The organism is Hymenobacter psoromatis, from assembly GCA_001596155.1.
GTDB lineage: Bacteria > Bacteroidota > Bacteroidia > Cytophagales > Hymenobacteraceae > Hymenobacter.
Window position 1 is genome coordinate 2,825,901 of record CP014771.1, and the last position, 57,671, is coordinate 2,883,571.

At 60.4% G+C, this 57,671-nt stretch carries 47 protein-coding genes, 1 tRNA gene and 1 pseudogene (1 of these 49 only partly in view); 16 read left to right on the forward strand and 33 right to left on the reverse strand.

The genetic code is table 11. From position 1 onward, the window contains the following. Positions 1–28: 28 nt before the first annotated feature. The 14 genes and pseudogenes from A0257_11935 to A0257_12000 form a co-directional block, all read right to left on the reverse strand. Positions 29–661, reverse strand: coding sequence for a hypothetical protein (locus A0257_11935; protein AMR27735.1), 633 nt, complete (start codon positions 659–661; stop codon positions 29–31). Positions 662–745: 84 nt separating this feature from the next. After that, positions 746–2,713, reverse strand: coding sequence for a hypothetical protein (locus tag A0257_11940; GenBank protein AMR27736.1), 1,968 nt, complete (start codon positions 2,711–2,713; stop codon positions 746–748). A gap of 144 nt (positions 2,714–2,857) precedes the next feature. After that, entirely contained in the window at positions 2,858–3,760 is a 903-nt protein-coding gene (locus A0257_11945) for a F0F1 ATP synthase subunit gamma (protein AMR27737.1), read from the reverse strand. Positions 3,761–3,875: 115 nt separating this feature from the next. Then, positions 3,876–5,459, reverse strand: coding sequence for a F0F1 ATP synthase subunit alpha (locus A0257_11950; protein AMR27738.1), 1,584 nt, complete (start codon positions 5,457–5,459; stop codon positions 3,876–3,878). A gap of 8 nt (positions 5,460–5,467) precedes the next feature. Continuing rightward, on the reverse strand, positions 5,468–6,031 hold the full coding sequence (locus A0257_11955) for a F0F1 ATP synthase subunit delta (protein AMR27739.1): 564 nt from the start codon (positions 6,029–6,031) through the stop codon (positions 5,468–5,470). A 102-nt stretch (positions 6,032–6,133) separates the two neighbouring features. Then, on the reverse strand, positions 6,134–6,628 hold the full coding sequence (locus tag A0257_11960; protein ID AMR29734.1) for a F0F1 ATP synthase subunit B: 495 nt from the start codon (positions 6,626–6,628) through the stop codon (positions 6,134–6,136). A 203-nt stretch (positions 6,629–6,831) separates the two neighbouring features. After that, positions 6,832–7,092, reverse strand: a complete 261-nt coding sequence (locus A0257_11965) for a F0F1 ATP synthase subunit C (protein ID AMR27740.1) — start codon at positions 7,090–7,092, stop codon at positions 6,832–6,834. 193 nt (positions 7,093–7,285) lie between these two features. Then, a pseudogene (locus A0257_11970) lies at positions 7,286–8,275 on the reverse strand (F0F1 ATP synthase subunit A). 33 nt (positions 8,276–8,308) lie between these two features. Next, positions 8,309–8,722 carry a hypothetical protein gene (locus tag A0257_11975; protein ID AMR27741.1) on the reverse strand — a complete coding sequence of 138 codons (414 nt, stop codon included), beginning with the start codon at positions 8,720–8,722 and terminating at the stop codon, positions 8,309–8,311. A gap of 118 nt (positions 8,723–8,840) precedes the next feature. Beyond that, the gene (locus A0257_11980; protein ID AMR27742.1) at positions 8,841–10,088 is read right to left on the reverse strand and encodes a hypothetical protein; all 1,248 of its coding nucleotides are present in this window, start codon (positions 10,086–10,088) and stop codon (positions 8,841–8,843) included. Between the two features lie 27 nt (positions 10,089–10,115). Continuing rightward, positions 10,116–11,681: a hypothetical protein gene (locus tag A0257_11985; protein ID AMR27743.1), complete on the reverse strand. Its 1,566-nt coding sequence runs from the start codon at positions 11,679–11,681 to the stop codon at positions 10,116–10,118. A gap of 175 nt (positions 11,682–11,856) precedes the next feature. Beyond that, on the reverse strand, positions 11,857–15,033 hold the full coding sequence (locus A0257_11990) for a SusC/RagA family TonB-linked outer membrane protein (protein AMR27744.1): 3,177 nt from the start codon (positions 15,031–15,033) through the stop codon (positions 11,857–11,859). Between the two features lie 438 nt (positions 15,034–15,471). Continuing rightward, positions 15,472–17,250: a hypothetical protein gene (locus tag A0257_11995; GenBank protein AMR27745.1), complete on the reverse strand. Its 1,779-nt coding sequence runs from the start codon at positions 17,248–17,250 to the stop codon at positions 15,472–15,474. A gap of 216 nt (positions 17,251–17,466) precedes the next feature. Then, positions 17,467–17,703, reverse strand: coding sequence for a hypothetical protein (locus A0257_12000; protein ID AMR27746.1), 237 nt, complete (start codon positions 17,701–17,703; stop codon positions 17,467–17,469). A gap of 183 nt (positions 17,704–17,886) precedes the next feature. On the opposite strand from A0257_12000, the gene A0257_12005 reads away from it, so the two are divergent. The 3 genes from A0257_12005 (at position 17,887) to A0257_12015 (ending at position 25,912) form a co-directional block, all read left to right on the forward strand. After that, positions 17,887–20,976, forward strand: coding sequence for a hypothetical protein (locus A0257_12005; GenBank protein ID AMR27747.1), 3,090 nt, complete (start codon positions 17,887–17,889; stop codon positions 20,974–20,976). Between the two features lie 290 nt (positions 20,977–21,266). Then, a complete protein-coding gene (locus tag A0257_12010) occupies positions 21,267–23,516 on the forward strand; it encodes a transglycosylase (GenBank protein AMR29735.1) in 2,250 nt (749 codons plus the stop codon). Positions 23,517–24,097: 581 nt separating this feature from the next. After that, on the forward strand, positions 24,098–25,912 hold the full coding sequence (locus A0257_12015) for an excinuclease ABC subunit C (protein ID AMR27748.1): 1,815 nt from the start codon (positions 24,098–24,100) through the stop codon (positions 25,910–25,912). 107 nt (positions 25,913–26,019) lie between these two features. Here the strand turns inward: A0257_12015 and A0257_12020 are convergent, their stop codons facing one another. The 10 genes from A0257_12020 to A0257_12065 all read right to left on the reverse strand — a co-directional run bounded on the left by A0257_12020 (position 26,020) and on the right by A0257_12065 (position 36,403). Next, positions 26,020–27,018 (reverse strand): gliding motility protein GldN, encoded by a 999-nt coding sequence (locus tag A0257_12020; protein AMR27749.1) that lies wholly within the window; start codon positions 27,016–27,018, stop codon positions 26,020–26,022. 35 nt (positions 27,019–27,053) lie between these two features. Continuing rightward, complete coding sequence (locus A0257_12025; protein ID AMR27750.1) at positions 27,054–28,637, reverse strand: gliding motility protein GldM; 1,584 nt, start codon at positions 28,635–28,637, stop codon at positions 27,054–27,056. 52 nt (positions 28,638–28,689) lie between these two features. Continuing rightward, entirely contained in the window at positions 28,690–29,502 is an 813-nt protein-coding gene (locus tag A0257_12030; GenBank protein AMR27751.1) for a gliding motility protein GldL, read from the reverse strand. 77 nt (positions 29,503–29,579) lie between these two features. Next, the gene (locus A0257_12035; protein ID AMR27752.1) at positions 29,580–30,596 is read right to left on the reverse strand and encodes a gliding motility lipoprotein GldK; all 1,017 of its coding nucleotides are present in this window, start codon (positions 30,594–30,596) and stop codon (positions 29,580–29,582) included. 241 nt (positions 30,597–30,837) lie between these two features. Beyond that, entirely contained in the window at positions 30,838–31,836 is a 999-nt protein-coding gene (locus A0257_12040) for a hypothetical protein (GenBank protein AMR27753.1), read from the reverse strand. 205 nt (positions 31,837–32,041) lie between these two features. After that, entirely contained in the window at positions 32,042–32,827 is a 786-nt protein-coding gene (locus tag A0257_12045; protein ID AMR27754.1) for a uroporphyrinogen-III synthase, read from the reverse strand. A 70-nt stretch (positions 32,828–32,897) separates the two neighbouring features. Beyond that, entirely contained in the window at positions 32,898–34,049 is a 1,152-nt protein-coding gene (locus tag A0257_12050) for a hypothetical protein (protein AMR27755.1), read from the reverse strand. A 77-nt stretch (positions 34,050–34,126) separates the two neighbouring features. Further along, the gene (locus tag A0257_12055; GenBank protein ID AMR29736.1) at positions 34,127–35,143 is read right to left on the reverse strand and encodes an undecaprenyl-phosphate alpha-N-acetylglucosaminyl 1-phosphate transferase; all 1,017 of its coding nucleotides are present in this window, start codon (positions 35,141–35,143) and stop codon (positions 34,127–34,129) included. A gap of 110 nt (positions 35,144–35,253) precedes the next feature. Then, positions 35,254–35,676: a hypothetical protein gene (locus tag A0257_12060; protein ID AMR27756.1), complete on the reverse strand. Its 423-nt coding sequence runs from the start codon at positions 35,674–35,676 to the stop codon at positions 35,254–35,256. 37 nt (positions 35,677–35,713) lie between these two features. After that, on the reverse strand, positions 35,714–36,403 hold the full coding sequence (locus tag A0257_12065) for a lipoyl(octanoyl) transferase (GenBank protein ID AMR29737.1): 690 nt from the start codon (positions 36,401–36,403) through the stop codon (positions 35,714–35,716). Positions 36,404–36,648: 245 nt separating this feature from the next. Between A0257_12065 and A0257_12070 the strand changes: the two genes are divergently transcribed. Beyond that, on the forward strand, positions 36,649–37,008 hold the full coding sequence (locus tag A0257_12070; GenBank protein ID AMR29738.1) for a hypothetical protein: 360 nt from the start codon (positions 36,649–36,651) through the stop codon (positions 37,006–37,008). On the opposite strand, the gene A0257_12075 is transcribed toward A0257_12070, so the two are convergent. Both A0257_12075 and A0257_12080 read right to left on the reverse strand, forming a co-directional pair. After that, positions 37,002–38,090, reverse strand: coding sequence for a hypothetical protein (locus A0257_12075; GenBank protein AMR27757.1), 1,089 nt, complete (start codon positions 38,088–38,090; stop codon positions 37,002–37,004). The genes A0257_12070 and A0257_12075 overlap by 7 nt on opposite strands. A 175-nt stretch (positions 38,091–38,265) precedes the next feature. Further along, entirely contained in the window at positions 38,266–39,084 is an 819-nt protein-coding gene (locus A0257_12080; protein ID AMR27758.1) for a hypothetical protein, read from the reverse strand. Between the two features lie 160 nt (positions 39,085–39,244). On the opposite strand from A0257_12080, the gene A0257_12085 reads away from it, so the two are divergent. The 5 genes from A0257_12085 (at position 39,245) to A0257_12105 (ending at position 43,963) form a co-directional block, all read left to right on the forward strand. After that, positions 39,245–40,627, forward strand: a complete 1,383-nt coding sequence (locus A0257_12085) for a magnesium transporter (GenBank protein ID AMR27759.1) — start codon at positions 39,245–39,247, stop codon at positions 40,625–40,627. Positions 40,628–40,920: 293 nt separating this feature from the next. Further along, the gene (locus tag A0257_12090; GenBank protein AMR27760.1) at positions 40,921–41,748 is read left to right on the forward strand and encodes a hypothetical protein; all 828 of its coding nucleotides are present in this window, start codon (positions 40,921–40,923) and stop codon (positions 41,746–41,748) included. A 161-nt stretch (positions 41,749–41,909) separates the two neighbouring features. After that, on the forward strand, positions 41,910–42,470 hold the full coding sequence (locus tag A0257_12095) for a hypothetical protein (GenBank protein ID AMR27761.1): 561 nt from the start codon (positions 41,910–41,912) through the stop codon (positions 42,468–42,470). Continuing rightward, complete coding sequence (locus tag A0257_12100) at positions 42,449–43,261, forward strand: hypothetical protein (GenBank protein AMR27762.1); 813 nt, start codon at positions 42,449–42,451, stop codon at positions 43,259–43,261. Before A0257_12095 ends, A0257_12100 begins: the two co-directional genes overlap by 22 nt. An 18-nt stretch (positions 43,262–43,279) precedes the next feature. Continuing rightward, positions 43,280–43,963: a hypothetical protein gene (locus A0257_12105; protein ID AMR27763.1), complete on the forward strand. Its 684-nt coding sequence runs from the start codon at positions 43,280–43,282 to the stop codon at positions 43,961–43,963. Positions 43,964–44,238: 275 nt separating this feature from the next. On the opposite strand, the gene A0257_12110 is transcribed toward A0257_12105, so the two are convergent. Then, on the reverse strand, positions 44,239–44,643 hold the full coding sequence (locus A0257_12110) for a peptide chain release factor 1 (GenBank protein AMR27764.1): 405 nt from the start codon (positions 44,641–44,643) through the stop codon (positions 44,239–44,241). Between the two features lie 92 nt (positions 44,644–44,735). Next, entirely contained in the window at positions 44,736–45,689 is a 954-nt protein-coding gene (locus tag A0257_12115; GenBank protein ID AMR27765.1) for a 3-oxoacyl-ACP synthase, read from the reverse strand. 236 nt (positions 45,690–45,925) lie between these two features. Here A0257_12115 and A0257_12120 point away from each other — a divergent pair, with 236 nt between their 5' ends. Next, the gene (locus tag A0257_12120) at positions 45,926–46,375 is read left to right on the forward strand and encodes a hypothetical protein (protein AMR27766.1); all 450 of its coding nucleotides are present in this window, start codon (positions 45,926–45,928) and stop codon (positions 46,373–46,375) included. 97 nt (positions 46,376–46,472) lie between these two features. Then, entirely contained in the window at positions 46,473–47,168 is a 696-nt protein-coding gene (locus tag A0257_12125; protein AMR27767.1) for a hypothetical protein, read from the forward strand. Here the strand turns inward: A0257_12125 and A0257_12130 are convergent. From A0257_12130 to A0257_12145, 4 genes are all read right to left on the reverse strand, one after another. Beyond that, positions 47,162–48,076, reverse strand: a complete 915-nt coding sequence (locus tag A0257_12130; protein AMR27768.1) for an AraC family transcriptional regulator — start codon at positions 48,074–48,076, stop codon at positions 47,162–47,164. The two genes, A0257_12125 and A0257_12130, sit on opposite strands and share 7 nt — an antisense overlap. A 157-nt stretch (positions 48,077–48,233) precedes the next feature. Then, positions 48,234–49,229 (reverse strand): aldo/keto reductase, encoded by a 996-nt coding sequence (locus tag A0257_12135; protein AMR27769.1) that lies wholly within the window; start codon positions 49,227–49,229, stop codon positions 48,234–48,236. 124 nt (positions 49,230–49,353) lie between these two features. Further along, positions 49,354–50,403 (reverse strand): aldo/keto reductase, encoded by a 1,050-nt coding sequence (locus A0257_12140; protein ID AMR27770.1) that lies wholly within the window; start codon positions 50,401–50,403, stop codon positions 49,354–49,356. A 221-nt stretch (positions 50,404–50,624) separates the two neighbouring features. Next, a tRNA-Phe gene (locus tag A0257_12145) sits at positions 50,625–50,697 on the reverse strand. 175 nt (positions 50,698–50,872) lie between these two features. Here A0257_12145 and A0257_12150 point away from each other — a divergent pair. The 5 genes from A0257_12150 (at position 50,873) to A0257_12170 (ending at position 57,149) form a co-directional block, all read left to right on the forward strand. Beyond that, positions 50,873–52,252: a Fe-S oxidoreductase gene (locus A0257_12150; protein ID AMR27771.1), complete on the forward strand. Its 1,380-nt coding sequence runs from the start codon at positions 50,873–50,875 to the stop codon at positions 52,250–52,252. A 40-nt stretch (positions 52,253–52,292) separates the two neighbouring features. Then, a complete protein-coding gene (locus tag A0257_12155; protein ID AMR27772.1) occupies positions 52,293–53,198 on the forward strand; it encodes a CoB--CoM heterodisulfide reductase in 906 nt (301 codons plus the stop codon). Between the two features lie 228 nt (positions 53,199–53,426). Further along, positions 53,427–53,921, forward strand: coding sequence for a hypothetical protein (locus A0257_12160; GenBank protein ID AMR27773.1), 495 nt, complete (start codon positions 53,427–53,429; stop codon positions 53,919–53,921). Between the two features lie 77 nt (positions 53,922–53,998). After that, positions 53,999–55,945, forward strand: coding sequence for a hypothetical protein (locus tag A0257_12165; protein AMR27774.1), 1,947 nt, complete (start codon positions 53,999–54,001; stop codon positions 55,943–55,945). A 130-nt stretch (positions 55,946–56,075) separates the two neighbouring features. Continuing rightward, positions 56,076–57,149, forward strand: coding sequence for a hypothetical protein (locus A0257_12170; GenBank protein AMR27775.1), 1,074 nt, complete (start codon positions 56,076–56,078; stop codon positions 57,147–57,149). A gap of 228 nt (positions 57,150–57,377) precedes the next feature. Here A0257_12170 and A0257_12175 read toward each other — a convergent pair whose 3' ends face one another. Then, positions 57,378–57,671, reverse strand: partial view of a hypothetical protein gene (locus A0257_12175; protein ID AMR27776.1) — the 3' portion only. The gene runs 135 nt beyond the window's last position; the window shows 294 of its 429 coding nt (coding positions 136–429); the start codon falls outside the window, past its right edge; its stop codon occupies positions 57,378–57,380.

Genomic DNA, 57,671 nt, shown 5'->3' on the forward strand with positions numbered 1-57,671 from the left:
ACAACGGGCAAGGGCAGCGAACGGCGGGCTACCAGGACAAGAGCGGGCGCTGCCGCCGGGCCATTATTTCGGCTTTGGAATTGACTTGCAGCTTGCGGTACACTTGCCGAATGTGGCTGCGCACCGTGTCGAGACTAACGTGGAGGCGGTCGGCAATCAGCTTGTAGCTCAGGCCGTCTTCGATGCCGCGCACGATGTCCTGCTCGCGGGGCGTGAGGCCCTCCGCGGGAGATGGCAGCGGCCGAAAATACCGGGTAACGTGCCGGGCCACGCTGGGGCTCATGGGCGAGCCGCCGGCCGCTACTTGCAGCAGGTGCTCTTTAAGCAGGGGTAGGGGCGTCGTCTTTTCGAGGTAGCCCACGGCACCCTGCCGCAACGCTTCGAACACGCGCTCGGCATCGGTATAAACGCTGAGCATCAGCACCTCAACCGTTGGCAAGGCCTGCCGCAGGATGGCTAGCCCTTCGATGCCCGAGCGCCCCGGCAGGCCAATATCTGACAAAACCAATGTCGGTGGCTCGACCAAATCGGGCAGTCGCGTCATAAACTCCTCGTGCGAAGCGGTACTTAGCACACACGCAAACTCGGGCTGCGCGGCGAGGTACTCGCTGAGCGCCTCCCGAATGGCAGTCTGGTCTTCGATGATGCCGAGGATAATCACGGGTACAAAGGTCGGCGGCCCCGCCTTTCAGCGCTATAGCATGAAGATGTGAATTTTAGGAGAAGCCGTTCGCCCCCTACCCCCCTAGCGGAGCGGCAAGCGCACCAGCAGCCTGGTGCCCGGCCCCGTGGTGTCAAACGTGATGGTCCCGCCCACCGCTGCCGTGCGCATGCGCATGTTGGGGAGGCCCTGGCCACCGGGCCGGCCGGCGCTGGGCAGGCCCCGGCCGTCGTCCCGCACTTCCAGCTCCAGCTGGCGGCCCCGCAGCCGCAGGCGCACCCACACTTGCTGGGCCTGCGCGTGCTTCACGATGTTGTGCAGCGCTTCTTTGTAGATGTAGTACAGGGCCTGGCGCGTCGCCAGCGGCACGGTAGCCGTCGCCAGGGCAGTATCGGCCCGGAAGTCCAGCTCCAGGCCCGCGGGGGGTAGCACTTCGTGGGCATGGTCGCGCAGGCGGTCGAGCAGGCTGGCCGCTGAGTCGTAGCGCGCATCGATGCTCCAGACCGCATCGCTCATCTGGCGGGCGGCCCGGCGGCTGGCCTCCGACATCTGCTCCAGATACGCCTGCTGCTGCGCGGGGGCATAGTGGCCCTCGCGCAGCAGCGTGCTCTGCATGGAAATCTGGGTGAGCATGCTGCCCACTTCATCGTGCAGGTCGGCCGCGATGCGCGTGCGCAGGGCTTCCTGGCGGCGGCGCTCGCGGCGGCGGTAGCGCCATAGTATTCCTCCGCTCATGGCCAGCAGCAGCGCGCCCAGGCCCGCCAGCGCCGTTAGCTGCTGGCGATAGCGCAGGCGCGTCAACTCCTGCTGCTGCGCTTGCAAATCGGCGCGCTGCTGCAGCAGCTGTAGTCGAATTTGCTGGCGTTTTTGAGCTTCCTCGCCCTGCAAGCCCGCTATGCGGCGGCGGGTAGCTTCCCCGGTTAAGGTATCAGCCAGCGCGGTGGTTATGAGTTGATAGTGATAGGCCGCGCCCCAGCTTTTCAGTTTGGCATTGGCCTGGGCCAGTAGCTGAGCGGCTTCGTGCCCTTCCGGGCGCAGGCCATCGTGCTGGGTTTTCACAAAGCACGAGGCCCCGTAAAAACGAGCGCTGTCTGGCTGGTCAGTGGCCAAAAACGTGCGCGCCAGCAACAGTTGCGTCCGCGCTATTTCTCCGTCAATACGCAGGGCGGTAGCTCGCCGAAACAGCTTTCTTGCCAGTGCCAGCGCTGTCTGGTGGTCGCCTTGGCGGTCAATCATTTCCGCGATGTTGACCTCATTATCAAGCAAACCATCTGCCCCATATACGTGGCGATAACTGGCGGCCGCTTTGGTATAATAGTAACCGGCCAGGCTCCAGCGGGCTTGCTGGCGATTGAGGTCACCGAGGCCGCCGTAGGCCTGCGCCTGGCTAACATAGTCTCTATTGCCTTGCGCGAGCGCCGATGCCTGGTCAAAATACTTGCGCGCTTGCTCGTAATTACCTAATTCAGTCTCTATTAAACCAAACTGAATAGTATGCAATACCTTAAATCGTTTCTCATTTAAAATCCCTGCCAGCTCCAGGCCTTTGGCATTCGCGGCATAAGCCTGGCTGTAATCACCCTTGTAAATATAAATTCTTACTATATTATACAATATTCTGAGCATATTCTGCTTGTTTTGCAGCTTATCTGCCAGGTCTATTGCTTGCTTGGCACAATAAAGCGCCGAATCATATTGATTCCTACCCCGGTAAGAATAACTTAAGTCAATATACGAGCTAAGCTTACCCTGCTCATAGTGCAGGTGCTGCGCCAGCCGCAAGGCCTGCACGGAGAGCTGCCATGTTTTGACCGGACTCTCGATGCGTAAGGCTAAAGCCAGCTTATTGAGGTGGTTTACCCGAGCCGAATCCTGTTTCGTATCCGCTGCCAGCAGCTGCTGCATTTCATCCCGCAACGCGGTCAGCTCCTTGGATGGGGGTAGGGCCTGGCCAGCAGCTTGCCGCCAGATAATCAGCCAACTGAGACTTACCAGCCAACTAATTCGGCGCAACACGCCAAGACTGGCAGCCCCCAAGGGCAAATAGTTCATACCACCAACCCGAATGAGCCAAACAAATCAAATGAACGCTTATTTGCTAGTATATACGCAAAACCCTGCAATAGTAAGGCAAAAAAAAGAAACCCGGCAACTGTTAGTTGCCGGGCTTATCTAAATTCTAAGCGAAATTGCTTGTTACCGGGTTGCCGCCAGGGCTTCGGCACCACCCACGATTTCAAGAATCTCCGTCGTGATAGCGGCCTGACGCGTCCGGTTATACGTTAGCTTGAGCGCTTTCAGGAGCTCGCCGGCGTTGTCGGTCGCTTTGTCCATTGCCGTCATGCGGGCACCGTGCTCCGAAGCATTGCTTTCCAACACGGCTTTGTAAAGCTGAATTTTCAGGCTCTGCGGGATGAGCGTCTGAATAATCTCCTCCTTGCTGGGCTCGAAAATGTAGTCGATGCTAGCGTCCGGGGCGGTGGCGCTGGGCGTGCCGGCCGGCACCTCCGTGGGCACCAGCGGCAGCAGCTGCTCCACCTGAATAACCTGGGTGGCCACGTTCTTAAACTCGTTGTACACTATCACCACCTGGTCGTAGCTGCCTTCCACAAAGCCACGCATGGCTTCCTCAGCCGCTACGCGCACCGTATCGAACGACAGCTTCGCGAAGACGTGCGTGTAGTCGCCCACTTGCTTGGTGCCGCGCCGGGCGTAGTAGTCGTGCGCCTTTTTGCCAATGGCCAACATCGTGATATTCTCCTTCGGCAGATTGGCGTAGCGCTCAGCAATCGCCGCATTCACGCCCTTAAACACGTTGGCATTGAAGGCCCCGGCCAGGCCGCGGTCTGAGGTGATGGCAACGATGAGCACCCGGCGCACCTCCCGCACCTGACCATACTCGCTCACTACCTCGTCGGTGGTAGTGCGGGTCAGGTTGGCCAAAATGCTGGTCAGTCGCTGGGCATAGGGGCGCATCCGAATAATGTTATCCTGGGCCCGGCGCAGCTTGGCCGCCGCCACCATTTTCATGGCTTTGGTAATCTGCTGCGTGCTCGAAACCGATTGGATGCGCGAGCGAACTTCTTTAAGAGAGGCCATTTAAGTGAGTTAAGAGTTAAAAATTAAGAGTTAAGAGTTAGGAAATAAGGAGTAGGGAGGGGCTTACTGCCGGAACCTAACTCTTACTTCTCAACTTTTAACTCTTAACTTTTCGTTACTTAGCCGCGTAGCCGGCGGCCACGTCCTTGGCCGTTTGGCGAATAGCCCCCGTCACCGAGTCATCCAGCTTGCCGGCTTTCAGCGCTTTGAGCACCTCGGGGTTGCGGGCGTTCATTACCTGGCGAAACTCCGTTTCGAACTCCCGCACCCGGTTCACGGGCACGGTGTCGAGCAGGCCGTTGGTAGAGGCGTAGATAATGGCTACCTGGTCTTCCACCTTCACGGGCGAAAACTGGGGCTGCTTCAGAATCTCGAGGTTGCGGCGGCCGCGCTCAATGGTGAGCTTGGTCGAAGCATCGAGGTCCGAGCCGAACTTGGCAAAAGCTTCCAGCTCGCGGAACTGCGCCTGGTCGAGCTTCAGCGTGCCCGCGACCTTCTTCATCGACTTAATCTGGGCATTGCCACCCACCCGGCTTACCGAGATACCCACGTTGATAGCGGGGCGCACGCCGGAGTTGAAGAGGTTGGTTTCGAGGAAAATCTGCCCGTCCGTAATCGAGATGACGTTGGTCGGAATATAGGCCGATACGTCGCCCGCCTGCGTCTCGATGATGGGGAGGGCCGTGAGCGAGCCACCGCCTTTCACCAGTGGCTTCAGGCTATCGGGCAGGTCATTCATGTTGCGCGCAATCTCATCCGAAGCGTTGATTTTAGCGGCGCGCTCCAACAGGCGGCTGTGCAGGTAAAACACGTCGCCGGGGTAGGCTTCGCGTCCCGGAGGACGACGCAGCAGCAACGAAACCTCGCGGTAGGCCACGGCCTGCTTCGACAAGTCGTCATATACTACCAGCGCCGGGCGGCCCGTGTCGCGGAAGTACTCACCGATGGCGGCTCCCGTGAAAGGCGCGTAGAACTGCATCGGCGCGGGGTCAGAGGCCGAAGCCGACACGACCACCGTGTAGTCCATCGCCCCACCTTTAGTCAAAGACTGCACCACCTGGGCTACCGTCGAAGCCTTCTGGCCAATGGCTACGTAGATGCAGAAAACCGGCTCGCCGCGGTCATAAAACTCGCGCTGGTTCAGGATAGCGTCGAGCGCTACCGTCGATTTGCCGGTCTGGCGGTCGCCAATAATCAGCTCGCGCTGGCCGCGGCCAATCGGAATCATGGCGTCGATAGCCTTAATACCCGTTTGCAGCGGCTCGGTTACGGGCTGACGGAAGATTACGCCGGGCGCTTTGCGCTCCAGAGGCATCTCGTAGGTCTGGCCCTGGATGGGACCACGGCCGTCGATGGGCTGGCCCAGCGTGTTTACCACGCGGCCCACAATGCCCTCGCCCACCTGGATGGAGGCAATCTTCTTGGTCCGGCGCACGGTAGCGCCTTCTTTAATATCGCCGTATTCGCCGAGCATTACGGCACCTACGTTATCTTCTTCCAAGTTCAGCACCAGCGCTTGCAGGCCGTTTTCGAACTCAATCAGCTCGCCCGACTGCGCGTGCGACAAGCCGTAGATGCGGGCCACGCCGTCGCCGACCTGGAGCACCGTGCCGACCTCTTCGAGCTCGGCGGCCGATTTGAAATTGGACAGCTGCTGCCGCAGGATGGCGGATACTTCGTCCGGGCGTACTTCTGCCATAATAAGGATTAGTTTAAGCTAGGTTGGTAAGTATTGTCGGCCAGGGCCGTGCGCAGGCGGCGCAGGTTGCCTTTAACCGAGTCGTCAATCTGCTGGTCGCCCACGCGCAGCACGAAGCCGCCAATCAGCGAGGCATCCACTTCTTCGATGAGCGAAACGTCTTTCAGACCCGTTTGCTGCTTCACCATCTTCTCGATTTCGGCCCGAGTGGCGGGGGTGAGGGGGGTAGCTGAAGTTACCTCCGCCACCTGCACGCCCATTAGAGAATTATACTGAATCAGGAATTCGCTGCCGATGAATTCCAGCGCATCCTCGCGGTTTTTGCTGGTCAGAATCTGAAAAAAGCGCATCAGTGTCTCCGACACTTTGCCTTGGAAAATGGCGGTCAGGATGCTAAGCTTTTTGTCGTGCTTCACAATCGGGTTGCGCAACAACAAACGCAGGTCGCGGCTGCCGGCCATCGTAGCGGCCAGCAGGTCCATATCCTGCTTGATTATTGGCAAGGTGCCCATTTCCTGCGCCAAGTCCAACAAGGACTTAGCATAGCGGGCGGCTACTCGTTGGTCGGCCATTTTAGGTTCGTTTTTCGTTTTTCGTCGTTTGTTTTTCGTCGTTTACCACCACCTTACTTAGAGGCACAAATAGCGAAAAGCAACCAATGAAAAACGAAAAGGCTAATTGAGTTTAACATCTTTCAGATAGTCGTCCACCAGTTTTTGCTGGGCAGCTGGCTCGGCCAGCTCGCGGCGGAGCACGCGCTCGGCAATGTCCACGCTGAGCTGGGCGGCAGTATTTTTCACCTCGGCCAGGGCCTGGTTTTTTTCCTGCTGAATGGCTTCGCGGGCTTGCTGGGCGATGCGGTTTGCTTCTTCTACGGCGGTAGTTTTGGCCTGCTCAATGAGTTGGTTGGCGATAGTCTGGCCTTCCTTCAGCATTTGGTCGCGCTCATGGCGAGCGTCAGCCAGCAGCTTCTCATTGCCGGCCTTCAGGCTTTGCATCTCCAGCTTGGCGTTTTGGGCCATTTTCAGGGCCTCGTCGATGCTGTCCTCGCGCTCCTTGAGCGAGCTCAGGATAGGCTTCCAGGCAAACCTGGCCAGCAGCAGCAGCAGGATAAGGAAAATAAGGGTTTGCCAAAAGAGCAAACCGAATTCGGGAGTGATAAGCGACATAAGCGTGGCAATTATCGGGGTGATGATGCCACCGCAAAGCGGCACCAATAAACATCCGGCGGCAGGTAAGTTGCCAAAGTAATTAGTCGGTTTCTACTTCATAGAATCAACCAAAACTTTAGCCGAACGAAAACCCGGCGCGGCTGACCTCTTCTCGTTTAATTACGAAGAAGGAGCCAGCCGGCCGGGTTATACCGACGCGACTACTTCAGATTCAGCGCGATGAGCAGGCAGACTACAACTGCGAACAAGGCTGCTCCTTCAATCAGAGCGGCCACGATGAGCATGGCAGTCTGAATTTTGCCCGAAGCTTCTGGCTGACGGCCGATGGCTTCCATAGCGCTACCGCCGATGCGGCCAATACCCAGGCCGGCACCTATGATAGCCAGACCGGCCCCAATGCCGGCACCCATTACAGCCAGACCAACCGAATTAACAACTTGCAGCAACAACGAAAGAAGCATGGTAAAAAAGAAAATGTGTGTAGGGAAAAATTTGAGGGGAGATATAACCTGGCTATCCTACCAGCGAGTGGGCAGCCGGGCTAGGTTAGTGAGCCGCGATGTCGGGCTTGGTGAGGTTAGCGAAGTTGGAGCCGCCCTGCCGCTCTTCGGCAAAGCCGTAGTCGTCGTGCTCATGGCCGGGGCCGTGCGCTTCGTCGTGGTGCTCTTCGAGGGCGCCGCCAATATACATGGCAGTCAGCAGCGTAAAGATGTAAGCCTGCAAAATAGCTACCAACAGCTCCAATACACTGATAAACAAGCCGAACGGCACAGAAAACAAACCCGTAACTGCCGAGCGGAAGATGAATATGAGGCTGATAAAGCTCAGGATAATGATGTGGCCGGCCGTGATGTTAGCAAACAGCCGGACGGCCAGCGAGAAAGGCTTCACAATTACGCCAACCAACTCGACCGGAATCATGATGATTCTTAGGGGTAGGGGCACGCCGGGCGTCCAAAAAATGTGCGTCCAGTAGTTTTTGTTGCTACTAAAAAGTGTCACAATCAGCGTCAAAACCGCCAGCATGGCCGTTACCGCTACGTTGCCGGTGAGGTTGGCCGCGCCGGGTGTGAGGCCCAGCAGATTATTAAACCAGATAAAGAAGAAAACAGTGAGTAAATACGGCATGTAGCGCTCGTACTTGGGGCCGATGCTCTTCTTGGCTATTTCGTCGCGGATAAAAATGACGAAGGGCTCCAGAAAGCCTTGCAGGCCGGAAGGGGCCTGGCCAACGCGGTGCTTATATGTCCGGGCAACCGAGACAAATACAATAAGCAGCATGAGGCTGCTCATGGCCAGGGCGGCGACGTTTTTGGTAATGGAGAAGTCGTAAACCTTGCTGCCGTCGAGGCTAACCAGCTTCTCGTCTTCGAGCTTGAAGTTGCCGTTAGTTTTGCCTTCGGCTACTTTTTCAGAGGAGAAAACCGAGAGACCTTTACTAGGCTGGTATGCTATTATAGGAAAATAGCTAACAAAGTTACCGTTGTCGGTGCTGAACCAGTGCCACTCGTGCGAGTCGGCCACGTGATGCAAAATAACTTCGCTGGGATTGAAAGCTGCCTCCTTTTTGCCCGTTTCACCCGGTTCGGCCGCAAAACCGCCGAACGTACACAAGCAGAGAAAGAGAGTAAGTAACCGCTTCATTAATATGGAGTAAAATCCAAGCTCGACCATAAATTATTCACTTTCCGGGAGGGACTTGGCTGAAAACGGGCGCAAGTTACTAAAAATAGCCCATATTTCAAACCCAGCACACAGAAAATAGGCTAGGAAGAATGCACCAAGGAAGGTGAGTAAGTCGTGATTTCCGGTCAAGCCGCTCCGAAAAAAATAAAGTAATACCATCCCAACACCCACCGCCAGCCGCAGCCCTACCCCCCCAAAATAGGCCGCCAGGAAGTTATCGGGCGAGCGCCGGGTGTACCACGCCGTGAACCAATAAGCGAGTAGGGTGAGCCCCAGCAGTACGCCTAAGATGGCCGGGGCCAGCGGGTTTATTACTACCCTGCCAAAGCCCGCCCGCAGTCCAAACAGCACCGCGAAACAAGCCAGTGCGAAGGCTAGAAAATGGGTTAAAAAACGACTGTTCATACGCGGAAAATCTCGGGCCGAAAGACAAAGGTCGGCACGAATCGGTGCCCCGCCACGCAAAAGCCCCGCCAGCCAACGCCAGCGGGGCCACATGAAGCCTGGATGAAGAATCACAAAGCTACAACGAGCGGTACTCGAACCGGACGCGTCCTACCCCCCCGGTGGTGCTCGGCTTGAGGGCCAGAATGCGCAGGAGCATGACCTCCGGGGTGCCGCGCAGGCGCACGGCATACACGTCGCCCACGGCGGGCGTGCCCAGGTCGGCGCTGGCCGTGTTTTGGTAAAGCAGCGTGCCGATGGCGTTGGCGCTGGCCGTGGCGTAGGGGGTAGCGGCCAGCTGGGCGGTGGTGAGCTTATAGTAGCGGGTCGGGTTGGACGTGTTGAGCGTGAGGGTGCCGGTGCTCGACAGGCCATTCACCTGCAAGTCTTTGGCCGTCACGGCATTGGCAGCGGGCTCGTTGAGACTGGTTACCAAGTTGAAAGCCAATGAATCGGTCGATAGGCCGCCGCCAAAGCTCACCCGGCCCTGGCGGGTGGTTTTGAGGGGGGTAGGCGCGCCCACGGACAGCGGGGGGGTCGTGAGCGTGGTAGAAGTGCTCTGGGCAAACGCCATGAATATGAACGTGGCCCCGCCGCCCGCCGCGCCGGGGGGCACGCGCAGGTCGATGGTACGCTTGTTTTCGACGCCGGCGGTGGGCGTTTTGATAACGCCCTGCCGCAGCAGCGGTCCGGCAGTGCCCACGCGGGCGTAGTACACGAGGCTGTCCACGTTCTTGAACAGATTAGGAGCCAGCCCGGTAGCGGTCGAGACGCCGCCCGCGTTCAGGGTCACGGCGTAGCCAATGAGGTCGCCTTCGCTCTGCGCGGTGGCACTGAGGCCGTTGCGGTAGGTGGCGGCGGGGCTGCCGAAAATCAGCGTGGGCGGGTTGGCCACCTGGTAGGTGAAGCGCCGCAACCGCGTGCCGCCGGCGAAGGTGAGCGTGACATCGACGCGCACCATCGTGCCGATGGGGTAGGCGGCGGGCACCACGTAGGGCACGGTTTGGGCCGTCGATTGCAGCGTCGGGTTGAAGGTGCCGCCGGCCGGGTAGCTGCCCGCCTGCGCCGAGTCGGTTTTGGTGGCCTGGAAAACCGTGATGGTCGTCAGGTTGTCGGGCGCGTTGAAGAGGGCCGTTACCGGGATGGTTTCGCCGGGCGCGTACTTGGCGTTAAACGTTGGGTTGAGGGTAGCAGGCCCCAGAATACCCAGGTTGAAAAAGCCCGGCGCGGCCACGGGCTGGTAAAAGGTCGGGATATCTTTTTTACAGCCCGCCAGCAAGGCCAGGCCCGCCAGCAAAGGCAGTAGATTTTTATTTAAAATTTTCATAGACAAGCAAATGCAAGGGGTGAAAACCTACGGCATGTCAAACCACAGGGGCTTGGTCACGTAGTCGTCGTTGGTAGTAGCGCCGGCGTCGCTGAAGAGCTTGGCCACGGCGTTGGGGTTGTAGAGCAACTCGGTGGCACCCGGCAGCAGGCGGCGGGGGTAGCGCAGCTTGGGGTCGGTCTGGCCCGCCACCACGGGGTTCACGGTGCGGGTCGGGTACACGAAATTGACGTAGATGGCGGGGTCAAAATCGAGCCGGCGCAGGTCCGACCACGAGTCGGGATTCAGAAACATGGCAATGTATTTCTGCTCCATGATGGGGCGCAGCGTGGTGAGGTCGGCCTCCGTCTGGGGCACGGCGGCGGAGGCGAGGTAGGCGCTGATTTGGGTGGCGGAAATGACCGGGAACGTCACGGCCGGCACGGCGTTGCTACCCCCCTGCCCCACCTTGGCCATGTGCGCCCGAATGCCTTCTTTGAGCGAAGCCAGCGCCAGCGTCTTGTTGCCCGCCCGAAAGGCGGCCTCGGCCTGAATGAACTTCAGCTCGTGGTAGGTGATGGCCTCAAAATAGCCCAGGTCGCGGGCGTACCAGCTGCCATAAAAGTCGGTGTAGGTGGAGCCGGGCGTGATGTTGGTGCCGGCGGCCGTGCCCGCGCCGGGGTCCACGCCGGTGCTGGTGGTGGGCACCAGAATGCCGAAGCGCGGGTCGGTGACGCCCGGAAATGTGGTGCCGTTCAGGTATTTCACCACGTTGCTAGAGAACACGGCGGTGCCGAAGTTCGAGCGCGTGGTGCCAAAGATGTTGGTTGTGTTCACGAGCGGGGCCACGGCCACCTGAAAGTTGATTTGCGCGTCGTCGGCAGTCGAGGTAAAGCCTTTGTCGCAGAGGGCGAGCACGGCGGCGGGGCTGTAGCTGGCCTTTTTGGTGAGGTGCTGAGCCTGGCGCGCCTTGAGGGAGTAGGCCAGGCGCACCCATTTGGCAGGGTCGCCCTTGTAGAGAATGTCGCCGCTCTCGCTGGGCGAGGTGGCGTAGAAGGCGCGGAAATTGGCGCTCGCGGGCTTCGATAATTCTACTACCCCCTCGTCGCAGAGCTGGTTGATGACATCGTAGATGGACTGCTGCGAATCGTATTTGGGCGTGTAGTTGGCACCGCCCTGGTAGGCCTCGGTGTAGGGCACGTCGCCGAGCATATCGGTGACGTGCGCCAGGATGAGCGCCTGCATAATCTTGCCCGCGCCCACGTAGTACACCGACCCCTCAGCCTGGGCCACCTGAATCATTTGCGGAATGTTGCCGCCCGAGTAGAAATACGAGTAGTTGAACGTGTTGGTGCTCTGCGCATTGGTGAAGTAATACTGGTCGTTGCCGCCGCTGTTGGCGGTGCGGCTCACCACATACTGCGTGATGTAGGGCGTGCGCAGGGCCGTGAACATCTGCGTTTGAATGCCATTGGAGATGACGTTGGGCAGCAGGAAGTTAGGCGTTGACACGACCGGATTGTTCGGGTTGCTGTTCACGTCAAGGTACTTCTCGCACGAGGTCAGCGCCGCCGAGGCCCCGAGCAGGCTTAGGAACAGGAGATATTTTTTCATCGGGTAGGATACTTTTGGAAGGAAGAGCCGGCCACCTGGCGTTGCTGGAAAATAGGCTGTCATTGCGAGCCTGCGAAGCAATCGCCCCAGAACGATTCCAGAACGAGCCGTTCTGGGGCGATTGCTTCGCAGGCTCGCAATGACAGACGGCCGGTTCTGCCCTGACTTTTACAAGTTAAAAATTGACCCGCAGGCCCATGTCCACGCCGCGGGTGGCGGGGATGTTGCCGTAGTCGATGCCGCCCGAGCCGCCGCCGCGCACGCCCGCGCCGGCGGTGGCCGTTTCGGGGTCGGCCCCGCTGTACTTGGTCAGCAGCCAGAGATTGCGGCCGGTCACGTTCAGCTCAATGCCTTTGAGGAAGGAGCTGGCGCCGCCGAGCCAGCGCTGGGGCAGGGCGTAGCTCAGGGCCACGTAGCGCAGGCGCACCCACGAGCCATCCTCAATAAAGGCCTTGCCCACGTTGCTCAGAATGTTGGTATAATACGTCTGGTTCAGCTCGGCGGGGCGGGCGTTGGGCACGTAGGTGGTGTTGCCGCTGGCGTCTTTCTGGGCCACTACCCCGTCAAAAACCACCGTTTTGTAGCGGTCGAGGGTGCGCGGGGAGGTGCCCACGCCGGTTTCGTACCAGTCGTTGCCGTTCACCACTACGCCGCCGACCCGGAAATCGAGCAGCGAAGTCAGCGACAAGCCTTTGTAGGTGAACGTGTTGGTGAACTGCGTGGTGAAGCGCGGCGCGCGGTTGCCCGCGTACACGAACGTGGCGCTGGTGGTGGGGTAGCCGGTGGTGGCGTTCACGATAGCCTGCCCGTAGTAGGGCGAACTGGGGTCCGTGACGCGGGCAAAATCGGTGGCCGCGATGCCCGAAATGGGGTGGCCGGGGAAGGCCCCGCCCTCTTGCACGTTGGTAATAAAGGTGTCGGACTGGTACACCACCGTCAGCGGCGAGGGTAGGCTCTCCACGTTGTTGGTGTTGTGGTAAAAATTAGCCCCGATGTCCCAGGTGAAGCCGGCGGCGGTGCGCACGAGCGTGCCGTTGAGGCTGATTTCCTGGCCCTCATTCGTTACTACCCCCCCATTAATATACTGGAAGGTGAAGCCCGTGGCCTGGCTCACGCGCGGGGCAATGAGCTGGTCGCGGGTGCGCGAGCGGTAGTAATTGAAGTCGAAGCTGAGGCGGTTTTTGAAGAATTGCAGATTGATGCCGGCCTCGTAGGTGCGGGTGCGCTCGGGCTTGAGGTTGGGGTTCGAGCCAAAGAAGTCGTTGCGAAAGCCGCCGCCGATGTAGGTGTTGGTGGTGAGCGGCGCGAGCACCCGGTAGGGGCCGGTATCCTTGCCCACTTCGGCCACCGAGGCGCGTATCTTGCCGTAGTTCAGCACCGGGTTCTGGTCCAGGCCCAGAATTTTAGTGAACTCGTAGCCCGCCGCGGCCGAGCCGTAGAGGAAGCCCTTGCCGAATATCTTGTCTTGGTCGGGGCGGGGTAGGGTCGAAGACTGGTCGTAGCGCGCTTGCAATTCCACAATCAGCTGGTCGAAAATGGTGGTCGAGAGCCGGGCGAAGTTGCCGATGAGATGGCGCGTCTGGTCGCGCTCCAGGGCATTGCGGTTCACCGTGTTATTGAGGCCGATGAAATCGGGATTCTGGAAAATCAGGCCTATGTAGTCCACCGCCTCGTCCTTGTTTTCCTCAATCGTGTTGCCCAGCAAAAAGGAGCCGCGCAGCTTTTCGTTGAAGAAGCTGTGGTTGAACGTGGCCAGCGTCGTGGCCGTGAGCAGGCGCGCCTGGTCCACGGTTTGGGCCAGGCCGCCAAACTGATTGCCGACCTGCGAGGTGCCCACGGCCCGCACCGACTGGCTGCGGGTGGTGGACAAGTCGGTGCCGATGTTGTGGCTCAGCGTCAGCCACTTCACGGGTGAAAACGACACCTGCACGTTGCCCACGAAGCGGTTGGTGCGGTCGCTCTGCGGGTTTTTGTTCACCGTCCAGTACGGGTTGTCGGCGTCGGAGTCGGTGCCCGCGCCCAGGGGTAGGAGGCGGCGGCGCGAGCCATCGGGGTTGAGGTAGTTGCGGGCGTCGTCGTTGCGCGGCCAGTTGAGCAGGCTCAGCAAAAAGCCGCCCGAGCTGCCGTACAGGCCCGGCCCCTGCAAGGGCCGCACTGCGCCCGAAGTCAGGTACTGCGCCGAGCCGGTGACGCTGAGCTTGGGCGAAATCTGAGCCGAGCCCGAGAGGCGCACCGTCGTCTTGTCGTACTTGCTTTCGGGCGTCACGCCGGTCTGCTGCAAGTTGGAGGCCGAAGCGAAAAAGCTCGCTTTGTCCGAACCGCCCGACATGTTGACGAAGTTCTGGTACATCTGGCCTTTCTGGAAGAAATTGCCCAGGTTATCGTACACCGGCTGGCCGGGCTGGAAGCGCGCCCCGAACGACGAGCGCGTGCTAGGGTCAAACACGCCGCCCGAGCCCTGGCCGTACTGGTCCTGCACCTGGGGCAGGCGGTTCACCTGGTCCACCGAGTATTGCGTGCGGAAGTTGAGCTGGGTGCGGCCGGCCCCGCCTTTTTTGGTGGTGATGACCACCGCGCCGTTGGCGGCGCGCAGGCCGTAGAGGGCGGCGGCGGCCGGGCCTTTTAGCACCGTCATGGAGGCAATGTCCTCGGGATTGAGGTCGCCGGCGCGGTTGGCGGCCCCCACCGAGCGGCCCAGCAGGCCGTTGAAAGCCGAGCCGCCGCCCGGCGCGGTGCTTTCCTGAAACGACGAGTTGTCCATTATCATCCCGTCGATGACAAATAGCGGCTGGTTGTCGCCGTCGAGCGAGGTGCCGCCCCGAATCACGATGCTGGCCCCCTCACCCGCCCCGCCACCCGACGACGTGATGTTAACGCCCGCCACCTTGCCCTGCAAGGCGTTCACGATGTTGGTCTGGCGCGAGTCGATAATATCTTTACTGCTAACCTCTTGCACCGACGTCACGATGTCGCGCCGGTCCTGCTTGATGCCGTAGGCCAGCACTACCACCTCGTCGAGGTCGCGTTTGCTGGCCGTCAGCGTCACGGTCAGGTTGCTGCCATCGGCGCGGCGCTCCATCGGCTCGTAGCCCACGAAGCTGAACACGAGCGTGGCCCCGGCCGGCACGCCGCTGAGGGTGAAGCGGCCGTCGGCGTTGGTGGCGGTGCCGTTGCTGGTGCCCTTCACGATGACGTTCACGCCGGGCAGGGCGGTGTTGTCGGCGGCCTGATGCACCACGCCACTGACAGTACCGGTGGCGGCCGCCGTGGCCGGGGTCGTTTGGGCGTGGCCGGGCGGCGCGAGCAGCACGCCGGGCAGCAGCGCAAAAGGCAGAAAGTAGCGTTTTTTCATAGGTAATACTAAAATGGAAAAGACAAAGGCGGTTGCAGCAAGCACCTAAGCCACCCGTAACTATTCTTTTATTCCGACCTTCTTTATTGGGTCAACCAACAGCTCGTTAGCAAAAGCTCTAAAATCAACGCGCGATTTGAAAGCGCCAAAGGTGCAAAAAATTCAGCAAATACTCACTGTCTTGCCCCGCTTAATTTTTAAGTGCTACCCTACACTCAGAGTTGGTGCGTTCTAGCAGGTCGCCCTCCGCGATTAACCTCACCCCCTAGCCCCCTCTCCTGCGGAGAGGGGGAACTAGTTTTTAGTTTTAGCTCTAATCAACTCGCCTTTATATTATATTAGATTAGAGCTAGTTCCCCCTCTCCGCAGGAGAGGGGGCTAGGGGGTGAGGTTGCCGCGGAGGGCGACCCGCCAGCACGTATCATCCCTACCCCCTCTTTAAGGCTGAGCGCTTTCGATGGCCAGCTGCAGCAGCGCCGAGCGCACGCCCAGCTCGCCGAGCCGGTTGTTGTGGCGCGTGGGGTTCACGCGGTTGGTGAGCAGAATGACGAACAAATCGAGGTCGGGCTCGACCCAGAAATAGGTGCCCGTGAAGCCCGTGTGGCCGTAGCTGCGCGGGCTGGCGCCGCGCGCCGCGTTCAGGGCGGGGTTTTTAGGGTTGGGCTTGTCGAAGCCCAGCGCCCGGCGGTTGGCGGGGCAAAACTGGCAGCGCGTGTACTCATCCATCGTCGCGGCCTTGATGAGCTGCTGACCGCCGTAGCGGCCCTGCCACAGATACAGTTGGACGAGCTTGGCCAGGTCATTGGCCGAGCCGAAGAGGCCGGCGTGGCCGCTCACGCCGCCCAGCAGCGCGGCGCTCTCATCATGCACGGTGCCGCGCACCAGCTGGTGCCGAAATACCGAGTCGTACTCGGTGGGCGCGATGCGCCGGCCGGGGAAGCGGTGCTCGGGGTTGAAGCCCAGCGTAGTAGCACCCAGCGGCTGGTAAATCTCCTCGGTAATAAACTGGTCAAAGGGCCTACCCGTCGCTTTTCGCACGTAGGACGGATAGAGCATAAACGACAGGTCGGAGTACACGTAGCCGGGCTTGGCATTGAGCGGCGAGGCGGCAATGCCCTGGTAGAGCAGCGCCGGCATGTCGCGCCGCGCCCACAGGCCCGCCGCCACCGGCAGCGGAAACGCGGCCGACGAGTCGGGCCGCAAAAACCGCGGGTTCGGGCGGCCATCGGCGTTCACGTACTGCTGCCAGAAGGGAATGAACGCCCGCAGCCGCGCCTGGTGCGTGAGCACGTCGCGCAGGCGCAGGTCCTGCTTGTTGCTGCCTTTCAGGAAATCGAACAGCGCGCCCAGCGTGTAGTCGGGGCCAAACAGGCCGCGGTCTTGCAGCAGCATGAGGGCCGGCAGGGCGGCCGTGACTTTGGTGAGCGAGGCAAAGTCGTAGAGCGTCGTAGTGAGCACCGGGGCCGCCGGGTCGGCGGCCTGGAGCACGCCGTAGCTGCGGCGCAGCGCCACCACCCCGTGCCGCACCACGATTACTTCGCCTCCCGGAAAGGCCTTGCCAGCCAAGGCTTTGCGCATGAGCGAATCGACCAAAAAAGGCAGGGTAGGCCGCAGGCCCGCCGCAGCGGGCGTGCCATAGGCCAGGCGCAGGCCGCCGCGCGTAGGCAAGCCCGCCGTCAAGCCGACTGGAACCGGCAGGGCCAGTCGTCCCGCCGCCCCTACCCCTCCAAAAATGACCTGAATGGCCTGACCGCACACCTGGGCAGTGCGTTGCCGGGCCAGCACCACGGCCGTGGCCTGCGGCAGCTCGGGCAGCCGGGCCAGCGCCGTGCTGTCGAATAAAAGCACCACCAGCTTTTTGCGCAGTTTCAGGGCCTGTTGCAGCGCCAGGCGGTCCTGGGAGCCAGCAGCGGGCAGCACGAGCAGCAGCAGGTTGCGGGAGCGCAGCCGGGCGGCGGGCGGCGCGGGCAGCCCGTTCACAAAATCAGCCGCCGCGTAATCGGCCACGGCCTGCTGGAGGTGCGCGCTGAAATCGATGACCTCGCGGCCCGTGGCCGGCGGCATTTTTATGGTGGCCAGCCGCAGCGTGTCGAGCCGTTGCAGGGGTAGCAAGTCGCCTTCGTTGCGCAGCAACACCACGTTGGCCGTGGTGAGAGGGGGTAGGGACGGGGTTTGCCGTGGCTGGCCCTGACTTGCCAACGGGTTCAGCCAGCCCAACGCACCCCACCAAACGCACAAAACCACGACGGGCCGAAGGAACAGATACCGGAGCATTTTTCCTGCTGGCTACTTGCTCGTGACGCTGCGAATAACCTGGTACAGCGCCCCAAAAATGCCGCTTGCCAACGGGTTCAGCCAGCCCAACGCACCCCACCAAACGCACAAAACCACGACGGGCCGAAGGAACAGATACCGGAGCATTTTTCCTGCTGGCTACTTGCTCGTGACGCTGCGAATAACCTGGTACAGCGCCCCAAAAATGCCGAACAGCGTGAGGCTGATGGTGTACCAGGGGGTAGTGGTGTGGAAGTGGCCATCGAGCCACACGCCGGCCCAGGTGCTAAAGCCGATGATGGCAAACATCTGGGCGGCGATGCCGGAATACCGGGCCAGCGCCGAGTTGTTACGGGCTTCGTCGTCGGCTTCGGGCGGGAGCGGGGGGGTAGGCATGGGCGGGCGAAAAAGGGAAGAGCGGTAAAGCTAAACGGCGGATGAAGGTTTCGGGCGGGCGCGGCGTAATTTTACGGGTTGCGGGCGCGTTGTGCGCGTAGGGTAAGCTTCCGCTTGCCGTTTTTATCCTTGTGAGCTACTTACGGCAAGCTAAAGCTTGCCCTACACTCTTTGCTTTCTGCCTTGAAAATCGCTTTTCTCCTGCGTAATCTTCGGTTTTGGCTGCTGGCCGGGCTGGGGCTGGGCGTGGTTGCCTGCGCCTCGGACAAGTCGCTGGTGAGCCATGCTATCAACAACGTGGCGGCCCGCGACAACGGCTTTTTTCTGGCCCGCGAAAAGCTGCGGGCCACCGAGGCTACCCTCTACAAAGGCCGCAACGACGACTACAACCGCGTGCTGCCCCTCTACCCGGTGCTCGATAGCGGCACCGTGCGCGCCACCCGCGCCGACCTCAACGATATTATCAAGAAGGCTTCGCTGCCCATTCAGCACCGCGCGGGCTCCGACTGGACCGACGACGCCTACCTGCTGGTGGGCTGGTCGCGGTTCTACAAGATGGAGTTTGACGACGCCATTCTCACGTTTAAGTACGTGAACAGCACCAGCCGCGACCCGTTTGCCAAGCAGGAGGCCCTGATTGGGCTGATGCGCACTTTCCTGATAACCAAGCAGCTCGACAACGCCAAAGCGGTGTCGGACCTGCTCGACAAGGAAGTGGGGCTGCCCAAGGATGCGCGCGAGCTGTTCATGGCCCGCACCGACTATTATCTCCAGACCGAGGAGCCGGTGAAGGCTATTGAGCAGTTGGAAAAAGCCGTGCCCCTGACGCCGGTGAAGAACGAGCGCTCGCGCTCGCGCTTTATCTTGGCGCAGCTTTATCAGCAGCAGGGCCAGAACAAGGAAGCTACCGCGCAGCTCAACGCTATTCTCAAGCACAACCCGCCCTATGAGCTTGATTTTCAGACCAAGCTGCTGCTGGGGCAGGTAACGGACCTCGACCAGCAGAGCAAGGAGCGGCTCGATAAGTACTTCGCGGCGCTGTTGAAAGACCCGAAAAACAAGGAATACCGCGACAAAATCTACTACGAAATGGCGCGCGTGGCCTACCGCCAGCAGAAGTACGCCGACGCGCTGGGCCTGCTGCGCACGGCTGCTAAAGTGCCCACGGTCAGCAAGTCGCAGAAGGGTTACACCTATCTGCTGGCCGGCCGCATCTATTACGAAAACCTGCACAAATACCAGCTGGCTGCGGCTTATTACGACAGCACCACGCAGGCCATGCCCAAGGAAAACCCGCTGTATGCGGCCACGCTGGAGCGGGCGGGTATTCTCAAAGAATTTGCCAAGCAATATACCATTATCGAAACGCAGGACAGCCTGCAAACGCTGGCCCGGCTGCCCGCCGCTGAGCTAGATAAGCGCCTGAGCACCTACGCCGCCGCCGAGCTGGAGGCCAAGCGCCTGGCCGCCGCCAAGGCCGCCGCTGCCCAGCAGGCCCTGGCCCGCAAGCAGCAGTCCGACGCCAGCCGCATTTCGTCGTCGCCGAGCGCGCTCGGCGTCAACCAGCGCGACATCAGCAACCCGAATGCCTTTGACGCGACGACGGCGGTGGCCTCGGGCGCGCAGTGGTATTTTGATAATCCGGCCTCGCTGAGCACGGCGCGGACCGAGTTTATTCGGGTGTGGGGCGACCGCAAGCTGCAAGACAACTGGCGCACGACCCTTACCCCCAGCAGTTCGCCCAACGCCCCGCAAAACGGCGGCGCGCCGGTGAGCGTGACGGGCAACGACCAGACGCAGGTGAACGGCGGGGCTGGCGGGGCCCGGCCCGTGGCCCCGCCTGTGGCCGCCGACCCCCTGGCTGAGCAAAACGCGCTGGCCGCCAAGTATCGGCGGGACATCCCGGACTCGCCCCCCAAGCTGCAAGCCTCTAACCAGCAGATAGAAGCGGCGATGTATGAGCTGGGCGGCATCTATAAAGAGCAACTCAAGGAAAAGCTGCGCGGCTACGAAACCTACGCCGGCGAGGTGGCGCGCTACCCCCGCGGCGAGCACGCGCCCGACGCCGACTACCTGCTCTACCTCTACTACAAGGACCTGCCCGACCCGGCCAAGGCCGCGCAGTATGCCGCCGCGTTGCAGCGCGAGTTTCCGACCTCGACCTACGCCAAGCTCATCGCCGACCCGCTGTATCGCGAGCACGAGCGGGCGCTGCACAACGCCGTGGCCGCGCGCCTCGACTCGGCCTTTGTACTCTATAAGGACCAGTATTTTACGAAGGCCAAAGCGGCCGTGGCGCGCATTGAGCAGGCCTATCCGAAGAGCGACCTCACTGACCGGGTGGCGTACTTGAAGCTGCTGCTGGCCATTCGGACGCAGCCGCCGGGGGCGGTGCGGGCCTCGGTGACGCAGTTTGTTAAAGACTACCCCGATAGCCCGCTGGTGCCGCAGGCGCAGGGATTGGCCGGCGCGCTGCAAAAGGCCGAAGCCGGGCAGCTCGCCGGGGCGCTGGCCTCGACCGACAAGCCGGTGATTTCGCAGTTCCGGCCGGGGGAGATTGATAACCGGCTGCGCATTCTCTACGAAGACAACGCGCCGCCCCCGCCGACGCCTGCCCCTACCCCCCCCGCCGCCGCGCAACCCGCGCCAGCGGCCGCCCCCACGCTGAAGGCCGCTCCTAAAGCGGCACGCACGCGAAAAAATGCCCCGGCTAAAGCATTGGATTTAGCCGTACCAGCTGCCGCTACCCCGGTGCCCACGGGCACTGCCTCAGCCGCCGCTGGAACTACGCCAGCCGGCACAGCCCCTACTACCACGCCACCAGCTACCACGCCGGGCCAGCCGGCGGCGGCTTTGCCCGCGCCAGCGGAGCCTGCTACCCCGCCGGCCGCGCCGGCTGTGGCCTACGCTACCCAGCTCAGCGCGGCTCACGCCGTGGTGTTGGTGTATCCGAAGGGCACGGCTCCCACGGCCGACCTCGCCGCGCAGCTGACTACGTATAATGGCAAGTTTTTTCGGGCGAATAACCTGACCGTGCAGCCGGCCCAGGCGCTGGGCACCGACCAGGAAGTGGTGGTGGTGCGGGCGCTGCAAGGCGCGAAAGTGGCCCAGAGCTACGCCACCAAGCTGCGCGGGCCGCAGTCGCCGCTGGCGCGGCTGCGCGGCCAGGGCTACCAAACGCTCATCATTAGCCTGGCCAACCTGGCGCTGCTGCAAGCGACGGGCGGCGACCTGGCCGGCTACCAACAATTTTACCAGAAGGTTTACCCGTAGGGTGCGGGGCTTGCCCCCGCCCGTCGTTGCCCGAAGCCACCCGAAGCGTCCAGCACCAGCATTCCGCCCGAGAAATCAGCCTGATAATCCAACCGCGAATTGTTCAACGACGGGCGAGGACAAGCCCCGCACCCTACCCCATTCTTCAACCTGTTCAACGACGGGCGGGGACAAGCCCCGCACCCTACCCAAATGCCTAAGTCCGCTTCTTCCCCGCCCCGCCCTACCCCCCCGTGCGCCGTGGGCCGCCGCCGGTGCGCCGGGGGCGCTTCCGGGCGTTCACGCGCACGATGTGGGTGCTGTTTGGGGGCGGGCTGGTGGTGGCGCTGCTCTATTTGGGGGCGGTAAGCGTCAACTTTATGAATCTGTTTGGGCGAATGCCGAACCTGCACGCGCTGGAAAACCCCAAGAGCGAGTTGGCCTCCGAAATTTACTCGGCCGATGGCGTGCTGCTGGGCAAGTACTTCCGCGAAAACCGGACGCCGGTGGAGTATAAAGACCTGCCGCAGAACGTGATTGACGCGCTTATCGCCACCGAGGACGTGCGCTTTGAGGAGCACTCGGGCATTGACTTCAAGAGCATTATGCGCGTGGTGGGCAGCCTGGGCCGCGCCGGCGGCGGCTCCACGCTCACGCAGCAGGTGGCCAAGGTGCTGTTTAAGACCCGCGCCGACGGCCTCAACAACGGCACGCTCAACGGCACTGGCAAGCTGGGCCTGCTTATCACCAAAACCAAGGAGTGGCTGCTAGCTATCAAGCTGGAACGCAACTATACGAAGCGCGAAATCCTGCGCATGTACCTGAATACCGTCGATTACGGCTCCAATGCCTTCGGCATTAACACGGCGGCGAAGACGTTTTTCAACAAGAGCCCCAAGCAGCTTACTACCCCCGAGGCGGCGACGCTGGTGGGCATCGTGAACGCGCCGTCGCGGTTTAGCCCGGCCATGCACCCGGCGCGCTCGAAGCGCCGCCGCAACTGGGTGTTGCAGCAGATGGTGCGGGCCAATTACCTGCCGGCCGACGAGATGCGCCGCGACACGGCCAAGGCCATCGTGCTGCACTATAGCGTCGAAAGCTCCGTGCAGGGCCTGGCGCCGTACTTCCGCACCGAGGTGGCCAAATACCTGCAAACCTGGGCGCGCGACACGGACCACGACCTGTATGCCGACGGCCTGAAAATCTACACGACCCTCGATTCGCGGATGCAGGCCTACGCCGAGAAGGCCGTGGCCGAGCACCTGACCTTGCAGCAAAAGTGGTTTTCGGCGCAGTGGAAGGGGCAGCTGCCCTGGCGCGACGAGAACGGCCGGGTCATTCCCGGCTTTCTGGAGGCGTCGATGCGCCGCACCCAGCGCTACAAGTCGCTGGTTGAGCGCTTCGAGGGCAACAAGGATTCGGTGCGCTACTACCTCAACCACAAGTACCCGATGACGGTGTTTTCGTGGCAGGGCGAGCAGCAGGTGATGATGTCGCCGATGGATTCGCTGGCCTATTACAAGCGCTATTTGCGGGCCGGCTTCCTGGCCGTGAACCCGCTCAATGGCTACGTGAAGGCCTGGGTGGGGGGGCCGAACTACAAGTTTTTCAAATTTGACCACGTGCGGCAAGGCAAGCGCCAGCCGGGCTCCACGTTCAAGCCCATCGTCTATACGGCGGCCATTGACCAGGGCTACTCACCGTGCTTTCCGCGGCCCGACGTGGCCACGACCTTCCCCGGCGTGGCCGGCCGGCCGCCCTACACGCCCCACAATTTCGAGGGTGCTTTTTCGGGGCGCACCTTCACGCTGCGGCAGGCGCTGGCGCGCTCCATGAATTCTATCACGGCGTGGCTGGTGTTCAAGCTGGGGCCGGAAACGGTGGTGGCCTACGCCAAGCGCCTGGGCATCACGTCGCCCATCGATGCGGTGCCGGCAGTGGGCTTCGGCGCTTCCGATTGCAGCATCTACGAGCTGTGCGGGGCTTATGGCACTTTTGTAAATAAAGGCGTGTGGACCAGCCCGATTATGGTGACGCGCATTGAGGACAAGAATGGCAACGAGCTGCGCCGCTTCGTGGCCCAGACCAGGGAGGCCCTCAGCGAGGAAACGGCCTACGTGATGACCAATATGCTGCAAGCCAGCACCACCGAGCCAGGCGGCACCAGCACCATTCTGCACACGGGCTTCAAGTTCAACACCACTATCGGGGCCAAAACCGGCACCACCTCCAACTACTCCGACGCCTGGTTTATGGGCATCACGCCCAACCTGGTGTGCGGCATGTGGGTGGGCGGTGAGGACCGTAGCATTCACTTCCGCACCGGGGCCTACGGGCAGGGCGCGCGCTTGGCCCTACCCCTCTACGGCATCTTCATGAAGAAAGTGTACGCCGATAAGTCGCTCGACGTGGACACCGGGCCTTTCCCCCTGCCCGCCGCGCCGCTCACCATCGAGCTGGATTGCTCGAAATACTACGGCGCGGGCCAGCAGGATACCATCCCCAACAACCAGAAAATGGTGCAGCCCAAGCTGGATGAGCTGGATGACAAGGATATTTAGTAATCGCGGATTTAGCAGATGGCGCAGATTTCGCGGATTCGGACGCCGCGGAGGGGGTAGGGCTGGTTGGCCTTTGGGGGTAGTTAGTTTGGGTCAGTCAAAAGTAATAGGGTAAAAAGAACGTTATTCCGAGCTTGCCGAGGAATCTCGCTCGCCTCATTCGGGCCTCGTTCAACGACGCGAGCGAGATTCCTCAGCAAGCTCGGAATGACGTTCTGTTGCTACCTGTTTACTTCTGCACGAGTACTCAGTTTGGGTCAGACCCGAACTGACTGACCTTTTTTGGTAACTGGTTTAGCTCGGAGGCGAACTGACTACTCTTTTTGGGCACTCAGTTTGGGTCTGACCCAAACTGAGTGCCCTTTTTCAGCAACTAATTGCCTAAAAAGAGTAGTCAGCTGCCCTTTTTGGGCAACTGGTTTAGGTCAGACCCGAACTGAGTGCCCAAAAAGGGCAACTGGTTGCTCTTTTTGCTAAACTGACTGTCACCGAACAAATACCACTCCTTCGCGCGTTTAACGCAACCGACCCTACCCCACCCGCGCCGGTCGAATCCGCGCAATCTGCTCAATCTGCGATTTATGGCTGCCAGTGCTCTTCTTCAGGAACAAATCAACCACCTGCCCCACCGCCCCGGCGTGTATAAGTACTATGACGACGAGGGCATTATCTACGTAGGCAAGGCCGTGGACCTGCGCAAGCGCGTGAGCAGCTACTTCACCAAGCAGGACCACAACAAGAAGACCCAGCAGCTGGTCAAGAACATCAAGCGCATCGAATTCACCATTGTGGATTCGGAGTCGGATGCGTTTCTGCTCGAAAATAACCTTATAAAGCAGCACCAGCCCAAGTACAATATTCTGCTCAAGGATGGCAAAACTTACCCCTACCTGCTGCTGACCAAGGAGCGGTTTCCGCGCCTCATCCCGACCCGCAACAAGCAGCCCGGCGACGGCCAGTACTTTGGCCCCTACGCCAACCAGGGCGGCCTCAACGTGCTGCTGGAGCTGATTCGGGCCTTGTATCCGCTGCGCACCTGCACCTATAATCTGAGCCCCGAAAACGTGGCGGCCGGCAAGTTTAAGGTGTGCCTGGAATACCACATCGGCAACTGCAAAGGCCCGTGCGTGGGCCACGAGGACGAGGCTGTTTACGGCCAGTACATTCAGCAGATTCGGCAGATTCTGAACGGCGACCTGCGCTTGCCCAAGCAGTATTTCCGGGACAAGATGACGGCCGCCGCCCAGGAAATGCAGTACGAGCTGGCCCACCAGTTCAAGCAAAAGCTGGACAAGCTGGACGACTTCCAGGCCAAGAGCACCATCGTGAGCGCCACGCTCACCAACATCGACGTGTTCAGCATCGCTTCCAACGAAAAGGCGGCGTTCGTTAACTACCTCAAGGTGATGAACGGCAGCATCATTCTGACGCAAAATCTGGAGCTGACCAAGAAGCTGGATGAGTCGGATGGCGAAGTGCTGGCGCCCCTCATCATGCAGCTGCGCCAGGAATACGCGAGCGAGGCCAGGGAAATTCTTACCAACGTGCCCATCGAGCCCCTACCCCTCCCCGGCGTGGCGGTGGCCCAGCCCCAGATTGGCGACAAGCGCAAGCTGCTGGAACTGAGCATCAAAAACGTGCTCTATGCCCGCAAGGAGAAGGAAAGCATGAACGAAAAGAGTAAGGACGTGAACGAGGTGCGCATCATGGAGCAAATCAAAAAGGACCTGCGCCTGACCGAGCTACCCAAGCACATCGAATGCTTCGACAACTCTAACTTTCAGGGCGACAATCCGGTGGCGGCAATGGTGTGCTTCCGCAACGCCCGCCCGAGCAAGAAGGACTATCGGCATTACCACATCAAAACGGTCATCGGCCCCAACGACTTCGACAGCATGTACGAGGTGGTGCATCGCCGCTACCGCCGCCTCACCGACGAGGGCGCGAGCCTCCCCCAGCTCATCATCGTGGACGGCGGCAAGGGCCAGCTGAGCATGGCCGTGAAGGCGATTAAGGACCTGAATCTCTGGGGCCAGCTAGCCGTTATCGGCATCGCCAAGCGCCTCGAAGAAATCTACGTGCCCAACGACCCCCTACCCCTCTACATCGACAAGAAGAGCGAAAGCCTGCGCCTCTTCCAACGAATGCGCGATGAGGTGCACCGTTTCGGCATCACCTTCCACCGCTCGCTCCGCGACGCGGGCACCCTCAAAACCGAGCTGACCGACGTCAAAGGCCTCGGCCCCGTCACCGCCGATAAGCTCCTGAGCAAGTTCAAGTCCGTCAAAAAAATCAAAGAGCTAACCGAAGCGGAGCTAGTTGCCGAAGTCGGCAAAGCCAAAGCCAAAATTCTGCTCACCTACTTCACCCAACAAGAAATCACTACCCCCCACTAAATAAGTGAAGCCAAAAGAAAAAGGGGTCCCGCGCTAACCAGCACGGGACCCCTTTTTAATCGACTACAAAATCCGTGAAATTCGCTAAAATTCGCGTAATCCGTGATTTAGAAAGACCACAGGCTGTACTCGTACTCAACCAAGTCAGCGGCCGTTTGCTGAGCAGCCAGCAGGCCCTCACGCTCACTGCCGTACTGCGTAGCCAGGTCGTCGCCCGAAGGATTTGACACTTTTACGATGTACGAGTTGAACAGCCACAGTTCAAACGCGTCAGCCAGATTCTTGTGCTGGGCATCGTTCTGCGCGTTAAACCAGATGGCTTGCTGCGGATTGTTGCGGAACACTTTTACCAGGTCCGAATATTTGAACGTGGCAATGTTCTTCTCCAGGCCCGAAGTATTCGTACCCAACGTAGAAGGCAGCTTCAGCGAGATGGTTTTAATCTGGTGATACATCCGCGAACGTTTCTTATCAAATATCATCTCTTCGGTCAACTCCATCTGGTAGATGTCCTTGGGGCGATATTCGGCCGAAGTAGCGGGCGGCGGGGGCGGCGGGGCGGCGGCTACCGTGCTCACCGTGGTATAAATGGTTTTACCCCGGCGGTCTTTCATAATGCGGCCGCTAGCATCCTTCTTAGCTACGCGCTTGGTTGCCGATGGTGTTGACGCGACGGGGGCACCCCAGCCGTCATTGGCCGGAGCTGCTTTCTTGGTGCCCTTGGGAGCCGGGGTGCTGCCCCAGTCGCCACCGTCGGCATCGGGGCTAACGGGCGCTTCTACCGCGTACGACATGTTCGACGACATTTCTTTAGGCGAGAACGTCGAAGTAAGCGAGTCGTTTTTGTAAGGCTGTAACTCGCCGCGCCTTACGGCATCAATAATAACCCGGCTGATTTCGTGACCGTCCGAAAACATCGGGCGGTTTTGCTTTTCACGCAGGTCAATGGCCCGCCAAATAGTTTTGCGGAACATTTGGTCGGAAACCGGAATCTGCCGGATGGCCCCCGTCGAAGCGGTCGAGGTAGCCTGCTCCTGCGCCCGGCCCGCCAACGCGGCCAGCAGGGCCACGGCGGTAATAGGCAGTGCTTTGAAATAGCGGGTCATAATAGATTTTTAAAGCTAACGAATTACTAATTACCTTATTGCAGCGGGATATTGAACGCGCGGGTCATATTCACATCCTTTACTTGGTTTTGGAAGTTCATGCGCTGAACGCTCTGTACTTCGATATACAAGCGGTCACCTTCTTTATAAGCGTTCACCATGTCACTGAAATCACCCTGCGGACCGTTGACAGTCTTAGGGCCGATTACCGGGCGCTTACCACGGGCCAGCACCGCCTGGAAGCGCGAAACGCGATAACGCGCATCTTCCGGCAGGAACGTGAAAAAGCCAGGGTCTGGAATAGCTTTCAATGTCACTGTACGAATGGAAGTACCAGGGGTACCCTGCTTCTCATTTGCTTCGCTACCCCCAACATAGCACTTAATAGTCGGGTTCGGAATTGGGCGTACTTTAAAGACCTGTGACCCAATTGCATTGCCACCGCTGCTCACGTTTAGTGTTACTTCACGAGCGTTAGGCACGAGCGTCACATCACCTTTTTGACCGGTGATAACCTGAGCACCCGAGGCTGAGAAACTAGGCTGATACTGAGCACCAAGAGCAGGTACTTGCACGCTCAGTTTATTGCCACACTCAAAATACAGCGCCTGCACCGAAGCCGACTGAATCTGCATGACGGGCTTGGTTATAGTATAGGGAACCAGCACTTTGAACGTAGTATCGCGGCCGGCCTGGTTGAGACGGATAGTGCCCGTCCACGAGGACTTGGCATTACCAGCTTGGTCGAAGTTGCCGGGACGAGCCGTGAATTCAACTTTACCGTGGCCGTCGGGGCCAACTGCCAGCGACGAGCCGTTGTAAGTCATGCTCGGCTTCAGGTTGGAAGCGCTGGCCGTCAGGAACAGGTCAGCCTTGTACTTGGTGCCGGCGGCTACCGTGTTTGATTCGGCAGAGGCGAAAGCACCCAGCTTATCGAATACGATGGTCTTAGCACCGACCTTTTCAGCCTGCTTTTGCAGAGCGTCGGCTTGGTATTTCAGTACCTCCGTCTCTTTCTGACTCAGTACAGCCAGCGCGGCTACCACGGGGGTATTCTCAAAATTTAGCTCCGCGAAGTTTTTGTGCTTCTGCTCCGAGTTGGGCGCGATACGCGTATCATCCTTTGCATCGAGAGCCAATGGCCGCGCATCAGGCACAAACTGCTTGATGTAGTCCGAGTAGCCGTTCAACTGCTTTTGCAGGGGGTAGGCCAAGCCGTTCTGCTTGCCGCCGAGCATGGTGATAGCCACCTTGTCCTCGGCACTCATATTCTTATAATCGTTGCCACCCTTGGTGTTTTCGGTAGCCTTATAGAGGTTATCACGCACCCCGTTGAGGTAGTCAATAACTTTCTTGGTCTCATCCCGAATTTCCTGGCTCTTTTTGAGCACGGCCACGTCACTAGCTTGATTGCGATTCTTGGCCACGGCTGCTTCAATACCTTTTACCGTATTATCAGCCGCCGTTTCGGTTTTGCCATTGACATCCGTTAGGCTATCGTCAATAAACTTAAATTTCAGCAAGATAGCTGAGTTAACTTGGAGCGCGAGCAGAGCGGTCAGCACGAGATACATCATGCCAATCATCTTCTGCCGCGGGGTTTCATTAGCTGCTGCCATCGATAATTATCCTAATTAGCTACGAGGAATAGAGAGAATAGTCTAGTAGGGACTAGCTGGCAGCACCGGCCCGCATGGCGTTCAGCATGTTGCCGTACACCCGATTGAGCGAAGTGAGGTTGCCGGTGAGGTCGGATACCTGGCCTTGCAGGCTTTCGGTGTCTTTGCCGGTCTGCACCATATTCTCCATCGCCTTGGCCATCATGCCCGAAAACTGGTTCATGGACTTGAGGTGGGTATTGGCGTCTTGCAGCTCCATCTCGTACACCGCGTTCAGCGCGCCCAGGTTCTTGGTCACGGTCTGCACCTGCATGTGGTATTCCTTGGCATCGTTGGTAGCCCCCGAGAGCGACGTAACCGCCTCTACCGTGTTAGAGTAAGCCTTGTTGATGCCGTCAAGTGAGTTGGCGGCCGTGCGCACTTTCTGCGTGTATTCGTCCGTGGCGTTGGTAGCATCGCCAAGCTGACCGAGCTGCGCGGTGGTGGCACTGAGGCGGTTCAGGCCCTGGCCCAGGTTGGTGAGGGCTTCGGGGGTAACGTTAGCGTTTTTCAGCATGTCGTCCAGCTTGCCGGTCAGGCCATTGGGCTGGGGAGCGCTGTCGCGGAAGCGATTGTCGTTGGTTGAAGGGTCGTAGCCCTCGCTCAACTCCGGGTAAACCAGTGCCCAGTCGTGGTCGGACTGGTGAGGCTGGAAAGCACTGAGGAAGAAGATAACGGCCTCGGTTCCGAGACCTACCATTAGCATAGTATCAGCACCTTTCCAGTGCAGGATTTTGAATAGAGCACCGATAATAACAACTGCTGCGCCAATGCCATATACTTTCGGCATTACGTCGTCATAGAGGAAATTTTTCTTGCGAGCCATATTGAATTAAGCTAACTAGCTATGTTAAAAAAGTTAAGAAAGAGAAAAAGGATGAATTGGAAGACTATGATGGATTGTTAGTTCAGGCGACGGTTGGTACCCATGCCGATTTGAATCATGGAGCAGCGGAAGCCAATATAAGAGCGGGCCGAATCCTGGTATTCGAAGTTGCGCGTGCCGGTTTCCAGGTAATACTGAATATCCTTCCATGAACCGCCGCGCACTACTTTGCGAGGTTCGTTATCATCCGAGTTAGTGGGGTTCAGGTCCCACACTATCGGCACGGAAGCTTCCATGTAGGCATCATCGCACCACTCGCTTACGTTGCCGGCCATGTCGTAGAGCCCAAAGTCATTGGGGAAATAAGAGCCCACTTCGGAAGTATAAGCATAGCCGTCGGAAGCGTAGTCGCCCCGGCCCGGCTTAAAGTTGGCCAGCATGCAGCCTCTCGTATTGCGAACATAAGGACCGCCCCAAGGGAAGGTAGCGCCTTCGCGACCACCGCGAGCGGCGTATTCCCACTCGGCTTCCGATGGCAGGCGGAAGTTGGGGTAGGGAGCTTCGCCCAGCTCTTCGTTGGTGTTGTTCTTGAGCTTCGTGCGCCACGTGCAGAAGTAGCGGGCAGCGAACCAGTCCACCCCTACTACCGGATAGTCGTCGAAAGCCGGGTGTGAGTAATAGTACTCCAGCAACGGGTCACCCATGTGGTAGGTGAAGTCGCGCACCCACACCGTCGTGTCCGGGTAGAGCTCCGTTTTAATGTAGTCTTCGCCCAAAGCCTCTACCGAGTCCTGCATGATTGCGTTGACAAACTGCCGGTACTCGTTATTGGTAATCTCGGTTTCGTCCATATAAAAGCCGGCAATAGTTACCTGCTTATTCATGTTCACCATCGAGGCCGCGATGTCCTGGTCGGTCTGGCCCATGTGGAACGTTCCACCGGGGCAGGGCACCATTCCGAAGGGTACTTCCTGCGGATTGAATATGGGCCGGTCGTCGGTCCCTACTAGGTCGCCTTGGAAGTTTTTAGTAAAACAGCCACCCAGAAGTACCCCCGATAAGGCTAATAGAGGTAATACCAGAAATTTTTTCATAATAAAGAGAAAGAACTAATTTATAATCAGGCAGCGATTGAGGTAAATTGTGTAAGTATTGGCAAATCTACGTTGCACCAAATGGCTGCGCAACACGCTTCTGACATACACACACGCTTATTGGTTCAACCGGGCAAAAAACCTGCTGGACAACCCTAAAAATCCATTCAAAGTCCTATTTAACCACAACTTATCTGCGTAATTAATTTTGTCGTAACAGCAAACGCTGCTTTAAAACCGACTAGAAGCTATAGCGTGGTGTACGAATAGCCGGGCGGGTAAGCAGCACTGCTTTAGGAAGTCGGAGAGAGAAAAGAATTTCGTGGGAGCTGAAGGCACGTGCGGCTTGGTTGAAGGCAATGAAGTCGAAGGCGTAGCCAATGCGGTAGCGGTTATCGGCCCCGAAGGCATAGCCGAGCAGGCCAGATACTGATTCGTCGTAGCGGTAGTTGAGGCCAGCCGAAAATTGGTCATTGTAAGTGGCCCGCGCACCAACTTCGAAGGAGTAGTTGTGCTGATTGTCGTATTTGCTCTTCGTATCGTAGTTGCCTGGTAATACAGCCTTTACCAATAGCATCGGCGTGACCGTAACGCTGGATGAGGCCTCGATATTGTAGCCCGTTGTCAGGTAGGCGTGGTTTTCGCCCAAATACTGGCTGCCTACCCCGGCCGTACCATTGCTTTTGAAGGTATACTCGGAACGCAGCAGGTTATTAAGGCTTAGCCCAGCGTAAAATTTGGGTGCCTCGTACCAGATTCCCGCACCCGCGTCAAACTTATGGTCGGAAGAGTTGGCCGGGATATTAATGTCGTTGGGGTCGATGGCGCGATACGTGCCTTTACCGATGTAGGTGTAAATGCCCTGGATGCCTATGCCCAGCTTACCACTACCCAGCTTGATGTGCTGCGAGTAAGAAAGCGCTGCGTTGGTCATCTTCGTCACGCCCGCCTGGTCGTAGTACACCGCCAGCCCTACCCCCCCGCTAAGGGGTAAGATGGGGATGGAAGCCGATACCATCCCCGTGCGGGGCGAGCCATTATCGTCGCCGAGTGAGTTGCCCAAATTCAGGTATTGATAACGACCAATAACGTTAACCTCCGTTTGCCCCGTAATCCCGGCGTAAGCTGGGTTGAGGTACATGCTGTTGAGGCCATAATGCGTGAACTGCGGCTGTTGCTGCGCCAGGGCAGGCGCGGCGGCGACTGACAGTAGCAGCGCGGCGAGTACTATTCCTTTCATAAGGGCGGCGAAGAAAGGGGGCGAATAAAATGACGGAAAACAGTAGCTGATATCAACAACCTACGTTCAAATGTAACTACTAATTAACCGTCCGAAAGCGCTAGTCGTTCGGGAGAAACGACGGGCGCGCCGATTTAATCGCCCGGCACAAACCTGACGTTCCGTGTTTACCAGCCAGCCTGCTCATCATAGCCACGCGTTGCTGCTAAGCGGCATGCTGCCTAATGTAGGCCTCAATGGCGCCCGTCATGGACGGGGCGTTGGGCATAGGAGCTTCAATATCAAGGATAAGGTTGGCATCACGAACGGCCTTGGCGGTGGTAGGGCCAAAGGCGGCGATGCGGGTTCCATCCTGCAGGAAGTCGGGAAAATTGACGAATAGCGAGCTGATGCCGGAGGGGCTGAAAAAAGCCAGGCAGTCGTACTTAACTTCCGCCAAATCAGACAAATCGCTGGCTACGGTGCGATAAATGACGGCCTCCGTGAATTTCAGGTTGTTGGCCCGCATGAATTCGGGTAGGTCGTCCTTGCGAATGTCGGAGCAGGGGTAGAGAAATTTCTCCCCCTTGTGCTTCTTGATGACATCAAACAGGTCGGCGGCCGTGCGTACCCCCACGAAGAGCTTACGTTTGCGCAGCACGATATACTTCTGGAGATAATTGGCCGTTTGTTCCGAAATGCAGAAATACTTCATCTCGGCGGGCATTTCCAACTTGGCTTCCTGGCAAATGCGAAAGAAATGGTCAACGGCATTACGGCTGGTAAAAATTACCGCCGTATGCTCCAGAATAGCTACCTTATCCTTCCGAAATTCTTTGTAAGGGACTCCCTGCACATCGATAAACTCCCGAAAATCTATGCGAATACCGTATTTCTCAGCCAGTGAGAAGTAGGGTGAAACGTCGTTGGTGGGCGTGGGCTGGGTAACCAGAATGCTACGAATGGGCTGGGCGTGCCGGTCCAGACCCGGCTGTACTGCGCTCTCGGCCATAGAAAAAAGAAAAGGTAATAATAGAACTATAGACCGTGTGACATTTCTTACTTATTGCCTTCGTTCCTGTTCAGATAGCATACGTAAATACGATGAGCTTCAATAAAACAGCCAGGGGCAGTACTTCGGTAGCACAAAGGTACGCGAACAAGTGAAGATTAAGCAGCGATGTGCGCTGGTGCAAAGTTCGGGCCACCCGCAACACCGTGGCCGTGAGCAACAATAGCACACATCCATTGGCCAGTTCAACAACCTGGGGCCAGCGCGCATTCAGCCCCAGATACAGCAGGAGTACCAGGGGCAGCAGCAGGCCCAGCAGCAGAGTGGTGCGCAAAAACTCGCGGTAGTGCACATTGACCAGCGCGCGCAGGTCGAAAATATAGCTAAGCAACTCCACGAGCAGGTATTTGCTCAGCACGAAGGTCAGAATAAGGGCAGTATACAGCGATACGCGGGCTACTATGGCCGACTCACGCACTTTGAGCACCTGCTGCAACAGGGGCAGGCTACTCAGGTCGGTGTGCAGGGCCGTGAGCAGCAGCGACAACGACAGGGCAAAAAGCAGCACCAACACCAAGTTAAGCCAGGTAAAAGCCGGGCGCGCCAAAAAGGCCTGGGGCTCGGTAGAGTTGCCAAACAGCTCATTTACTTGCAGAATGCGCGCCAGGCCAACCGGATTAGTTGCCCGCACCACCCCATAGAGCAGCCCCACCAACAGCAACAGCACCAGCAACGCACTTTCGCCCTGCAGAGGCGGCACCCGCAGCATAACCAGCGCCGGAGTAGCGGCGGGGGCAGCCAAGCTAGCGGCCCGCACGGGGGCCTGCGCTTCGGCACTGAAAGAGCTGAGCGCCGGGTAGCCTTCGCGCTGCCACACTGCCAGCAGGTGCGGCCGCCCGGCCTGAGCGGCCGGAACAGTACGCGCGAGGCCTATTACGTAGCGTCCGCTGGCCTTAGCGGTGAATATGAGTTGATTATCCAGAAAAATGCTCAGCCCGCGAGCCGCCGCGAACGACAGCCGGAAGGGCTGCTGGGGCAGCAGCCGCACCCACTGGTAATAGGTGTGGGCCGGCGCGTGGTAGCCTGGCAAATACAGGATAAGGCGGTTGCCGGCCACGTCGTGCAGCAGCCAGTTGTCGGGGTCCAGGCCGGGGGCGGCGGCGGGGGGTAGGGGATAATATTCGGCGGCGAAGGCACGGGGCACCAGCGCGCTGCTCACCAACCACGCGCTAAGTAGCAGGCCCAGACAGCCCCGCAGAAAAGACAGACGGCCCGCAGTCATGGCAGCAACGGCTTTGGTCAGGACGAGGAGGCCACCTGCCGCCGGGCGGCCCGGCTTTGGTAAACGCCCAAAAACACGCTCAGCAACACCGAAAAAATTACCAGAATTCCTATCAACACGAGATTGCCAAGGAAGAAGAAGTTGATAACGAAGAGAATAACCACAATATTCAGCAGCCCAAGCAGCAGCACGGCGCTGATTTGGGAGAAGCCCATCGCCATAATGCGGTGGTGCACGTGGTTTTTATCGGGCGAGAAGGGCGAGCGGCCGGCCGCCATGCGTAGAATAAACACGCGCAACGTATCGAACAAGGGCACGAAGAGCACGCCCAGCGTCACGGCCGGCGACTCGCTGCCGAAGGGCTGGCCCGTGCGGCTCCCCAGCTCAATAAACTGAATGGCTAGTATCGACACGATGAAGCCACAGACGAGCGAACCCGTGTCGCCCATGAAAATACTGGCCCGGTGGAAGTTATAACGTAAAAAACCTAATATTCCGCCAATGAGACATACCGAAACGAAGGCGTAGTTGCTGAACTCGGGGCCACCGTAGCGGTAGAAATAATAGCCGAAAGTGCCCGCCAGAATCAGCACGATGGTGCCGGCCAGGCCGTCGAGGCCGTCGATGAGGTTGATGGCGTTCGTAATCCCCACAATCATCACAAACGTGAAGCCGTAGCTCACGCCCACCGGCAGCGTATAGATGCCCAAAATGCCCTGGAAGCTGGTTACGCGCACATCGGCCATTATCATGACGACACCCGTGGCCAGCAGCTGGCCCACGAATTTTTTGGCAACCGAGATGGTGACCAAATCGTCTTTCAGGCCCACAAAAAACAGGATAATGCAGCCGGCCAGCAGCTCCTTCACCCCGTTGCTGAGCGGAGCAAAAATGGTGAGCGCCGACATGAAGCCCGCAAAAATCGCTACCCCCCCCAGGCGGGGCGTTAGCGACTGGTGCACCGTGCGGCCATTGGGCGTGTCGAGCAGGTTTTTGAGGTGGGCAATCTGCACGATGGAGGGCACCGCGAACATAGCCACTAAAAGTGCCCACAAAGCGGCCAGGCCCAGGTAAATACTAAAGTGATTCATGAAACAAACAGTGCGGCACAGGCCACGTAAGATAGCACCAGCGCCCCGAAAAGCTAGCCGTGGAGCACGCCCGCCCGGCCCGCCAGCAAGTCGAGCCGGCTCAGATTGGCCACTATGATGGAGTCAGGCACGAAGACAAATTTCTTATCAAAAATCTTGCTATCGCGGTAATAGCTCACCCAATACTGGTTGGTGAGGTGAAAAACGGCCGGGTCAATGAGCTCGACCGGGGTAGCCGAGTGCGGCCCTACCTCCGGAAAATGGTAGCGCAGCGTGGTGGTGCGCACGGCCTCGCCGGTGGGCTGGGTGCCGTAGCCCTCGGAGCTGATGAGGACGGTTTCGAGGCTGAAATCGTTGTGATTAAGCAAATATACCGTCCAGGTTGGCACGCCGGCGGTGCCAGTTGCGGCTTCTTCGTCGGGCACGATGGCGATGGTTATACCTTCTACCGAATCAAAAGAAATATCTTGTTTCATACCTAAAAAACTAATAGCCGGCACAGCACCTATGCAGCTATTGGGCCAAGTGCGCGTCAAATTGGGTGAGCAAGGCGGCCAGCAGGCGCTCCTGCACCTCCTCGACTGGCACAGAATGGCCCAGCTCGGCGGCCAGCGACGTAACGGCCTTGTCGGTAATGCCGCAGGGCACGATGTACCCAAAATAGTGCAGGTCGGTGTTCACGTTGAGGGCCAGGCCGTGCAGCGTTACCCAGCGGCTGCACCGCACGCCCATCGCGCAGATTTTGCGCGGGTTGGCAGCGCCGGTTTCCCAGCCCAGCCACACGCCGGTGAGGCCCGCGATGCGGCCCGCCCGCAGCCCGTAGGTAGCCAGGGTTTGAATAACGGCTTCCTCCAGCGCCCGCAGGTACCAATGGATATCGGGCCGGAAATTTTCGAGGTCGAGCAGGGGGTAGGCCACCAGCTGGCCGGGGCCGTGAAAAGTGATGTCGCCCCCGCGGTTGATGCGGTGAAACGTGGCCCCGTGCGCCGCCAGGGCCGCTTCATCGAGCAGCAGGTGCTCGGGCTTACCGCTTTTGCCCAGCGTGTAGGTGGGCGGGTGCTGGCAAAACAGCAGGTGGTTGGGCGTGGGCTGGGGGGGTAGGCCGGCCGCCCCGGCCTGCCGGTTTTGCGCCTTGATGGCCAGCGTGCTGGTCAATAACTCCTCCTGCAAATCCCAGGTAGGCACGTAGGGCACGAGGCCCAGCCGCTGCACCGCTATGGCCCGCTGGGCAGTGGCTACTGCCGCCGACGGCACCGGAGCCGCTGGCACAACGGGTGCCACACAAGCCGAGTACAAGTCCATAGAGGGGGTAGGAAAAAGCAGGAGCCACTTGGTTGGCCAGCTATACAAAGTTACTTCGCACCGCAGGCTTTAGCTTGCGGGCCGGGCGCGAGGCCCGCCAAAACCACCGGATTGCCGGAAGCTTTCCCCTTATTCCTACCCCCTTTATGCCAACCGACGCGCACGCGCTGGGCTGGGCCGGCGAGGCCGCCGCCGCCGCTCATTACCAGCGGGCGGGCTACGAATTGCTGGCCCAGGGCTACCGCCACGGCCGCGCCGAGATAGACCTGGTGCTGCGCCAGGGCACGGCGCTGCTGGTTTTCGCGGAGGTAAAAACCCGCTCGGGCGGCCAGTTTGGCCCGCCCGAAACGTTTGTTTCGAACCGCAAAAAAGAGCTATTTCGCCTGGCAGCCACGCACTTGCAGGAAGAGCTGGACTGGCGCGGCGACATCCGCTTCGACATCGCGGCCCTCACGCAGCTGCGCGAAGGCTTCCGGGTCGAGGTCTTTGAAGATGCCTTTTACTGAGCCGGCGTGGGCGTGGGCGTGCCAGGAGGGGTAGGCGACACGGCCGGCGGCGTGGCGACGGGCGGGTGGTAGCCGGGGCGGCGGCTTTGGGCCTTGCGCACGGGCGGGCGGGGGGTAGGGACGCCGTGGCTGCCGGGGCGGCGGGCGTCTCTCACGGGCGCGGCGTCGGGGTCGGCGTCGCCGCGCTTGTCGATGTTCTTCTCCTTGTCGAAGATAATGGAGCCGCCGTGGCTGTACTCCCGAATCAGCTCGGGCTCCTCTACTTCGGGCTCGTAGCCGCTCTCGCCGTATTGAAACACGTAGTGCGGGTACTTCTTGTAGTCGCCGAAGTTGGTCCACTCCCCTACCCGGCGGCCGTTCTCGAAGTGGCCGGTCCAGAGGCGGCGGCCGTCGTTGCGAAACAGCGCGTAATCGCCTTCCAGCTTGCCGTTTACGTAGGGCACCACTTCTTTGAGCATGGTTTGGCCCGCGTCGTAGTAGCTGATGTTGGCATCGCGCGGGAAACCCATCTCGTAGTGGATTTTGGTGAGCAGCACGCCTTTTTTGTCGAATTTCTCCCAGCGCAGGTGGCGGGTGCCGTTGGCGAAGTAGCCGGTTTCGAGCACCTGGTTGTTCTGCATCCGCTTATAAGGGCCATGCAGCACTTTATCGGTAGCGGCATCTAACTCACCCACGGCCTTGAAAATCTTGTGCTTTTTGGGGCTGAAATAATATACGGCCGGCGACATCGGGTTGGGCTGCCTGAACGTCTTGAGGTAGTAAAACACCTCAATTGTCTGGTTACGCCCCTTAGGCCCCGACTTCACGACGCCCCTCTTGATGCGGTCACCCAGGAAGACGTTTTTCTTGATGCGCTTTTTGCGCTGGGCGTTCTTTTCGGCATCTTTGGCGGCGCGCTCCTCGGCCTTGGTGAGCACCGCCTTGCGGCCCGCGATGCTAAGCTTGGGTGCGCCTTTGCGGGCGGTGGTCGTCAGGGTATCGCCGGGTGCCCCGAGGCCGGCCACGGCCAGGTCACCGGGCCGCGAGTTGAACGACACCGTTTTGCGGGTGCAGCCCACGGCCAGCAGTGCGAGCCAACCCATCAGCCAAAAGCGAGAACGGAGCAGAAACATAGAATATGTACGGAATTTTAGTCGCCAGCCCAACGCGAATTTAAGCTATTTTGGTGCCTTGGCAGTAGCGCGAACTTTCCAGTTCGTGCGCGAGCGCAGCGAGTAGGCGGCACCGCACCATTTGCCAGATGCGCTCGCGCACGAACTAGAAAGTTCGCGCTACGTCAACCGTGTCGCCAGCCACCAGCAGGCTTACCCGAAAGCCCTGGCCGCCCACGGGCTGGCCGGGGGGTAGGCCCTCGCAGTGGCGGGCGCTGAGCTGGCGGCCATCCACGAGCACCACCGTTTCATCGCCAAATACTTCGGGAGGACGGCCGGGCCGGAAGACCAGGCCCGTTTCTTCGTTCAGGCCCAGACCCAGCAGGTGGGGGTAGGCCAGCACGGCGTGGAGCAAGCGCGGAAAGCGCGCCCGCTCCACGAAGTGCTGGTCGATGAGCAGGCCGGGCAGCACGTCGAGGCCGGGCAGCAGGCTGATGCCGCCGGCCAGCAGGCTGCGCCAGCCCCTACCCCCCACCAGCATTTGGGTGCCGAGGGCGGCCGCGCCGGCGCTGGTGCCGGCCAGCACGAAGCCCGCGTCGTGCTGGCAGCGCTGGCGCAGCACCGCCAGAAACTCGGTGCCCAGCAGGCATTCGGTGAGGCGCTCCTGGTCGCCGCCCGTGAGCAGCAGCAGCGCGGCGTCGCGCAGACGGGCCAGCGTGGCGGGGTCGTCGGCGGGGTGCGCTTCGTCCACCACGAGGTGGCCGACGTGGGAATAGCCCAGCGCGCCCAGCTCGGCGGCGTAGGCGGCGTGGGTGCGGGCCGGGTCGTGGGCGGTGGCCGTGGTCAGCACTTCGAGGGGGGCGGGGGGGGTAGGCAGCAGCCGGGCCAGCTGGGCCAGCAGCGGGGCATCGTGGCCGCCCCCCAGCACCACGATGGTGCCCTGGGGCGAGGGGGTAGCGACGAGCGCAGGGGTGGCGGGAGTCAAAACAACGGGCGGAAGCGGATACAGCCACGAAGTACGCCAAAAATGCCGGGCAGGCCGCCAATAAGCGCCGGGTTCGGGCGTAATTTTGCCCCGTCCCTACCCCCTGCCTAGCGAAACAATCCCTTTTTTCGAAGCCCTTCACCCGGTTTTCCTCCTGCCTATGACCGCGCCCGAAACCTTGGACCAAATTACGACACTGATTCAGGAGGGCGAGTTTTTTAAGTTAAAGAAGCTGCTGCGCTCATTTCAGGCCAGCGAATTGGTGGAGCTGATTGAGAATGAGGACGAGCGCGAGCAGCTCATCATTTTCCGGCTGCTGCCGCTGGAGCTGGCCACCCAGGTTTTTGAGTACCTCGACCTGGAGGTGCAGCGCCACTTTCTCGAAAACCTGGCGCAGGACAAGATGACTGACATTCTCAATGAGATGTCGCCCGACGACCGCACGGCCCTGCTGGAGTTTCTGCCCGCCAACTTCGTGGCCGAGCTGGTGCAGAACCTCTCCGAGCCCGAGCGCCGCGTCACGCTGCAGCTGCTGGGCTACCCCGAGTATTCGGTGGGCCGCCTGATGACGCCCGACTACATCGCCATTCGCGAGAACTGGACCGTGCAGCAGGTGCTCGACTTCGTGCGCCAGCACGGCGGGCAGTCCGAAACCCTGAACATGCTTTACGTCACGGACGCGCGCGGCAAGCTCATCGATGACATCCGCATCCGGGAATTTTTGCTGGCCGCGCCCACCACGCGGGTCCGCGACATCATGGACCAGCGCTTCGTGTCGCTCACGGCTGCCCAGGACCAGGAGGAGGCCATCGATATTTTCCGGCGCAACGACCGCGTGGCGCTACCCGTGGTGAGCCCCGACCAGGGCATTTTGCTCGGCATCGTGACCCTAGACGATATTCTCAGCATTCGGGAGGAGGAAGACACCGAGGACATTCAGAAGTTCGGCGGCTCCGAAGCGTTCGACGAGCCCTACCTCGCTACCCCCCTGTTTCGGCTGGTGCAGAAGCGCGCCGGCTGGCTGGTGGTGCTCTTTCTGGGTGAATTGCTGACGGCCTCGGCCATGCAGTTTTTTGAGGGCGAATTGCAGAAAGCCATCGTGCTGGTGCAGTTTATTCCGCTCATTATCAGCTCGGGGGGCAATTCGGGGTCGCAAGCCACCTCGCTCATCATCCGGGCGATGGCGCTGGGCGAATTTACCTTGGGCGAGTGGTGGCGGGTGCTGCGGCGCGAACTGCTGGGCGGCATCATGCTGGGCCTGATTCTGGGCTGCGTGGGCTTTGCGCGCATCGCCATCTGGCAGAGCATCACGCCCATTTACGGGCCGCATTGGCTGGCGGTGGCCTCCACGGTGGGCGTGGCGCTGGTGGGCATCGTGCTGTGGGGCAGCATCGCGGGCTCCATGCTGCCCCTGATTTTGCGGCGGCTGGGCCTGGACCCGGCCACCTCGTCGGCCCCCTTCGTGGCTACCCTCGTGGACGTGACGGGGCTCATTATCTACTTCACCGTGGCCCTGGTGATGCTGCGCGGCACGCTGCTCTAGCCCGCGAAAAGCAGGTAGAACTACGGGTTTTTTAAACCGCGTACTTCTACGCTAGCACTACTACTCGCTGGGTCGTCCCTTTGCAGCTACAACCGTGGCTTCAGAGTTGGTAAAAGACCTGGCTGAAAAGCCCCTTTGCCAGCGCACGGGGGCTTTTTTATGCCTGCGCTGGTAAATCGCCTATCTCCTTGCGCAGCTTTACGTTGCGTGCCGGCTTCGCAGCTGAATGGGTAAGCCGGCTGCCGGCTTTACCTTGCCGCAGCAACTTCTTCCTCAACCCTTTTTCCCACCCAATGACAACCATCATCGACCAGCATCAATTTGACAAATACGCGGCGGCGTGGAGCCGCCACGTGAGCCACCACCAGGATTTAACGTCCATATTTCAGCAGGCCGACGGCAGCCAGCTGCGGGCCGTGCGGTTTTCGTTCGAAACCCTGGAATATCTGCTGTCCACGGTAGGGGCGCGGCGCGTCAAGGCTCAGTTTCTGCTGAAGGAAGATGACAAATCGGGGGAAAAGCGCTTCACGCTGGCGCTCTACGCCACCGATGCCAGCGACGGGCGCATTTCGGCCTATTACCTGGCGCAGTACCTGGCCCCGGTGCCTACCGACCAAGACCCCGATAAGCTAGGTAAAACCGACTTCCTCGGAACCGATAGCCTGAGCGCCCAGATTCCCAACGCGCTGGTTCACACCTGGCTCAACAACTGGAAGGCCGCTTCCCCGGTAACGGCCGACATGTTCAGCAGCAACTATGGCCCACTCACGGGCTACACCTTCGACATGGGCGACTTTCTGGATTCTTTCTTTTACGCCAGTCCAGCCAAAACCAAGGAGTTGTTTGTGCTTTTTGGCTTGCACCAGCACTACCCCGCTTTCCCCGACTGCTACGCCCTGAAGCAAACGTTCGGGCTGGTTCTGCGCATCAATCAACTGGCGGATGACTCGGCAAAACCCATCGCTGATTTCCCCACTGAGCACACGAACTTCCTCAAAGCCAGCGAGAACACTACCTCTCACGCGGAGCTGCTAAAAGCCGTCAAACTGTGGCTGGCTGAAAATGACGACCCGATTGGGCAGCCGTTCTACGACTATTCTAGTCCTACCCCCCCTTATTGATTGCTAACATCCATGTGCTGATGTAATTCTTTATTCTTACCAACATTACTTAACATACTAACTTGACAGTCAGCACTATTCAAGCGGTTAACGGCGTAGGCAAGATAGCGCAGCTAATATTAGCGATAGCTTTCACCTTGGGCTTGATAAAATACCGTCGCTTGCCGGCTAATCTGCGCTATTTGGTCGCCCTACTGGGCCTGGAGGTCGCTACGGAGATTGTTGGCAACGTATTAACCCACTATCGTCAGCCCAACCTATTCATTATTTCTATATACTTGGCGGGCGATATTTGGCTGCTGGCGCTGGTATACGATAAAACCCTGAACTGGCCCGCCTTTTCGCGGCTGCGGCCGTGGCTGGCGGGCGGCTTCGTGGCATATTGCGCGCTCGATAGCCTGCTGGCCCCCGAAGTGGCCCGCTTCAAGCCAACGTTGCTGGTGCTGGAAAGCCTACTGATACTGGGGCTGGTAGCGCTCTATTTCCGCAAGCTACTCAATGAGCTGCGCGTGAATAATCTGAGCCAGGAACCCATGTTTTGGGTGTCGATAGGTCTGATTATCATCCACCTGGGCAATTTACAGATTGCCTTGTTCAGCAATTTCTCCCTGAGCCATTATTCCCGGCAACTGAACCTGAACATTTGGGCCATTCACGCGCTACTTTTGGTGGTGTTATATAGCTGCTACCTCGTGGCCCTATGGATTCGCCCCCGGAACTAGCGTTTAGCCAGTTGCTGCTGGGCGGCATCAGCTTTATGCTGCTGTCGGCGGGGGCGCTGGTGGTGTTCGTCGTCACGTACCAAAAGCGGCTGCTGCAACAGCAGCTGCGGCTGCACGCCGTCGAGGCCGAGTACCAGCAGCAGCTGCTGGCCGCCGTTATCGACGCGCAGGAACACGAGCGCGAGCGCATCGGGCGCGACCTGCACGACGGTATCGGCTCGACGCTGGCCACGGCCAAGCTGCTGGTGGGCCGGCTGGGCAGCCTGGCCGCGCCGGCCGAAGCCGCCAGCCTCACGGGCCGGGTCAAGGATATTCTGGGTAATGCCGTGCAGGACGTGCGCGGCCTCTCGCACAGCCTCTACCCGGCCGTGCTCGACCGCTTTGGCCTGGCCGAAGCCTTGCAGCACCTCGCCGACGTGAGCACCGACGCCGGCGCGCTGCCCGTGGACCTGGAAATTGAGTATCCTTACCCCCTACCCCTGCCCCAGGAGCTGGCCTTGTATCGCATATGCCAGGAGCTGATTCATAATGCCCAGAAGCACGCGCACGGCGCTACGCACCTCGCCGTGGGGCTGCACCAGGCCGGCCCGCGCCTCACCCTGACCGTGGCCGACGACGGCATCGGCTTCGACCCCGCGGCGCTGGCGCTGGCCCGGCCGGCTTCGGGCGGCGTGGGCCTGCGCGGCATCGAGGTGCGCGTGCGCATGTTGCGCGCCCGCTTCAGCCAGCAGTCGGCCCCCGGCCAGGGCACCCGCACGCTTATTGAGCTGGAAACTTCGCTCGCTACCTAACCCTACCCCCCTTCCGCTATGGCAACTTTAACCACCTCCATCCAAATCGCGCTGCTCGACGACCACCAGCTGTTTCGGCAGGGGCTGCGCTACATTTTGCAGGCGCTGCCCTTCGTGGAGGAAGTGGTGGAGGCCAGCGAGTTTGACGAGCTGCTGACGCTCTGCCGCCAGCGCGTGCCCGACATTTTGCTGCTCGACCTGCAAATGCCCAACATCGACGGCACGGAGGCGGCGCGCCAGCTCTTGCTGGAGTTTCCCGACCTGCGCATCATCGTACTCTCCATGTTTTCGGCCGATAAGTATATCTCCCAGATGATGAAGCTGGGCGCGCGCAGCTACCTGCCCAAAGACGCGGACCAGGACCAGTTGCGCGCCACCATTGAGGAGGTGCTGGCCACGGGCTATTCCTTCACGCCGCGCATTTCGCGGGCCCTCATCCGGGGCGTGCAGCACCCCGAGCGCACCCCTACCCCCGCCCAGCCCGACCTGGTGCAGCTCACCACCCGCGAGCGCGAGGTGCTCAACCTCATCTGCCAGGGCTGCACCGCTTCCGACATTGCCGGGAAGCTCTTCATCAGCAAGCGCACCGCCGAGGGCCACCGCCAGAAGCTGCTTGAAAAAACCCACGCCCCCAACGCGGCCGGCCTGGTCGTGTTTGCCGTGCGCCACGGCCTGCTCGACGGCCCGGTGGGACGGGTATAACTACCTGTTTTGAAAATCACGTAGTTCTGCGCTAGCAGCCCCGGCGGCCGGGCCGGTCCTTTGCAGTAGAAAATCAGGTGGTAGCAAGCACCCGCCAGCAGGCTGCCTGCCCACTGCCACCGGGTTATTTTCTTCATCCTTTCTAGCTACGAAAACACGCTTCTTCGCTCCTGCTTGCCAGCTGCCAGGCTATTCCTGCGGCTGCCCTACCCCCTCCTTCCCTGCCCAAACCGGCCCATGCTGCCCCGCGCCGCATGGGCCGCGTGGCGTCGGGGCTAGTCGGGCCGGCGGCGGCGGGCTTTCTTATCGCTCTGAATTTTTTTGCCCTCCAGGCGCTTGCGCACGGCCCCGGCGCTGGGCCGGGTGGCGCGGCGGGGCTTGGGGCGGCGCAGGCTCTTGTCGAGCAGCTGGTGAAAGCGCGTGAGCACGAGGTCCTTGTTGCGCAGCTGGCTGCGGTCGTCCTGGGCCATCAGCAGCAAGTAGCCTTCGGCGGTGAGGCGCGGGGCCAGCTTTTCGAGGATGAGCGCTTTTTGCGCGTCCGTCAGCACCTGCGAGGCCAGCAGGTGCCAGCGCAGCTCCACGCGGCTTTCCACCTTGTTCACGTTCTGCCCGCCCGGCCCGCTGGCCCGGCTGGTCTGAAACGTGATTTCGGGTAGAAAAGCGGCGGCAGGCGGCAGCATTTAGTTTAATTATGAATTATGAATTGTTTTTTCGCGCAGATAGCCGTGAGTAGTCGGCACCTTTTTTCAATTCATCATTCATAATTTATAATTCATAATTTTTTCTCCAGCAGCATAGCCCCGTAGGAGTAGCCGCCGCCGAACACGGTGATAATGATTTTATCGCCCGCCTTGATTTGGGGCCAGATTTCGGCCAGGCCAATGGCGGCACCCGCGCAGCCAGTGTTGCCGAGGCGGTCGATGTTGTTGACGGCGCGGGCCGGGTCGAGGCCCAGCTGCTTCACCACGTTAGCCGAGATGCGCAGGTTGGCCTGGTGCGGGATGAGGTAGCTCAGCTCGGCCACGGGCAGCTGGTGGGCATCGAGCAGCTGCTGCGTGATGCGCGCCATGTAGGTGCAGGCCTGCTGAAACACGTCGCGGCCGTAGGGCATCACGATGCCCTTATCGACGGGCTTGAGGGTCACGGCCTCGTCGGCCTTGCCCATTGGGGCCGCGCCGCCCGTCAGCACCTGCACCACGCGCAGGTCGGCGGGGGCGAGGGACTGCTTGGTGAAGAGCAGCGCCGCCGCGCCGTCGCCCCAGAGGTGGCCGGCCATCGTGTCTTCCTCGTTGTTGTAGGCCGTGTTGTGCTCGGTCACGATTACCAGCGCGCGGCTGGCTTTGCCCATAGCAAAGTAGCCCTCCACAATCTCCACGGCGTTGAGCAGCGACGAGCAGGCCGACGAGATGCTTACCACCGGTATCTCGTTGATATTCAGCATACGCTGCACGGCGTGGGCGGCGGTATAGATGGTGTCGTGGGGCGTGTAGGTGCCCACCACGATGAGGTCGATGCTGGCGGCGTCGAAGGCCGGCAATTCCGCCAGGAGCGCCCGCGTGGCCGAAATGGCCATCGTGTTGGCATTCTCGTCGCTGGCCGCCTTGCGGCGCTCCCGAATGCCGGTTCGCTCAATTATCCAGTCCGACGCCAGGCCGTTGAGCCGGGTAAAATGTTCGTTCGTAACGACGGCTGCCGGTAGATAAGCGGCCACGTGGTGCAGGTACACGGAGGGGTAGGGGGTAGGGGAAGTATAGAAATTACGAACAAAGTTCCGGCTAACAGACGTTAGCAGCCGTAAAAAGGTCGTAAAAGCCGGAATCTTGCACGCGTTGCCGTTCAGTTTTCCCGCACATACCAGCCCCTGGCCGCCACGCGTTAGCCTGGTCAAAGCCGGCCTTTGGCAGGGTCGTTGCGTTAGCGCTCCGTATGTCAGTTCGTTTTACACTATTCATTCTGGGTTTATTGCTGGCCCTGAGCCGGCCCGCCGCCGCGCAGAAATACATCACGGCCGCCGGGGTGCGCCTGGGCAGCGGCAGCTACGGCCTCACCGTGCAGCAGCTGGTGGCGCCGCGCGTCACCCTGGAAGGCATTGCCGGGCTGAGCACGCGCGAGTATAGCGGCACGGTGCTGGGCGAGTATCACTTCGGCATTCTGGGGCCGAGCCTGAACTACTACTTCGGCGCGGGCGGGCACCTGGGCCACAACAAGGACACGGGCGCTTTCAGGGGCCTCGACGGCATCGTGGGCGTCGAGTACAAGGTGGCGTTTCTGCCCCTTGCGCTCAGTTTCGATTTCAAGCCCAGCCTGGAATTTGGCGGCGACGACTACGCCCGCTTCCCCACGGCCTTCTCGATTCGCTACGTGTTCATCAAGCGCAAAATCAGCTTGTTTGATAGAATCCGGGGCCGCTAACGACGTTGGCCGCCGCGGGGGGGGGGTAGGAAAATCTGCCGGGCCGAGCACTTACGTAGCTTTGGACCCAGCTTATTCCTTTTCCCAGCTCCGGCGCATGAGTGCTTTTACGACGCGCGCGTTATTTGCCGAGGCCCTCGGCACGGCCGGCCTGCTGCTGTTTGGCACCGGTGCCATTGTGGTGAATGACCTGACCAGCGCTATCGGCCACGGCGGCGTGGCGCTGGCTTTCGGGCTGATAGTCTTGATTTTAATTCAGGCCTTCGGCCCGGTGAGCGGTGCCCACCTCAACCCGGCCGTGACGGTGGCTTTTTGGGCAGCGGGCCGGTTTGAGGGCCGCCAAGTGCTGCCCTACCTGGCGGCGCAGGGGCTGGGCGGGCTGGCGGGCAGCGCCCTGCTGCTGCCACTAGCCCCGGCCGGCTCGGCGCTGGGGGCCACGCTGCCCAGCCACGGCGTGGGCGTGGCGCTGGGCGTCGAAATCGGCCTCACTTTCTGGCTGATGCTGGTGATTTTGCAAGTGGCCTACGGCTCGCACGAGCAGGGCTTGCTGGCGGGCATCACCATCGGGGCCACGGTGGGGCTGGCGGCGCTGGTGGGCGGCCCGCTCTCGGGCGCGTCCATGAACCCCATTCGTTCGCTGGCCCCGGCCCTGGTGAGCGGCCACCTGGCGGCGGCCTGGGTCTATGTGGTGGGCCCGGTGGCCGGCGCGCTGCTGGCCGTGGGGGCCGACAAGCTGCTGCGCCCCGCCCCTACCCCCCTGGCGCGCCCCAATAAGCCGCCCGCTGCTTACTGAGCCGAAAACCGAAAGGCCGCCGGCGTTTGCCCCGTCTTGCTTTTGAAAAGCCGCGTGAAGTATTGCGGATACTCGAAGCCCAGCTGAAAAGCCGTCTCATTAATGGTGAGCGAGGTACTGAGCAGCAGCCGCTTGGCTTTTTCAATCAAGGCAAAATGAATGTGCTGCTGGGTGCTCTGGCCAGTGAGCGTGCGCAGCATGTCGCTGAGGTAGGCCGGCGACACGTGCAGCGCGTCGGCGAAGTGCTGCACGGTGGGTAGGGCCTGTTCGGCGGGCTGGGCAAAGTAGCCGGTCAGCAGCGCCTCGAAGCGGCTGAGCAAGTCGTGCTCGGCCGGCCGGCGCGTGAGAAACTGCCGGTGGTAGAAGCGGTTGGCGTAGCTCAGTAGCACGTCGAGCTGCGCCACCAGCACGTCCTGGCTAAAGGCATCGACGGGCTGCGCGTGCTCGCGCCCAATGGCGGCCACCAGCTCGTCCAGCATGCCTTCCTCCTTGCCCGACAGGTGCAGTGCCTCGTGCGTTTGGTAGGAAAAAAAGCCGTAGCCGGCGATTTTTTTGCCCAGTGGGTATTTGTGCAGCAGGTCGGGGTGGAAGACCAGCATCCAGCCGCTTAGCTCCGAGATATCAACTGACCCGCTGCTCTCGCAAAGCTGGCCGGGCGCGTAGAACGCTAGCACGCCCTCACCAAAATCGTAGGGCTGGCGACCGTATTGCACCTGGCCTTTCAGGTTCTTTTTGAGCGCGATAATGTACAGCTCGCGCCAGGCCGGGCCGGTAGTCGGCGGCGCGTAGCGGTGGTTGGCCAGGTCGATAACCGTTAGCAGCGGGTGCACCGGGGTCGGAAAGCTGAAATGCTGTGTGAAGTCCGATACCGAGGTGAGCAGCTTGAATTCTTTGGCGGGAGCTTTCATAAAAATGCTTCTACTGTTTTAGGACATACACAAAAACGTCTGTCATTGCGAGCATGTTGCGCATCAAGCAAGGTCGCGGCAATCGCCCCAGAACGATGCTCGAACTACTCGCTTTGGGGCAATTGCCTCGCCTTGCTCGCCATGACAAACTCACTCTTCAGAACCCGGCCGGGTAAGCCGCGCCACTCGCGCTGCCCACGGGCATGATGGCGTCGAGGTCAGCCAGCTCGGCGGGGGTAAGGGTGATGCTGGCGGCGGCCACGTTGGCTTCCAGGTACTTGCGGCGCTTGGTGCCGGGTATTACTACTACGTCCTGGGCCAGCACCCAGGCCAGGGCCAACTGCGCGGCGGTTACGTTTTTGGCTTCAGCCAGGGCCTGGAGCTTTTCGACCAGTTCCAGATTTTTGTAGAAATTCTCGCCCTGGTAACGTGGGAAAAAGCGGCGCGAGTCGTTGGCCTCGAAGTCGTCGGGCGTTTTGATATCGCCCGATAAAAAGCCCCGGCCCAGCGGCGAATATGCCACGAAGCCAATGCCCAGCTCGCGCGCCGCCGCGATGATTCCCTCGTCCTCCACGCGGCGGTCGAAGAGCGAGTACTCGCTTTCGAGGGCCGAAATGGGATGCACCGCGTGCGCCCGGCGCAGCATGTTGGCCGGCACTTCGCTCAGGCCCAGGTAGCGCACCTTGCCTTCTTCCACGAGGCGGCTCATGGCGCCTACCGTGTCTTCGATGGGGGTAGCGGGGTCGAGGCGATGCAGGTAATAGAGGTCCACATAATCGGTGCCCAGGTTACGGAGCGAGCGCTCGATGGACTTGCGCACGTACTCGGGCCGGCCGTTGTAGCCGCCGGTCCACTGCTCGTTGTCATCCACCTCGAAGCCGAATTTGGTGGCCACGGTGAACTTGTCGCGCTGGCCAGCCAGGACTTTGGCCACCAGCCTCTCGTTGAGCATGGGGCCGTAGAGGTCGGCCGTGTCGAGCATGGTCACGCCCAGCTCCAGGGCGCGGTGCAGGGTAGCGAGGCTCTCGGCCTCGTCGGCTTCGCCATACACGCTCATGCCGTTGATGCCGCCCGTCATGCCCATGCAGCCCAGCCCCTCGACCGATACGTGCAGGCCCTGAGTGCCCAGGGCTACTTGTTTGATAGTGCTCATTGGTTGAATTTTACAGGAGAATTTAGTAATCGTAGTTGACCTCACAAAGGTCTGGCCGCCGCCCGCGCCCCGGCCTATACAAACCCGCGCTTCTGCTACACAAAACGCCGCCCTACCCCCCCGACTACTCCCAGCCCCGCACGGAGTTTTTGCCAAACACGGCACCTTTCATCAGCGCCCACATGCGGTCGTGGAAAGGGTCCTGAATGCTGGCGTCGTCGAGCGCGCGCAGCTGCTCGGGGCTGAAGCGCACGTCGAGCGCGGCCAGGTTAGCGTGCAGCTGCGCCACTTGGCTGGCTCCGATGATGGGGGCCGTGACGCCGGGCTGGGCCGCCACCCAGGCCAGGGCCGCCTGCGCTGGCGAACAGCCCAGCTGCGCGGCCACCGGCCGCAGGGCATCGAGCACCCGCCAGTTATGGTCCGTAAATTTCATGTCGCCAAACGGGTTGGGGCCGCTGAGCCGGCCTTCGCCGCTGGGCTTGCCGCCGTCGGCGGGGCGCTCGTACTTGCCGGCCAGAAAGCCGGCCGCCAGCGGGCTCCAGGGCGTGAGGCCCAGGCCCAGGTCGCGGGCCGCTGGGATGTGCTCGCTCTCGATGCGGCGCGCTACCAATGAATATTCCAGCTGCATGGCAATGGGCCCCGGCACGCCGTGAGCGGCGGCCAGCGTGGCGGCCTTGGTAGCAAACCAAGCGGGCATGTCGGAAAAGCCAAAATAGCGGATTTTACCGGCCCGCACGAGGTCGCCCAGCGTTTGCAGCACCTCTTCGGCGGGCGTTACCGTATCCCAGACGTGCAGCCAATACAGGTCCACGTAGTCGGTTTTGAGGCGGCGCAGGGAGCCTTCCAGCGCCTGGTAGATGTGCTTGCGGCCGTTGCCGCTGGCGTGCGGGTTGCCGGCCTGCGCCCCAAAGCCAAACTTAGTGGCCAGCACCAGCTGGTCGCGCAGGCCGCGCTCGGCCACGTACTGGCCCACCATTTCTTCGCTGCGGCCCCCGGCGTACACATCAGCAGTATCAATAAAGTTGCCGCCAGCCTCGACGTAGGCATCGAATACGGCGCGCGAAACGTCGTCGGCCGAGCCCCAGCGGGCAGTGCCAAACGTCATGGTGCCCAGCGCAAGCGGGCTGACTACCAGGCCGGAGCGGCCCAGGGTGCGAAAATCGGTGAGGCTCATATCGAAGCGCGAAATAAGGGAAACTGGTTGGTCTATTCTCAACAGCTAGCTGCCTCAAAGGTCCGGGCCCGGCCGTACGTCGGAGCTACACAAACTCATGTTTCTGCTACACAAAACGCAGGGCGGCCCTACCCCCTCCCCAACCACGCAAGCCACTCTTTATCAAAAAAATATCCACAAAAAAGCCCCGTTTTCAGCGTGAAAACGGGGCTTTTGAGAAGTGGCAACAGTTGGAATCGAACCAACGACACCAGCATTTTCAGTGCTGTGCTCTACCAACTGAGCTATGTTGCCGAGGTTTTCCCAGGCCCGGTTAGAGGCTTGGGAGCGCAAAGGTACGAAAAACCCGTAATGCCGCAAGAACTCGGGCAAAAAAAATCTCCTGGCCAGCCATTTTTGCCAAAGTAGTCGTCATGCCTACTAAATTGCAGCCTCATCCCACCCGCTGTCCGGCCTTACCTTTACCCACATGCTGCAACCCATTCTTTTCGCGCTGCTTTTGCTGGCAGCCTTCGGCCTGTTTGCCTGGCAGGTCCGAAAAATCCGGGCTAATATCCTCGTCGGGCGCGAGCGCGACATGAGCGGCCACGCCGCCGAGCGCTTCCGCAAAACGCTACTCGTGGCCTTTGGCCAGCAGAAAATGTTCAAGCGCCTCACGCCCGCTTTCTTGCACCTCATCGTGTACGTGGGCTTTCTTGTTATCAATATTGAAGTAATTGAGATTGTAGTGGATGGCCTGTTTGGCACGCACCGCTTTCTGGGACTGCTGGGGCCGCTGTACGACGGCCTGGTGGCCGTGAACGAAACGCTGGGGGCACTGGTAATCATTGCGGTAGCAGCGTTTTGGTGGCGGCGCAATCACCAGCCGCCGGTGCGGCGCTTCACCGGCATAGAGCTGCGCGCCTGGCCCAAACTCGACGCAAATATCATTCTCTACGTGGAAGTGGTGCTGATGGCAGCGCTGTTTTTGATGAACTCGGCCGACCTCAAGCTGCACCAGGTGGAAGGGAAATTTTTGCCGGGGGCCTACCCCGTCAGCCACTTCCTCACGGGCCTGCTGCCGACCAATCTGAGCACGCTGCACATGCTGGAGCGCGTGGGCTGGTGGGCGCACATTACGGGTATCTTATTATTTCTCAACTACTTGCCCAGCTCCAAGCACTTCCACATTATTCTGGCTTTTCCGAATGTGTGGTACTCGCGGCTGATACCGCAGGGGCAGTTTTCGAATGTGGAGAGCATCACCCACGAGGTGAAGGCGATGATGGACCCGACTTACGAGGTGCCTGCCCCCCCCGTGGGACCCGACGGCGCGGCGCTGGCCCCTACCCCCTTCGGCGCGAAGGACGTGGAGGACCTGCCCTGGACGGCTATTATGAACGCGTATTCATGCACCGAATGCGGACGCTGCACCTCGGTGTGCCCGGCCAACCTGACGGGCAAGCTGCTATCGCCCCGCAAAATCATCATGGACACCCGCGACCGGGTGGAGGAAAAATACAATTCGCCGCTCATCTTTCAGCCTAATATTTACGGTGAAGAAGCTAAGCACGAGCCCGTTACGGACCTAATGGCGGCCACGCTGCTGCGCGGCAAAGTGACGCCCGAGGAGTTGTGGGCCTGCACCACCTGCAACGCTTGCGTGGAGAGCTGCCCGGTGAATATCAACCCGCTGGAAAGCATTATTGAGATGCGCCGCTTCCTGGTGCTGGAAGAGTCGGCCGCGCCTAACTCGCTGAACGTCATGTTCTCCAACATCGAAAACAACGGCGCGCCGTGGGCCTTTTCGCCTTCCGACCGGCTTAATTGGGCGGATGAGCTGTATGTGGCGGGAAGGGTGACGGCGTAACTAGTTGACAACGAATAATAAGCAATAGATTTTATTTAGTATGACGCCGACTATCCCTACCCCCCCCGCCAAGCGCCAACTCACCGTGCCGACCGTGGCCGACCTCGCGGCGCAGGGCAAAGTGCCCGAAATCCTGTTTTGGGTGGGCTGCGCTGGCGCGTTCGACGACCGCTACAAGCGCGTGACGCGGGCGTTTGCGCGCATTCTGGAGCACGTGGGCACCGACTACGCGGTGCTGGGCCTGGAGGAAAGCTGCACCGGCGACCCCGCTAAGCGCGCCGGCAACGAGTTTTTGTTTCAGATGCAGGCCATGCAGAATATCACCATGATGAACGGCTACGGCATCAAGAAAATCGTGACGGCCTGCCCGCACTGCTTCAACACCATCAAAAACGAATACCCGGCGCTGGGTGGCGACTACGAGGTAATTCACCACAGCACGTATTTGCAACAGCTTATCAATGAGGGCAAAGTGGCCGTGAAAGGCGGCGAGAGCTTTCAGGGCCGCCGCATCACGTTTCACGACAGCTGCTACCTGGGCCGCGCCAACAACATTTACGAAGCCCCGCGCGACGTGCTCGCGGCTCTCGACGCCGACCTGGTAGAAATGAAGCGCAGCCGCGCCAACGGCCTGTGCTGCGGCGCGGGCGGCGCGCAGATGTGGAAGGAGCCCGAGCCCGGCAAAAAGGACATCAACATCGAGCGCACCGAGGAGGCCCTGGCCACGCTCAGCGGCCAGGCCGCGGCGTTGGATAATCTGCGGGGGGTAGAGACCGAGCGCGCCGCGCCGGCCCCGCACAGCCTGCAAGGCAGCATCATCGCGGTGAGCTGCCCCTTCTGCATGACCATGATGAGCGACGGCGTGAAAAACAAGGAGCAAGAGGCTAACGTTCAAGTATTTGACCTGGCCGAGCTGGTAGCCAGCGCCGAAGGCATTAACGCCTAAAATCACGGATTACGCGGATTTTAGCGGATTTCACGGATTTTGTGGACGCCTGAGGGGGCGCGCCTGGTGCTGACATATAAGAGATAAATAATACTGCGGGCTTTTGCGCCATCTTTGTTGTTGGGGTATTAAAAAGCGGTTTGCCAGGAAGAAAAGTCGTCACGTTTGCGGAAACTTGCCGTCCACAAAATCCGTGAAATCCGCTAAAATCCGCGTAATCCGTGATTTATGAATGTTGCTTTTGATAACTTGCCCGACCGCGCCCGCGTGTGGGTTTACCAGGCTAGCCGCCCGCTGACGGAGGCCGAGCTCGTGGGTTTGCTGCCGCGCCTGACCACGTTTGCCCACGAATGGACGAGCCACGGGCAGCAATTAGTGGCGTCGGCGCAATTTCTGCACCGGCAGTTTTTGGTGATTGGACTCGATGAGGCGGCGGCTGGGGCCAGCGGCTGCTCCATTGATGCGTCGGTGCGCTTCGTGCGCGAGCTGGAGCAAACGCTGGGGGCAGGGCTGCTCGAAAAATCGCAAATGGCCTTTCTCGATAAGGGCGAGCTGCGGCTGCTGACGCGCCGTGAGTTGCGCGCGGCCATCGCGGCCGGGCAGGTAGGCCCCGATACCTTATACTTCGATAACACGCTGACTACGAAGGGTGAACTGGACGACCACTGGCCCGCGCCGGCCGCCCAAACCTGGCTGGCGAGCTATTTTGCGAAGCAGGACTGAGGGCCGGCACTAATGCCCCGGCGCAAACCGTTGTATTATTGCTAGTAAATCCTCGAAATCTGCTCTTCTCCGGCTGCATGGCTCTCTATATTCCTTACTCGTCGCTTAGAAAATATGTGCTTATCGGGGCCGCTGCCCCAGTTATTGCGCTGGGCGGCTGCGCCTCGTCGGGTAAGCTTAGCAAGGCCGACAAGCACTTTTTGCGCGGCGAATATGAGACAGCCATTCCGCTCTACAAAGCTGATGCGACCAAGGGCGCGGGCGCGGCGCTGGCCAACTTTCGGCTGGGCGAGTCCTACCGCCTGTCCAACCGCCTCGACCAGGCCGAGCCCTACTACAAGGCTGCCTTAGATGGCAACGCCCGCAATGCCGACCTGGGCTACCGCTACGCCGAGGCCCTGCGCGCCAGCGGCAAGTTTGACGAAGCCGCCACGCGCTTCACCGCCTACGCCCAAAGCGGCACCAACCGCACCCTGGCCGCCCACGCCGAGGCCGAGGCCCGCAACGCCACCGCCAGCAAAGCCCTGGCCAGCGCCAATGCCAGCTACACGGTGGCCCCGCTCGACGCGGTGAACTCGCCCAATTCCGACTTTTCGGCGGCGCGGATGCCGAACAGTGGCGAATTGGTATTTGCCTCGGGGCGCGACGGCAAGCCCTACCCCGGCAACGGCGAGCGCTACACGGCGCTCTACGCCCAGAAGTTTGACGACCCGGCGGCCATGACCGGCGGCACCCCGCGCAAGCTGGAGGCGCTTTTCAACAACGATAAAGAGCTGCAGGCCAGCGCTACTTATACCCCCGACGGCAAGACGATGGTGTTTGCCCGCTCGAACGATGGCTCGAAGCAAGGATACAAGAGCGTCGATTTGTGGATTTCATACTACCGTAATGGCGTCTGGACCGAGCCGGTGCTGGCCAATATCAACGACCGCACGGCCGACGATTTCGCGCCCGTTTTCGCGCCCGATGGCACGACGCTTTACTTCGCCTCGGGGCGCAAGGGCGGGCAGGGCGGCAACGACTTATACAAGGCCACGCTGGGGGCAAATGGGCGCTTCTCACCGGCTGAGAACCTGGGCGAAACCATCAATTCGGTGGGCAACGACAATTTTCCGGGGGTAGCGCCCGATGGCGCGCTATACTTCTCTTCGGATGGCTGGCCGGGCTACGGCAAGCTCGATATTTTTGAGGTGAAGGACGGCAAGCCGGTAAACCTGGGGCCGGGCATAAACGGCCCGGCCGATGACTTCGCGCCCTTCTTCACGGGGCCGGGCACGGGCGTTTTTTCCTCCAACCGCGAGGGCGGCAAGGGCTCGGACGACCTGTATACGTTCAAGAAAAAGAACCGTAAAATGGTGACGTTCTACGTGGATGGCACGGTGCTGGAGCGCGACCCCAAAGCCGGCACTAACACGGCGGTGCCCAACGAAACGGTGACCATCACGAGCGGCAACGGCCAAAAGCAGGACGTGCTGACCAATGCTGACGGCAAGTTTACGAGCCGGCTCGACTCGGCCCAGACCTACGCGCTGCTTACCGACCGCACGGGCGACTTCACGGCTCGCGCCAGCTTGAGCACCGTGGGCCGCTACCCCACTCAGGAGCAGCTGCCCTTGGCCCAGAACGATATCCGGCTGCCCGTGACGCTCATTCTCACTAAAATAGTGGTGAACCGGGCGATTGAGGTCAAGGACATTTTCTACGACTACGATAAGTATAACATTCGCCCCGACGCGGCCATTCGCCTCGATACGCTGGTGCAGACCTTGCAGGATAATCCGAAAATTAATATTGAGCTGAGCTCGCACACCGACCAGCGCGGCAAGGACGCTTACAACCTGAAACTCAGCCAGCAGCGCGCCGAGGCGGCCGTGGCTTACATCGTGAGCAAGGGCATCGATAAGCGCCGCATCACGGCCAAGGGCTACGGCGAAACCCGCCCCATTGTGAAGAACCCCAAGTCGGAGGCGGACTACCAGCGCAACCGCCGCACCGAGTTTAAGGTGACGCGCATTGATAAGTAGCGCGGCCCCTACCCCCCTGTTTTAGGTTGAAGAAGGCTTCCCGCGTGGGAGGCCTTCTTTATTGGCACGCCTTTGGATTATGGGCTAGGTACGCTGGTAGAATTCCTGGTTGATGCTTCATTTTTCCGTCATGAAAAACTTTCTTAAGTTGGCTGCTACGGCACTGTTGGCCTGGGTGATAGCCGCTCCTGCGGTGGCCGCGCCGCCCGCCAACCTCAGCATCACGGCCGAGCAGGGCCAGCCCTTCAGCCTGGTGCTAGATGGGCGGCTGCTGACCAACCCGGTGGCCCGCCAAATCAGGGTGGGACTGCTGCTGCCCGGCCGGCACTGGGCCGAGATTAGCGTGCCCACCGGATACGGCCCTGCTTTGCGCATGCGCACTACCCTGTGGCTGCAACCGGGCGCGGAAACGAGCTACGTGCTGTTGCTGAGGCCCTATGGCCCGCAGCTGCGCCAGGTGGGGGTAGGGCCCATTGGCCAGCCGGGCTATGGCAACCAGGGTGGCTACTACGGACAGGGCCAGGGTGGCTATTATGGTCAGGGCCAGCCCGGTGGCTACTACGGCCCAGGCCAGCCAGGTGGTGGCTATTATGGTCAGAACCAGGCTCCTGCGCCAAATCAGGGCGGCTACTATGGCCAGGGCCAGGCTCCGGCACCCGGCCAGGGTGGCTACGACCCGCGCGCTACCTATCCCGGTGGCAATCAGCCCGGCAGCTACCCCGCGCCAGTGCCCAACCAGCCGGGTGGCTACGCGGCCCCAGTACCTGCGCCTAATCAGCAGGGTGGCTACGCAGCTCCTGCGCAGCCGGGCGGCTACGACCAGAACAACACCCAGGGCGGTAACAATAATGCCCCCGGTGCCTATCCCAACGATGGCAGCGAACCGGCCCCGGCTAGTGCCGCCGCCCTACCCCCCCTCGCCCCGGCCGACGTGGCCGAGCTGGCCCAGGACCTGCGCCAGCGCCCCACCGATGCTGAGCGGCTGCGCACCGCCACCGACGCGCTCGCCGAAAGCAGCCTGCGCGCCGACGAACTGGCCGAGCTGGTCAAAACCTTCACCCACGACGAGTCGCGCATCGAGCTGGGTCGCTTTGGCTACGCCCACGTCAGCGACCCGCAAAACTTTGAGCGCGTGTATGAAGCGCTGCAATTTCCTTCCAGCGTGCGCACGCTGCGCCAGTTTGTTGGGCAGCCTCAGAATTAACCAAACTACCTCTTTCACACCTCATGGAAAACCCCGGCCGCCAGGAGCAGCCGGGGCTTTTTGTTGTGGGCTGGTTAGGAAATAGAGCAAGTCGTCAGAACGTCATTCCGAGCTTGCCGAGGAATCTCGCTCGCATTGTTGAACGAGGCCTGGACGATGCGCGCGAGATTCCTCGGCAAGCTCGGAATGACGTTCTAACTATTTCATAAATAATTAACCAGCAATGATTTACCGCAGGCGGTCGTAGTTGCGGCGCACGAACTGCTCATCGCGACGGATGAAGCGGGTGGCCAGCAGGTTGAGCATCAGGGCCAGGGTCGGGAGGTAGAAAGCGGGCTCGAACTTGCCTTCGAGCTTGAGATTGAGGAAGGTTTCGCCTTGGTTAGCGAAATAGAAAGCCGCCCCAAACGTGGCAATGATGAGCAGAATGTTGGCCGCGCCCAGCTTGAGCTGCTTGAAACGGTTGTTAAACTGAAAAATCTCGTAGGCCGCCAGGGCCGCCGACGCCAGGGCCAGCACCGC

Excerpts from the sequence above, each read along its gene's own strand:
- A0257_11940 (AMR27736.1), bottom strand. The coding sequence starts at position 2,713 with ATGAACTATTTGCCCTTGGGGGCTGCCAGTCTTGGCGTGTTGCGCCGA.
- A0257_11945 (AMR27737.1), bottom strand. The coding sequence starts at position 3,760 with ATGGCCTCTCTTAAAGAAGTTCGCTCGCGCATCCAATCGGTTTCGAGC.
- A0257_11950 (AMR27738.1), bottom strand. The coding sequence starts at position 5,459 with ATGGCAGAAGTACGCCCGGACGAAGTATCCGCCATCCTGCGGCAGCAG.
- A0257_11955 (AMR27739.1), bottom strand. The coding sequence starts at position 6,031 with ATGGCCGACCAACGAGTAGCCGCCCGCTATGCTAAGTCCTTGTTGGAC.
- A0257_11960 (AMR29734.1), bottom strand. The coding sequence starts at position 6,628 with ATGTCGCTTATCACTCCCGAATTCGGTTTGCTCTTTTGGCAAACCCTT.
- A0257_11965 (AMR27740.1), bottom strand. The coding sequence starts at position 7,092 with ATGCTTCTTTCGTTGTTGCTGCAAGTTGTTAATTCGGTTGGTCTGGCT.
- A0257_11975 (AMR27741.1), bottom strand. The coding sequence starts at position 8,722 with ATGAACAGTCGTTTTTTAACCCATTTTCTAGCCTTCGCACTGGCTTGT.
- A0257_11980 (AMR27742.1), bottom strand. The coding sequence starts at position 10,088 with ATGAAAATTTTAAATAAAAATCTACTGCCTTTGCTGGCGGGCCTGGCC.
- A0257_11985 (AMR27743.1), bottom strand. The coding sequence starts at position 11,681 with ATGAAAAAATATCTCCTGTTCCTAAGCCTGCTCGGGGCCTCGGCGGCG.
- A0257_11990 (AMR27744.1), bottom strand. The coding sequence starts at position 15,033 with ATGAAAAAACGCTACTTTCTGCCTTTTGCGCTGCTGCCCGGCGTGCTG.
- A0257_12000 (AMR27746.1), bottom strand. The coding sequence starts at position 17,703 with ATGCCTACCCCCCCGCTCCCGCCCGAAGCCGACGACGAAGCCCGTAAC.
- A0257_12010 (AMR29735.1), top strand. The coding sequence starts at position 21,267 with ATGTGGGTGCTGTTTGGGGGCGGGCTGGTGGTGGCGCTGCTCTATTTG.
- A0257_12015 (AMR27748.1), top strand. The coding sequence starts at position 24,098 with ATGGCTGCCAGTGCTCTTCTTCAGGAACAAATCAACCACCTGCCCCAC.
- A0257_12020 (AMR27749.1), bottom strand. The coding sequence starts at position 27,018 with ATGACCCGCTATTTCAAAGCACTGCCTATTACCGCCGTGGCCCTGCTG.
- A0257_12025 (AMR27750.1), bottom strand. The coding sequence starts at position 28,637 with ATGGCAGCAGCTAATGAAACCCCGCGGCAGAAGATGATTGGCATGATG.
- A0257_12030 (AMR27751.1), bottom strand. The coding sequence starts at position 29,502 with ATGGCTCGCAAGAAAAATTTCCTCTATGACGACGTAATGCCGAAAGTA.
- A0257_12035 (AMR27752.1), bottom strand. The coding sequence starts at position 30,596 with ATGAAAAAATTTCTGGTATTACCTCTATTAGCCTTATCGGGGGTACTT.
- A0257_12040 (AMR27753.1), bottom strand. The coding sequence starts at position 31,836 with ATGAAAGGAATAGTACTCGCCGCGCTGCTACTGTCAGTCGCCGCCGCG.
- A0257_12045 (AMR27754.1), bottom strand. The coding sequence starts at position 32,827 with ATGGCCGAGAGCGCAGTACAGCCGGGTCTGGACCGGCACGCCCAGCCC.
- A0257_12055 (AMR29736.1), bottom strand. The coding sequence starts at position 35,143 with ATGTTCGCGGTGCCCTCCATCGTGCAGATTGCCCACCTCAAAAACCTG.
- A0257_12060 (AMR27756.1), bottom strand. The coding sequence starts at position 35,676 with ATGAAACAAGATATTTCTTTTGATTCGGTAGAAGGTATAACCATCGCC.
- A0257_12070 (AMR29738.1), top strand. The coding sequence starts at position 36,649 with ATGCCAACCGACGCGCACGCGCTGGGCTGGGCCGGCGAGGCCGCCGCC.
- A0257_12075 (AMR27757.1), bottom strand. The coding sequence starts at position 38,090 with ATGGGTTGGCTCGCACTGCTGGCCGTGGGCTGCACCCGCAAAACGGTG.
- A0257_12085 (AMR27759.1), top strand. The coding sequence starts at position 39,245 with ATGACCGCGCCCGAAACCTTGGACCAAATTACGACACTGATTCAGGAG.
- A0257_12090 (AMR27760.1), top strand. The coding sequence starts at position 40,921 with ATGACAACCATCATCGACCAGCATCAATTTGACAAATACGCGGCGGCG.
- A0257_12100 (AMR27762.1), top strand. The coding sequence starts at position 42,449 with ATGGATTCGCCCCCGGAACTAGCGTTTAGCCAGTTGCTGCTGGGCGGC.
- A0257_12105 (AMR27763.1), top strand. The coding sequence starts at position 43,280 with ATGGCAACTTTAACCACCTCCATCCAAATCGCGCTGCTCGACGACCAC.
- A0257_12110 (AMR27764.1), bottom strand. The coding sequence starts at position 44,643 with ATGCTGCCGCCTGCCGCCGCTTTTCTACCCGAAATCACGTTTCAGACC.
- A0257_12125 (AMR27767.1), top strand. The coding sequence starts at position 46,473 with ATGAGTGCTTTTACGACGCGCGCGTTATTTGCCGAGGCCCTCGGCACG.
- A0257_12130 (AMR27768.1), bottom strand. The coding sequence starts at position 48,076 with ATGAAAGCTCCCGCCAAAGAATTCAAGCTGCTCACCTCGGTATCGGAC.
- A0257_12135 (AMR27769.1), bottom strand. The coding sequence starts at position 49,229 with ATGAGCACTATCAAACAAGTAGCCCTGGGCACTCAGGGCCTGCACGTA.
- A0257_12140 (AMR27770.1), bottom strand. The coding sequence starts at position 50,403 with ATGAGCCTCACCGATTTTCGCACCCTGGGCCGCTCCGGCCTGGTAGTC.
- A0257_12150 (AMR27771.1), top strand. The coding sequence starts at position 50,873 with ATGCTGCAACCCATTCTTTTCGCGCTGCTTTTGCTGGCAGCCTTCGGC.
- A0257_12155 (AMR27772.1), top strand. The coding sequence starts at position 52,293 with ATGACGCCGACTATCCCTACCCCCCCCGCCAAGCGCCAACTCACCGTG.
- A0257_12160 (AMR27773.1), top strand. The coding sequence starts at position 53,427 with ATGAATGTTGCTTTTGATAACTTGCCCGACCGCGCCCGCGTGTGGGTT.
- A0257_12165 (AMR27774.1), top strand. The coding sequence starts at position 53,999 with ATGGCTCTCTATATTCCTTACTCGTCGCTTAGAAAATATGTGCTTATC.
- A0257_12170 (AMR27775.1), top strand. The coding sequence starts at position 56,076 with ATGAAAAACTTTCTTAAGTTGGCTGCTACGGCACTGTTGGCCTGGGTG.